This is a genomic window from Lacticaseibacillus sp. 30 (assembly GCF_053819265.1).
In genome coordinates this window covers 1-56,944 of sequence record NZ_JBSOQX010000018.1, presented here as the reverse complement: position 1 = coordinate 56,944, position 56,944 = coordinate 1, and the positions used below count along the sequence as shown (strand labels likewise).

57 protein-coding genes, 2 pseudogenes and 1 riboswitch (1 of these 60 cut by a window edge) are annotated in these 56,944 nt (G+C 46.6%); of the genes and pseudogenes, 38 read left to right on the top strand and 21 right to left on the bottom strand.

The features are described 5' to 3' along the window. The 11 genes from ACWPAB_RS11590 to ACWPAB_RS11540 all read left to right on the top strand — a co-directional run. A protein-coding gene (locus ACWPAB_RS11590; RefSeq protein WP_003588237.1) for an ATP-binding cassette domain-containing protein crosses the window boundary here: on the top strand, nucleotides 1-1,597 show its 3' portion. It extends 59 nt beyond the left edge of the window; only the last 1,597 of its 1,656 coding nucleotides appear in the window; its start codon lies off the left edge, out of view; it ends in the stop codon at nucleotides 1,595-1,597. A gap of 106 nt (nucleotides 1,598-1,703) precedes the next feature. Further along, entirely contained in the window at nucleotides 1,704-1,967 is a 264-nt protein-coding gene (locus ACWPAB_RS11585; RefSeq protein WP_003584955.1) for a hypothetical protein, read from the top strand. Nucleotides 1,968-2,178: 211 nt separating this feature from the next. Next, nucleotides 2,179-2,511, top strand: a complete 333-nt coding sequence (locus tag ACWPAB_RS11580) for an ArsR/SmtB family transcription factor (protein ID WP_003566249.1) — start codon at nucleotides 2,179-2,181, stop codon at nucleotides 2,509-2,511. Next, on the top strand, nucleotides 2,508-3,188 hold the full coding sequence (locus ACWPAB_RS11575) for a type 1 glutamine amidotransferase domain-containing protein (protein WP_003570737.1): 681 nt from the start codon (nucleotides 2,508-2,510) through the stop codon (nucleotides 3,186-3,188). The genes ACWPAB_RS11580 and ACWPAB_RS11575 overlap by 4 nt, the downstream gene beginning before the upstream one ends. A 363-nt stretch (nucleotides 3,189-3,551) precedes the next feature. Continuing rightward, complete coding sequence (locus ACWPAB_RS11570) at nucleotides 3,552-5,222, top strand: peptide ABC transporter substrate-binding protein (protein ID WP_003584952.1); 1,671 nt, start codon at nucleotides 3,552-3,554, stop codon at nucleotides 5,220-5,222. A 104-nt stretch (nucleotides 5,223-5,326) separates the two neighbouring features. Further along, nucleotides 5,327-6,280, top strand: a complete 954-nt coding sequence (locus ACWPAB_RS11565) for an ABC transporter permease (RefSeq protein ID WP_003573213.1) — start codon at nucleotides 5,327-5,329, stop codon at nucleotides 6,278-6,280. A 141-nt stretch (nucleotides 6,281-6,421) separates the two neighbouring features. Further along, on the top strand, nucleotides 6,422-7,405 hold the full coding sequence (locus tag ACWPAB_RS11560; protein WP_003584950.1) for an ABC transporter permease: 984 nt from the start codon (nucleotides 6,422-6,424) through the stop codon (nucleotides 7,403-7,405). 103 nt (nucleotides 7,406-7,508) lie between these two features. Continuing rightward, nucleotides 7,509-7,820, top strand: a complete 312-nt coding sequence (locus tag ACWPAB_RS11555; RefSeq protein WP_016375159.1) for a hypothetical protein — start codon at nucleotides 7,509-7,511, stop codon at nucleotides 7,818-7,820. A 50-nt stretch (nucleotides 7,821-7,870) separates the two neighbouring features. Further along, complete coding sequence (locus tag ACWPAB_RS11550) at nucleotides 7,871-8,959, top strand: ABC transporter ATP-binding protein (RefSeq protein WP_003588222.1); 1,089 nt, start codon at nucleotides 7,871-7,873, stop codon at nucleotides 8,957-8,959. Beyond that, on the top strand, nucleotides 8,956-9,834 hold the full coding sequence (locus ACWPAB_RS11545; protein WP_003584941.1) for an ATP-binding cassette domain-containing protein: 879 nt from the start codon (nucleotides 8,956-8,958) through the stop codon (nucleotides 9,832-9,834). Before ACWPAB_RS11550 ends, ACWPAB_RS11545 begins: the two co-directional genes overlap by 4 nt. A 22-nt stretch (nucleotides 9,835-9,856) precedes the next feature. Beyond that, nucleotides 9,857-10,417 carry a GNAT family N-acetyltransferase gene (locus ACWPAB_RS11540; RefSeq protein ID WP_003579936.1) on the top strand — a complete coding sequence of 187 codons (561 nt, stop codon included), beginning with the start codon at nucleotides 9,857-9,859 and terminating at the stop codon, nucleotides 10,415-10,417. A 137-nt stretch (nucleotides 10,418-10,554) separates the two neighbouring features. On the opposite strand, the gene ACWPAB_RS11535 is transcribed toward ACWPAB_RS11540, so the two are convergent. From ACWPAB_RS11535 to ACWPAB_RS11515, 5 genes are read right to left on the bottom strand one after another with little or no spacing between them, the layout of a single operon-like run. Beyond that, nucleotides 10,555-11,262, bottom strand: coding sequence for an ABC transporter ATP-binding protein (locus ACWPAB_RS11535; protein ID WP_003579934.1), 708 nt, complete (start codon nucleotides 11,260-11,262; stop codon nucleotides 10,555-10,557). Nucleotides 11,263-11,282: 20 nt separating this feature from the next. Further along, entirely contained in the window at nucleotides 11,283-12,659 is a 1,377-nt protein-coding gene (locus tag ACWPAB_RS11530; protein WP_016382039.1) for an ABC transporter permease family protein, read from the bottom strand. Between the two features lie 45 nt (nucleotides 12,660-12,704). Next, entirely contained in the window at nucleotides 12,705-13,445 is a 741-nt protein-coding gene (locus ACWPAB_RS11525) for a hypothetical protein (RefSeq protein WP_003566231.1), read from the bottom strand. Next, on the bottom strand, nucleotides 13,442-14,155 hold the full coding sequence (locus ACWPAB_RS11520; protein ID WP_003579922.1) for an ATP-binding cassette domain-containing protein: 714 nt from the start codon (nucleotides 14,153-14,155) through the stop codon (nucleotides 13,442-13,444). Before ACWPAB_RS11520 ends, ACWPAB_RS11525 begins: the two co-directional genes overlap by 4 nt. Continuing rightward, the gene (locus ACWPAB_RS11515) at nucleotides 14,145-14,522 is read right to left on the bottom strand and encodes a GntR family transcriptional regulator (protein WP_003566227.1); all 378 of its coding nucleotides are present in this window, start codon (nucleotides 14,520-14,522) and stop codon (nucleotides 14,145-14,147) included. Before ACWPAB_RS11515 ends, ACWPAB_RS11520 begins: the two co-directional genes overlap by 11 nt. 175 nt (nucleotides 14,523-14,697) lie before the next feature. Here ACWPAB_RS11515 and ACWPAB_RS11510 point away from each other — a divergent pair, with 175 nt between their 5' ends. Then, the gene (locus ACWPAB_RS11510) at nucleotides 14,698-15,555 is read left to right on the top strand and encodes an alpha/beta fold hydrolase (RefSeq protein WP_003579921.1); all 858 of its coding nucleotides are present in this window, start codon (nucleotides 14,698-14,700) and stop codon (nucleotides 15,553-15,555) included. A gap of 84 nt (nucleotides 15,556-15,639) precedes the next feature. Here ACWPAB_RS11510 and ACWPAB_RS11505 read toward each other — a convergent pair whose 3' ends face one another. Both ACWPAB_RS11505 and ACWPAB_RS11500 read right to left on the bottom strand, forming a co-directional pair. Next, the gene (locus ACWPAB_RS11505; RefSeq protein WP_003579918.1) at nucleotides 15,640-16,677 is read right to left on the bottom strand and encodes a helix-turn-helix domain-containing protein; all 1,038 of its coding nucleotides are present in this window, start codon (nucleotides 16,675-16,677) and stop codon (nucleotides 15,640-15,642) included. Nucleotides 16,678-16,796: 119 nt separating this feature from the next. Beyond that, entirely contained in the window at nucleotides 16,797-17,534 is a 738-nt protein-coding gene (locus ACWPAB_RS11500; protein WP_003566220.1) for a sulfite exporter TauE/SafE family protein, read from the bottom strand. A 162-nt stretch (nucleotides 17,535-17,696) separates the two neighbouring features. On the opposite strand from ACWPAB_RS11500, the gene ACWPAB_RS11495 reads away from it, so the two are divergent. Next, nucleotides 17,697-19,106 (top strand): MFS transporter, encoded by a 1,410-nt coding sequence (locus tag ACWPAB_RS11495; RefSeq protein ID WP_003579915.1) that lies wholly within the window; start codon nucleotides 17,697-17,699, stop codon nucleotides 19,104-19,106. Nucleotides 19,107-19,193: 87 nt separating this feature from the next. On the opposite strand, the gene ACWPAB_RS11490 is transcribed toward ACWPAB_RS11495, so the two are convergent. The 6 genes from ACWPAB_RS11490 to ACWPAB_RS11465 form a co-directional block, all read right to left on the bottom strand. After that, a complete protein-coding gene (locus ACWPAB_RS11490) occupies nucleotides 19,194-19,832 on the bottom strand; it encodes a TetR/AcrR family transcriptional regulator (protein WP_003579913.1) in 639 nt (212 codons plus the stop codon). Continuing rightward, entirely contained in the window at nucleotides 19,829-21,445 is a 1,617-nt protein-coding gene (locus ACWPAB_RS11485; protein WP_003579910.1) for an ABC transporter permease, read from the bottom strand. The genes ACWPAB_RS11490 and ACWPAB_RS11485 overlap by 4 nt, the downstream gene beginning before the upstream one ends. Continuing rightward, nucleotides 21,432-22,349, bottom strand: a complete 918-nt coding sequence (locus ACWPAB_RS11480; RefSeq protein ID WP_003570727.1) for an ABC transporter ATP-binding protein — start codon at nucleotides 22,347-22,349, stop codon at nucleotides 21,432-21,434. Before ACWPAB_RS11480 ends, ACWPAB_RS11485 begins: the two co-directional genes overlap by 14 nt. 273 nt (nucleotides 22,350-22,622) lie before the next feature. After that, nucleotides 22,623-23,378, bottom strand: a complete 756-nt coding sequence (locus ACWPAB_RS11475; protein ID WP_003584933.1) for an NADPH-dependent oxidoreductase — start codon at nucleotides 23,376-23,378, stop codon at nucleotides 22,623-22,625. A 105-nt stretch (nucleotides 23,379-23,483) separates the two neighbouring features. Next, nucleotides 23,484-24,323 (bottom strand): hypothetical protein, encoded by an 840-nt coding sequence (locus tag ACWPAB_RS11470; protein WP_016382185.1) that lies wholly within the window; start codon nucleotides 24,321-24,323, stop codon nucleotides 23,484-23,486. After that, the gene (locus ACWPAB_RS11465; protein WP_003566205.1) at nucleotides 24,320-24,658 is read right to left on the bottom strand and encodes a PadR family transcriptional regulator; all 339 of its coding nucleotides are present in this window, start codon (nucleotides 24,656-24,658) and stop codon (nucleotides 24,320-24,322) included. The genes ACWPAB_RS11470 and ACWPAB_RS11465 overlap by 4 nt, the downstream gene beginning before the upstream one ends. 262 nt (nucleotides 24,659-24,920) lie before the next feature. On the opposite strand from ACWPAB_RS11465, the gene ACWPAB_RS11460 reads away from it, so the two are divergent. Then, on the top strand, nucleotides 24,921-25,538 hold the full coding sequence (locus ACWPAB_RS11460; RefSeq protein ID WP_003584931.1) for an NADPH-dependent F420 reductase: 618 nt from the start codon (nucleotides 24,921-24,923) through the stop codon (nucleotides 25,536-25,538). A 14-nt stretch (nucleotides 25,539-25,552) separates the two neighbouring features. On the opposite strand, the pseudogene ACWPAB_RS11455 reads toward ACWPAB_RS11460, so the two are convergent. Beyond that, nucleotides 25,553-26,046: pseudogene (locus ACWPAB_RS11455) on the bottom strand (GNAT family N-acetyltransferase). Between the two features lie 47 nt (nucleotides 26,047-26,093). Here ACWPAB_RS11455 and ACWPAB_RS11450 point away from each other — a divergent pair. The 15 genes from ACWPAB_RS11450 to citG all read left to right on the top strand — a co-directional run bounded on the left by ACWPAB_RS11450 (nucleotide 26,094) and on the right by citG (nucleotide 38,453). Beyond that, entirely contained in the window at nucleotides 26,094-26,660 is a 567-nt protein-coding gene (locus tag ACWPAB_RS11450; RefSeq protein ID WP_003579855.1) for an RNA 2'-phosphotransferase, read from the top strand. Nucleotides 26,661-26,734: 74 nt separating this feature from the next. Next, on the top strand, nucleotides 26,735-26,992 hold the full coding sequence (locus tag ACWPAB_RS11445) for a hypothetical protein (protein WP_003566197.1): 258 nt from the start codon (nucleotides 26,735-26,737) through the stop codon (nucleotides 26,990-26,992). Between the two features lie 284 nt (nucleotides 26,993-27,276). Continuing rightward, entirely contained in the window at nucleotides 27,277-28,626 is a 1,350-nt protein-coding gene (locus ACWPAB_RS11440; protein ID WP_003579853.1) for a CitMHS family transporter, read from the top strand. 98 nt (nucleotides 28,627-28,724) lie between these two features. After that, nucleotides 28,725-29,051, top strand: a complete 327-nt coding sequence (locus ACWPAB_RS11435) for a hypothetical protein (RefSeq protein ID WP_003579851.1) — start codon at nucleotides 28,725-28,727, stop codon at nucleotides 29,049-29,051. 5 nt (nucleotides 29,052-29,056) lie between these two features. Then, nucleotides 29,057-29,449, top strand: a complete 393-nt coding sequence (locus ACWPAB_RS11430) for an acetyl-CoA carboxylase biotin carboxyl carrier protein subunit (protein WP_003579849.1) — start codon at nucleotides 29,057-29,059, stop codon at nucleotides 29,447-29,449. 14 nt (nucleotides 29,450-29,463) lie between these two features. Next, nucleotides 29,464-30,588 (top strand): sodium ion-translocating decarboxylase subunit beta, encoded by a 1,125-nt coding sequence (locus tag ACWPAB_RS11425; protein WP_003566189.1) that lies wholly within the window; start codon nucleotides 29,464-29,466, stop codon nucleotides 30,586-30,588. Nucleotides 30,589-30,761: 173 nt separating this feature from the next. Continuing rightward, a complete protein-coding gene (locus tag ACWPAB_RS11420) occupies nucleotides 30,762-30,905 on the top strand; it encodes an OadG-related small transporter subunit (RefSeq protein WP_003566186.1) in 144 nt (47 codons plus the stop codon). Between the two features lies 1 nt (nucleotide 30,906). Further along, entirely contained in the window at nucleotides 30,907-31,911 is a 1,005-nt protein-coding gene (gene citC, locus ACWPAB_RS11415) for a [citrate (pro-3S)-lyase] ligase (RefSeq protein WP_016382260.1), read from the top strand. Beyond that, entirely contained in the window at nucleotides 31,901-32,206 is a 306-nt protein-coding gene (citD, locus tag ACWPAB_RS11410; RefSeq protein WP_003566181.1) for a citrate lyase acyl carrier protein, read from the top strand. Before citC ends, citD begins: the two co-directional genes overlap by 11 nt. Continuing rightward, complete coding sequence (locus ACWPAB_RS11405; protein WP_003566178.1) at nucleotides 32,194-33,072, top strand: aldolase/citrate lyase family protein; 879 nt, start codon at nucleotides 32,194-32,196, stop codon at nucleotides 33,070-33,072. The genes citD and ACWPAB_RS11405 overlap by 13 nt, the downstream gene beginning before the upstream one ends. Next, nucleotides 33,072-34,604 carry a citrate lyase subunit alpha gene (gene citF / locus ACWPAB_RS11400; protein WP_003566173.1) on the top strand — a complete coding sequence of 511 codons (1,533 nt, stop codon included), beginning with the start codon at nucleotides 33,072-33,074 and terminating at the stop codon, nucleotides 34,602-34,604. The genes ACWPAB_RS11405 and citF overlap by 1 nt, the downstream gene beginning before the upstream one ends. Continuing rightward, nucleotides 34,597-35,145 (top strand): citrate lyase holo-[acyl-carrier protein] synthase, encoded by a 549-nt coding sequence (gene citX, locus ACWPAB_RS11395; RefSeq protein ID WP_003579844.1) that lies wholly within the window; start codon nucleotides 34,597-34,599, stop codon nucleotides 35,143-35,145. Before citF ends, citX begins: the two co-directional genes overlap by 8 nt. A 237-nt stretch (nucleotides 35,146-35,382) precedes the next feature. Continuing rightward, on the top strand, nucleotides 35,383-36,786 hold the full coding sequence (locus tag ACWPAB_RS11390; protein ID WP_003579842.1) for an oxaloacetate decarboxylase subunit alpha: 1,404 nt from the start codon (nucleotides 35,383-35,385) through the stop codon (nucleotides 36,784-36,786). A gap of 136 nt (nucleotides 36,787-36,922) precedes the next feature. Beyond that, nucleotides 36,923-37,618: a GntR family transcriptional regulator gene (locus ACWPAB_RS11385; RefSeq protein WP_003566168.1), complete on the top strand. Its 696-nt coding sequence runs from the start codon at nucleotides 36,923-36,925 to the stop codon at nucleotides 37,616-37,618. After that, nucleotides 37,611-38,453: a triphosphoribosyl-dephospho-CoA synthase CitG gene (gene citG / locus ACWPAB_RS11380; RefSeq protein WP_003579839.1), complete on the top strand. Its 843-nt coding sequence runs from the start codon at nucleotides 37,611-37,613 to the stop codon at nucleotides 38,451-38,453. The genes ACWPAB_RS11385 and citG overlap by 8 nt, the downstream gene beginning before the upstream one ends. Here citG and ACWPAB_RS11375 read toward each other — a convergent pair. Beyond that, nucleotides 38,407-38,832 carry a hypothetical protein gene (locus ACWPAB_RS11375; RefSeq protein ID WP_003566163.1) on the bottom strand — a complete coding sequence of 142 codons (426 nt, stop codon included), beginning with the start codon at nucleotides 38,830-38,832 and terminating at the stop codon, nucleotides 38,407-38,409. The genes citG and ACWPAB_RS11375 overlap by 47 nt on opposite strands. Nucleotides 38,833-39,054: 222 nt before the next feature. Between ACWPAB_RS11375 and ACWPAB_RS11370 the strand changes: the two are divergent. Then, nucleotides 39,055-39,636 (top strand): annotated as a pseudogene (locus tag ACWPAB_RS11370) (hypothetical protein). A gap of 151 nt (nucleotides 39,637-39,787) precedes the next feature. Here ACWPAB_RS11370 and ACWPAB_RS11365 read toward each other — a convergent pair. Continuing rightward, nucleotides 39,788-40,597, bottom strand: coding sequence for an alpha/beta hydrolase (locus ACWPAB_RS11365; RefSeq protein WP_003579835.1), 810 nt, complete (start codon nucleotides 40,595-40,597; stop codon nucleotides 39,788-39,790). 133 nt (nucleotides 40,598-40,730) lie between these two features. On the opposite strand from ACWPAB_RS11365, the gene ACWPAB_RS11360 reads away from it, so the two are divergent. Then, nucleotides 40,731-41,612, top strand: coding sequence for an RluA family pseudouridine synthase (locus ACWPAB_RS11360; protein ID WP_003579832.1), 882 nt, complete (start codon nucleotides 40,731-40,733; stop codon nucleotides 41,610-41,612). A gap of 103 nt (nucleotides 41,613-41,715) precedes the next feature. On the opposite strand, the gene ACWPAB_RS11355 is transcribed toward ACWPAB_RS11360, so the two are convergent. The 4 genes from ACWPAB_RS11355 to ACWPAB_RS11340 form a co-directional block, all read right to left on the bottom strand. Next, nucleotides 41,716-42,333, bottom strand: a complete 618-nt coding sequence (locus ACWPAB_RS11355) for a superoxide dismutase (protein ID WP_003579831.1) — start codon at nucleotides 42,331-42,333, stop codon at nucleotides 41,716-41,718. A gap of 217 nt (nucleotides 42,334-42,550) precedes the next feature. Further along, nucleotides 42,551-42,700: a 50S ribosomal protein L33 gene (rpmG, locus tag ACWPAB_RS11350; protein WP_003566154.1), complete on the bottom strand. Its 150-nt coding sequence runs from the start codon at nucleotides 42,698-42,700 to the stop codon at nucleotides 42,551-42,553. A gap of 62 nt (nucleotides 42,701-42,762) precedes the next feature. Continuing rightward, a complete protein-coding gene (locus ACWPAB_RS11345) occupies nucleotides 42,763-43,338 on the bottom strand; it encodes a hypothetical protein (protein ID WP_003566145.1) in 576 nt (191 codons plus the stop codon). Between the two features lie 297 nt (nucleotides 43,339-43,635). Beyond that, nucleotides 43,636-44,670, bottom strand: coding sequence for a DUF916 domain-containing protein (locus tag ACWPAB_RS11340; protein WP_003579826.1), 1,035 nt, complete (start codon nucleotides 44,668-44,670; stop codon nucleotides 43,636-43,638). A gap of 602 nt (nucleotides 44,671-45,272) precedes the next feature. Here ACWPAB_RS11340 and ACWPAB_RS11335 point away from each other — a divergent pair. The 5 genes from ACWPAB_RS11335 to ACWPAB_RS11315 all read left to right on the top strand — a co-directional run bounded on the left by ACWPAB_RS11335 (nucleotide 45,273) and on the right by ACWPAB_RS11315 (nucleotide 51,549). Continuing rightward, entirely contained in the window at nucleotides 45,273-45,797 is a 525-nt protein-coding gene (locus tag ACWPAB_RS11335) for a GNAT family N-acetyltransferase (protein WP_003573293.1), read from the top strand. 119 nt (nucleotides 45,798-45,916) lie between these two features. Continuing rightward, on the top strand, nucleotides 45,917-46,468 hold the full coding sequence (locus ACWPAB_RS11330) for a hypothetical protein (RefSeq protein ID WP_003566139.1): 552 nt from the start codon (nucleotides 45,917-45,919) through the stop codon (nucleotides 46,466-46,468). Nucleotides 46,469-46,779: 311 nt separating this feature from the next. Further along, entirely contained in the window at nucleotides 46,780-48,456 is a 1,677-nt protein-coding gene (alsS, locus tag ACWPAB_RS11325; protein ID WP_003570709.1) for an acetolactate synthase AlsS, read from the top strand. A 58-nt stretch (nucleotides 48,457-48,514) separates the two neighbouring features. Further along, the gene (budA, locus tag ACWPAB_RS11320) at nucleotides 48,515-49,225 is read left to right on the top strand and encodes an acetolactate decarboxylase (protein ID WP_003566135.1); all 711 of its coding nucleotides are present in this window, start codon (nucleotides 48,515-48,517) and stop codon (nucleotides 49,223-49,225) included. Nucleotides 49,226-49,284: 59 nt separating this feature from the next. Then, a riboswitch (Lysine riboswitch) is annotated at nucleotides 49,285-49,460 on the top strand. A gap of 634 nt (nucleotides 49,461-50,094) precedes the next feature. After that, nucleotides 50,095-51,549, top strand: a complete 1,455-nt coding sequence (locus tag ACWPAB_RS11315) for an amino acid permease (protein ID WP_003573317.1) — start codon at nucleotides 50,095-50,097, stop codon at nucleotides 51,547-51,549. A 63-nt stretch (nucleotides 51,550-51,612) separates the two neighbouring features. Here the strand turns inward: ACWPAB_RS11315 and ACWPAB_RS11310 are convergent, their stop codons facing one another. Further along, nucleotides 51,613-53,142, bottom strand: a complete 1,530-nt coding sequence (locus ACWPAB_RS11310) for a helix-turn-helix domain-containing protein (RefSeq protein ID WP_003566131.1) — start codon at nucleotides 53,140-53,142, stop codon at nucleotides 51,613-51,615. A gap of 260 nt (nucleotides 53,143-53,402) precedes the next feature. Here ACWPAB_RS11310 and ACWPAB_RS11305 point away from each other — a divergent pair, with 260 nt between their 5' ends. Next, nucleotides 53,403-54,980: a helix-turn-helix domain-containing protein gene (locus ACWPAB_RS11305; RefSeq protein WP_003579823.1), complete on the top strand. Its 1,578-nt coding sequence runs from the start codon at nucleotides 53,403-53,405 to the stop codon at nucleotides 54,978-54,980. A 371-nt stretch (nucleotides 54,981-55,351) separates the two neighbouring features. Beyond that, complete coding sequence (gene serS, locus ACWPAB_RS11300; RefSeq protein ID WP_003579820.1) at nucleotides 55,352-56,635, top strand: serine--tRNA ligase; 1,284 nt, start codon at nucleotides 55,352-55,354, stop codon at nucleotides 56,633-56,635. The last annotated feature ends 309 nt before the right edge of the window (nucleotides 56,636-56,944 follow it).

Sequence of the window (56,944 nt, the reverse complement as noted above, 5' to 3'; positions counted from 1 at the left end):
ATGGTTGCTGGCCTTGGGGTGTGCTGGTCTTGAGTTATTACTGGCACAAGTGATTCAAAGTGTGATGCAACATGCTGCTTTTACAGTCAGCATGATCACGTTAGCTGCAGCTACAGCTTTGGTGATAGGGTTAGGTCGCTCTGTGATGGCAAAGCTGCAAACGCGCGGTCAGTATCAATTGATTCAAAGAATTCAAACGCAATTGATGGCAGCTTTGATGAATGGGCCGATTGCAACTGACAATCAAGCTAGCGGGCGGCGGGTCAACGGGTTCACCACGGATGCGCAGACTGCTGCGCCGTTGTTGATGCGCTCCATGACGGCTTTGGTGGTTGGTGGTTTTTCCTTTTTAGCTGCTGGAACATTTGGTCTATTCAGCTCTTGGCAACTAACGATATTGATCATCAGTCTGTGTGCAACGGCACTTTTGATTCCGAAGATGATGTCCGGTCGCTTGCAAACAGTGCAAAATCAGCGACAGATTGAGAATAGTCAGATGCAGGAAAGCCTCTTGCAAATTTTGAACGGCCGCGAATTGTTAAAAAGCTATCAAAAAGAACAGTTTGGTATGCAACTATTCAGCGGCGCCTATCAGAGGTTTTCTCAGGCACAGTATCAGACGGGGATGCAACAAGTCAAAACAGTTGTGATGGGATTTTCGTTGGGGCTCGTTTTTGACATTGCGATTTTAGGCATTGAGCTGCTATTTGTTGGCTTCAAGGTCATCACCATTGGTCAATTTGCTGCATTTTCCATGTTGACACCGAGTTTTACTTGGTTGTTTTACAGTATGCCAAGTCAGTATGCTGAATTGACGCGCAACTTGGTGTCTGCCAAACGGTTGTTGCCGTTGATCCAATCGCTGCATAAAGAGGAGTTGACAGGTGGACAGTCGCGACAAAAACCAGCTAAGTTTGTTCTTCGCAATGTCACTTACACTTATCCTGATGCTACGCAACCGACTTTGAACCAGCTACAGTTAAAGCTCGACGTGACTGCACACGCGAAAATGTTGATAACTGGTCCAAGTGGTGGCGGCAAATCGACTTTGCTTCGCCTCATGCTAGGTTTATTGGTGCCGCAAGCTGGAACGATTCAGTTTGAAGATGCAGACAAGCGCGATCTGGCGGCATCAGCAAACAGCATGAGCTTTGTCCCGCAGGTTGTTGCATTATTTGAGGACACATTGGCCAATAATGTCACGCTTGGCCGGCAAGTATCGGATCAGCAACTGACGCTTGTCTTACACCAAGTTGGGCTAACCGATTTTATTGCGCGTCTCCCGCAAGGACTGGCCACGCTTGTGCATGGCCAAGATGGTGTCAATGTGTCGGCTGGGGAATTGCAAAAAATCGGGATTGCCCGCGCTTTGCTGGCTCAGCGGCCGATGTTACTTTTGGATGAACCGTTCGCAAATCTTGATGCGGCCTCGGCACAGACACTTGGCCTCCTCTTGCGGCAGCTGCCGGTGGCGATGATTGTCATTTCACATCGGCATGATATTGGCCGTTTTTGGGATCATGCAGTCGTGTTGAAGGACGGCCAACTCCATGTGGCGGGCGAAATGTTATCGGGTGATTATTCTCGAAAGATTTAGTTGGCAGGGGTGATAGTCTCACGTATAGTTAAGGCGTCATACTTTTAAATGACACACGGGCTTTTGCAGTTTGCATTTGTCCGCAAACGATAAGGGGGAGACACATATGTTCAACTGGTTGATTTTAGGCCACATTATTTTTGGACTCGTTGCTTTTGCGGGTTCATTGTTGCTGGCGCTAGGTTTCCGTACCTCTTTCCATAGCTTGACAGCCGTTCAAAAATGGGGCATTGGTTTGTCGATCGGCGGCTTGTTCGCCACGATGGCCTTCGTGATGTTTACGGCCGCTAATTTGATGCCGGCAATTTTGTTCACACTTGCAGGGATCGCCTTGTTAGCCGTTTTGATGCGCAAATCAGCGCGCGCATAGGCGTCAAGTCAGATGGTATTTTTGGTTCAGTTTAGCTGGTTGCGGCAACACGCTGTGATCAGCTTTTTTGTTGCCGGTCAGGAGTAGACAAGCGCATTTCTGTGGAAGGAAAATCCCAGTAATCGTGGTCTTACCTTCAAGTGTCGATTTATTGACTTTAACAACATTACATGGTTTAATGGTTTAAATAATTAAACGAAAGGGTGAAGAAATGTCAAGCCTAAAACAGTTGCAAAAAGAACTATCTGATGTTGGTGATTTTCTTGTCGCGCTGGGCGATGAAAAGCGTCAAGCGATTATCATCGCTTTGTTAGCGGATCAACCTTGTCAGGGAAAACGCGTAAGTGAACTGACGACGGCGACTGCGTTATCGCGGCCTGCGGTTTCACATCACCTGAAAATCTTAAAGCAGGCGGGATTAGTGGCATACCGGCGCGAGGGAACGCGGAATTATTATTATTTATCCCATGATACAAGCTCAATTAATCAGCTGAAACAAGTTTTGGATGATGTGACATCCGTGATTCAGGAGGCAGCAAAATGACAAAAGTACTTGTTGTGTTAACAAATACAACCCGTTATCAGCATACAGATGCACCAACCGGATTGTGGTTGGGAGAAGCAGCAGAATTTGTTGATGCGATGCAGCAAGCCAACATCGCGGTTGACTATGTGAGTCCGAAAGGCGGCTTTGTCCCCCTTGATCCACGAAGCATGAAATATACGAACCCAGCAATCATGAAAATATATGAAGATCACGATTTTCAAGAACGCGCTTTGACAGCATCATTACGGCCAGAGCAAGTCAATCCAGCTGAATATGACGCCATTTATTTCACTGGGGGCCATGGCGTTATGTGGGATTTTCCAGACAATCAGGCACTTCAAGCAATAGCGCTGGCAATTTATCAGCATCAAGGATACGTGACATCAGTTTGTCATGGCGTCGCTGGTTTGCTAAATATCAAAGACCAAGCTGGTCAGTATTTGATTGCTGGTAAGAAGATCACAGGTTTTACACATGCTGAAGAGATTTTAGCCGGTAAACAAAAAGTTGTTCCTTTTTTAAACAAAACGGTTGCAAATAAACACAATGCTCATTTTGTACAAAAAAGAGCATATAAGTCGTTTGCAGTTCAAGACGGTCAGCTAATTACCGGACAAAACCCATTTTCTGTCAAAGCACTGACTGATTTACTGGTACCGCAACTCAAACATTAGTTTTTTTAATGCTGATTTTATGTTGCCTATAAGCACTGATACATCGAACTTTTGTTGCCAAATGATGACGATGATGCAATGCCAATGAGTCAATTTTTTAAATTTTCACATTGACGAACTATTTTTTTAAAAGTATGCTGTTGCTAATTTCTTCGGAAGGAGTCGCCGTGATGACAAAGTTTAACCAAGCCATGTCCATGTCAATGTGCTGCTGCTGTGAATCACACAGCAGTTCTATTTACATGGCTAGGGTTTGGTTTGGGTGACGGGATCACTTGACTTGAACGAAGGACAAAACTGGCGGTGTATCTAGGACTCTAGATGCATCGCCAGTTTTATTTTGTTTTGGGAGATGAATTTTTTATGCAGAAGAACCACTTGATAACAGCACTTATCACCGGCTTGGCACTCGCCACCATTCTCGTCGCTTGCGGCAGTAAAAACACTTCGGCGTCGGGTTCAAGGCAGACTTTGAATTTGTCAGAAACAGATGATCCAACCACACTCGATGTGAATGATATGCGGAACTCGAACGAAAATGACATTTTGTCTGAGGTGCAAGAAGGGCTGACGACCATTGAATCGACGAATGGCAAGGATAGGGTGGTGCTGACCGGCGCCAAATCTTATACCAAGTCGGCCGATGGGTTGGCCTATACGTTCAAGTTGCGCGATGCAAAATGGTCAGACGGAAAAGCCGTGACTGCCCAGCAGTATGTTGATTCGTTTCAGCGTCTGCTGAAGAAGGAAAATGCTTTTGCGCAGGCTTCGAGCGCGTTCTTTATCAAAGGAGCCGAAGCCTATAACACCGGCAAAGGCAGTGTGGCCGATTTAGGGGTGAAAGCCTTGGATGCGAAAACACTGCAAATCAGGCTGGCCTATGCTTATCCATCACTTTTGTCAGATATGGCAACCGTGATTTATTACCCAGTTCGCTTGGACAAGATTAACAAAGTCGGCAACAAAAAGTGGAAAACCGACGTGCAAGATCAAGTTTTCAATGGCCCGTTTAAATTGACGTCTTGGAAAAAGGACGACAAGATCACGCTCAAGAAAAATAAAACATACTGGAACGCTAAGAAAGTGAAGCTCCAGACCGTGAATTACACAACGGTGAAAAAACCATCAACGGTTCTTTCGCTCATGCAAAGTGGTCAGTTGGACGCACTATCCGCCTCAGGCAAGCTGATCAGCGATTTTAATCAACTCGCCAAAAGCAGCAAACTCGTCTCTCGAAAACAGAACGGTTCGACAACGAAAGTGTTGATCATGAATCAACACAACGGTGGAACCCAAGGACTTTTCAAAAATGTGAAGGTTCGTGAAGCCTTTTCCTTGTCGATTGATCGAACGAGCTATAACAAGGCAGTGAATGATGGTCGGGACAAGCCAACATACACGATGGTGCCGCAGTCGTTGGATGTGAGCGGGACCAATTATGGCGAGTATGTCGGCAATCCGTTGAAAACGGCACAGGCACAGTACAACACGAAGGCGAAGCGACAAGCATTGTTGAAAGAAGGTTTACAAGAATTAGGGAAGTCGACTGATTTGACTAAACTGAACTTTGTTTATTTGACGCTTGGCAGTGATGATACGGCCACGTGGTTGAAGCAAACGATTCAGGAAAATCTTGGTGTCAAAGTGACCGTCAAAACAGCACCTGATACTGCCAGCTTTATCCAAATGCGAAATGACAATCAATACGATCTGCTGGCTAATGGCTGGTTAGCAACGGCTGATCCGAACGCCTACTTGAGCCTATGGAATTCTGGCAATGGATTCCAAAAATTCTTTGGTGGCTATAAAAGCAAGACTTTTGATGATCTGGACGACCAATTAAACGGTAACCTCACGGCGGCACAACGATTAACGCTCTACAAGCAGCTTGAAAATCAGTTGGTTGCCAAGGACTTCGGTGTCGTACCATTGACCAACCCGCAATCGCGGATTTATATCAATAAGTCTGTCAAGAATCTCCAAACGACGGTCTTTGGCGGTACGTTTAATTACACTTACGCATCAAAAGAATGATGACTTTTTGATGTTGATTGACGTTGGTGGTTGGTGTCCATAGGGTTTTAAAGGAGATGTCAGTTTATGCAGCATGACGATGTCAAAAGGGGGCAATTAGCACCATGGTCAAATTGATTGTTCGACGATTTGTTGAATTGCTGATTGCTACTTTTTTAATTGCAACGGCCACATTCTTTATGGTTGCAGCAGTTCCGGGAGATGCGTTGAGTGCGCAAACCGACAAATTGCCAGCAGCTACCAGAACACAGGTGTATCAAAATACGGGCTTAGATAAGCCAGTTTTGGAACGTTATGGTATCACGATGAACAACATGCTTCATGGTCAATTTGGTGAATCAATTTCTGATCCGTCAGTGACGATTAGCAGCTTGATTCGGGATCGCTTGCCCGCATCGGCGCGATTGGGCATTCAACAGATGCTGTTTGGCATTCCACTGGGGTTGTTACTAGGTATTTTAGCAGCCGTGTATAAAAATACATGGCTTGATCGGGCGGTCACCATTGTAGCGCTTTTTCTGATGTCAATCCCAAGCCTCGTGCTGGGATTGTTGTTGCAAAGCTACTTTGGAGGCAAACTTGGCTGGTTTCCAATCATTGGTTGGCCCAGCGGCGATCAAACTTGGTGGGGCGGCTGGATTTATACGATTTTGCCAACCATTGCTGGCGGCGTGACTTACATCGCAATCTATGCCCGCCTTTTAAAAAATTCGATGGTGGATGTTGCCTCTAGCGAATATGTCATGACGGCTCGGGCAAAAGGACTATCAGAATCGCAGATAGTGTTGCACCACATTGTCCGCAATGCTTCAATTCCCATCATCACTTCTTTGCCGGTGACCTTGGCATTCGGCATCACGGGTTCAATTTTCATCGAAAGCATTTTTGTGATCCCTGGTGTCGGCCAATACTTCGTCACCGCCTTAAATAACCGCGATGTGCCCATCATCATGGGCGAAACCGTCCTACTGGCCATCCTCTACATCGTCACGATGTTCATCACCGATATGCTATACACCTTGGCAGACCCACGCATTAAATTATATGACAGAGCGTGAGCCAGCCCGGTTAGAAACCGGAGTGTAAGAGGCTTTGGGCGTGAGCCGCACTTGGGCCATTGCGCTTAAGGTCCTTACACGCAGGTTTCTGGGCTGGTGAACGCGTTTAAACAAAGTGCCATTAAGGAGGCTACTCAACACATGGCCGCAAGTAATCAGGATTTTCAGTTTTTCAAAAAAGCACCGACAGTTGGTAGTGAAGCTGCATCGGTTGGCTCTGACGCAACTTTTGATCAGTCAGGGGCAACGCCAGAAATCAATGTCCACGAGGGTGTGCCTAAAAGTGTTGGTTTCTGGGCCTCAGCGCGTCACAAGCTATTCAAAGATCGGTTAGCCATGTTCTGGACCGTGATTTTGATTTTAATTGTCATGGTTGCGCTTATTGGGCCAAAAATACAACACTATGATCCAAATCTAATCCGAGTTGACAGTCGGAATATTGGTCCGAGTGCTGCGCATTGGCTGGGGACCGATCGACTTGGACGAGATCTTTTTACCCGTCTATGCCTTGGGGTTCAAGTGTCCTTATTGGTCGCCATTTTAAGTACGATCTTGGCGATTGGATTCGGAACGATCTACGGCATGACTATGGCATTTTTTGGCGGCTGGGTGGATGAAGTGATGATGCGGATCATTGAAGTTTTCAATTCACTTCCGAGTTTGTTGATTACGATGCTGTTGATGATCGTGTTAGGCGACGGCGTTTGGACGATGTTATTTGCACTGGCAGTGACTAGTTGGTCGAGTTCAGCACGGCAGGCGCGCGGTTTGGTGATGCAATTGCGCGGGTTGGATTACGTGACGGCTGCAGTGATGTTAGACACCCCGCTATGGCGGATTATGACACGACATCTCGTACCCAACATGATGAGCATTTTGATTTTGGACATCGGTCAAAGCATTCCGCAGAATATTTTTGGTGAAGCAAGTCTAAGTTTCTTGGGAATGGGCATTCAGGCACCCAATACCAGCTTAGGGATTTTGATTTCAAATGGTCAGGATCAGATGCTGCAGCACCCCATGCAGCTTTATGTGCCGATTCTAGTGTTGGTTGCAATTGTTTTTGCTTTCAACATTGTCGGGGACGGCTTGCGGGATGCGCTTGACCCTAAATTCCAAAGCTAGGCTAATTTTAGCGCACATGACAGTAAGAGACGACCTTTGTCTCACCCAAAAGCTACTGGTATGTGCCTGAAATCAATGCGAAGAAAAGGAGGTTTTTTGAGTGATGCAGAAACATCATTGGCAAATTGTCGCAGGTGCGTTTGCTGGCCTTTTGTTGGTGACAACATGCCTTGCACTGCGCCAAAACCATTTCCTGCTAGCTTTGTTGTGGGGGCTTCATCAAACCTTTTGGCTTCTTGCAGGTGTGACGGTGTTCTTGCTGGCTATGAGATTGATTTGGCATACTGAACGACCGCATGGCCATCTGACCGCACAGTTTATCAAACACTTACCGACAAATTTAGAGATGAGTGTGCTAACGGCGATCAATTTGTTTGGCGGCATTATCGTCGATCTATTTCTATATGAAAAGTAAGTGGTTAGCGGCATTGTTAAGTTCAAAATGCGATTGAAGGAAGTGAACATATGACGGACATCGTCACAGTTAAAAATTTAAAGGTCATTTTTAATGAAGGTAATGAACAAGTTTATGCTGTTAACGGCGTGGATTTAAATTTGCGTCAAGGCGAAACGTTAGCGTTGGTAGGCGAATCGGGATCAGGCAAGTCGGTGGCAACCCATGCTTTGCTGGGGTTGTTGGGCAAGGATGCTGTGGTGACTGCTGACGAGATGCTGTATGGCGAGACGGATTTATTGCAGACGAGTCGGCGTCAGTACACCCATCTGCGCGGGCAAGAGCTGGGGCTGATTTTTCAAGATCCACTTAGCGGTTTGAATCCGACGATGCGCATTGGCCGCCAGATTGGCGAAGGCTTGAAGGTGCATCGCCATGTTCACGGTCAGGCCTTGAAGCAGGCAGTGTTTGCGGCGATTGAAGATGTCGGATTAGCTGACCCAGCTTTGATTGCCCGCAAATATCCGCATGAACTTTCTGGCGGTCAGCGTCAACGCGCGATGATCGCCATGGCGCTGGTGATGCAGCCCAAAGTTCTGATTGCTGATGAACCGACCACTGCGTTGGACGTGACGTTGCAGGCACAAATTTTGGCGTTGATTAAAGCGCAAAAAGCCAAACATGATTTGAGTGTCATTTTCATCACCCATGACTTAGGCGTAGTCGCCAACATTGCGGATCGTGTGGCGATTATGTATGCGGGCAAAATTGTCGAAGTGGGGACAGCTAACGAGATTTTCTATCATCCCCAGCATCCCTATACTTGGGGATTGCTAGATGCCGTTCCTAGTTCAGATGATCAACGTGACCAATTGTTTACCTTGCCGGGAACGCCACCTGATTTGCATCAACCTATTAAGGGGGATGCTTTTGCTCCGCGCAATCCTTACGCAATGCCAATCGACTTTAAAAAAGATCCGCCGTTGTTTCAAGTATCGCCGACACATTTTGTACGTTCGTGGTTATTAGATCCGCGAACCCCACACTATCAGCCACCAGTCACTATTCAGAAACGTTGGGCGCGATTTGCTCAGTTGCATGCTGAACAGACAAACAATCCAGTAGTTGAAAGCCAGCAAGCGGGAGGTGTGCCAGTTTGACAGAACCGTTATTGACGATGAACGATCTAAGTGTCACTTTTTATAGAGGGCGGCAAGCAATCAAAGCCGTTGATCAAATTAACTTCACGATCAATGCCGGAACCACAGTCGGTTTGGTTGGCGAGTCTGGGTCAGGTAAGACAACAACTGGCCGCGCTATCGCTGGGATTGGTCCGATTTCCGGTGGTGATGTTCTTTTTGGCGGTCAGTCGATCCGTCATTTCTCACATGCGGCGCGCAAAGGCTTTCGCCGTCAGGTCCAGATGGTGTTTCAAGATCCGTTCGAATCCTTGAATCCGCGGCAAAAAGTGGTCGATATCATTGCTGAAGGCATCGACAATTTTCATTTGGCCACCTCGAGGGAAGCAAGGCTGGCGCAAGTTTTACGACTGTTGACGCAGGTTGGTTTACCTGCAGACGCGATTAATCATTTTCCCCATGAATTTTCTGGCGGACAACGGCAACGAATAGGCATTGCTCGAGCTTTGGCGGTGCAGCCTAAGTTTTTAGTGCTTGATGAGCCGATTTCAGCGTTGGACGTGTCGATTCAGGCACAGATTGTCAATTTGTTGCGACAAATTCAGCATGAACAACACTTAACCTATCTTTTTATTGCCCATGATCTATCGATGGTTCACTACATTAGTGATAAAATTGTGGTCATGTATCAAGGTCGCATCGTTGAGGCGGGCGATACAGATGCAATTTATCACCATCCGCTGCATCCTTACACGCAGACGCTGCTGTCATCGGTTCCGCAGGCTGATCCAATGCTTGAGCAGCAAAAACCGGTGTTGCACTTTGACCGGCAGGCGCTTGATCCGACTGCCTCACTGGTCGAAGCAGCACCGGCGCATTGGGTGTTAGCGCAATAAACGCGAGATGAAGGTGTTTAGCATGTTAAGTTATGTGATTGATGACGATTTTAAGTTGGCATTACCGCGTCCACGGCTGGATTCAGCACCGCTCTTTGCAATTATCGATCAAGAACGCGATGATATCGGTCGATTTTTGCCTTGGGCGAATGGATTAAAAACGGAGGCCGAGGAAGCAACATTTTTGCGGAGCGTCAATGATCATTTTGGCCGTGAGGAGTCAATGAACTTGGTTTTATGGTATCGGGATGAGCCGGTTGGGATGATCAGCTTCAATCATTTTCGCCCGAGTGATGAAAGTGGTGATATCGGTTATTGGCTTAAACAAGCTGTGCGTGGTCACGGGCTGATGCATCGGGCGGTGAAAGCAATGTGCCAGATCGGTTTTGAAGAGTACGGGGTCAACAAAGTGATCATTCGCGCTGCTGTCGACAATGCACCAAGCAATGCCGTCGCCAAAAAGGCCGGTTTTCATCACGATGGCACTCATCGCGCCGGGGAAAAACTAGCAGATGGTTTCCATGATGAAAATGAATACTCCTTATTACGCAGCGAGTGGTTACAAATGAACAGAAAGGTCTAACACAAACAGCGCCTCTCATGCCTTAAAAAGGCTGAGGGACGCTGTTTCATTGTTGATGCGAAGAGGACGTGGAAATGAACTGGAAAATTGTAATATCACTTCAATCATTAGCTAAACAGAAACTGCCTGCCAATGATTCAGATACGCACAGTTTCAGCCGCGGGCATTTGAATCTCCCTTTCAATTCGGCCATCTCGTAGCACAATCGACCGTGAAGTTTCCCCAGCGAGTTCTAAATCATGGGTGACCATGATCAAAGTCTTGCCTTGATTGACCAGTTCTTGAAATAGCTTCATGACTAACTGACGTGAATGCGTGTCTAGTGCACTTGTCGGTTCATCTAGAAAAATGATATCTGGGTCAGCAAGCACAGTTCGCGCAATGGCGACGCGCTGTTGTTCTCCGCCAGAAAGCGCGTCAATCGATTGGTGTAACTCGGCTGTCAATTCGAGTTTCGCTGCTAATGCGTCAACCATTGGCGGTTTAATTTTCTGACCATTTAGAATACCCGGAAGCAGTAAATTGTCATAAGCAGATAAAGAGCTGACTAACTGAAAGTCCTGAAAAATAAAACCTATCTCTTTCCGACGAAATTTTGCCAACTTTGAAGCACGCCACTCGTATGGTGATTTTCCTTTAATCAGGATTTTGCCTTTAGAAGGTGGTAATAGACTAGAAATACAGTAGAGCAGTGTCGATTTTCCTGATCCGGATGGACCAACAATCGACACAAATACGCCTTGATTGACGTCAAAAGAAATATCATCAAGCACCTTCAGCGTATTTCCCTGAGCTAACGCAACCTCTTTTGTTAAATGTTTGACGGAAACGACTACATCATTCATCTCTTTTCCTCCTCGTATGCTTATTCATTGACATAAGCTTTGCGGTGCGTCCGTTCTGACCAATAGACCAGCGTCAAACAAAGGGAAAATATTCCGAATACCCCAAAAGTCAGGAGGATATTGACGGTCCAGTTTGCCTTAGAAAGATCACCGCCGCCTAAAAACGCAACTCGCAACAGCGGAATAGCGAATAGGCTTGTTCCAAGAAATGTTATTAAGATTGTGAGAATAGTTGCAGTACCGATTTCGGTCAGTTTTAAATTGAAGATCCAGCTTGGGGTGCACCCAGAGAAAAAGTAATGATCAGATTCTGCTGCCGTTTTCATTTTAAAAAGACTAATTGATGTCAAAATACTGGCAAGACTAATCATGATAGGTGCCCCAAATACAAAAATCAGACTCACTGCCAGATCATAGATAACCGCGCCGCCATTGTTGCCATCCACTAGCAGCTTCGTATTAAGAAACAAAGCGATGAAGTTTCCGGCAAGTAACACGATGACACTGACCGGGCGAATTAATTTAATGACCGCCTCCTCGTGGTGTTGCAAGTCATGAAAGGCGGAACGGATCATCGGCTGTTTGGCCATGGACGGTATATGAACAATGACGCGAACCATTTTGATAAACAACGGTCTGATCAGGAAGTTCATGCTGATAATCACTAAAAGCCATAGCAACAGTAAAAAATTCATTGAACCCTTCATACTGTTGTTATACGCATTGGCTGAAGTTGGATCAGGCACAGGTTTTAAAAATAGGAGGATTGTCACAACCAAACTTGCTATAAGGGTGACGATTCCTAGAAAACTACCGACGATTTTTCGATGCTTGTGCAGACTCGCAACTAACGCGCCTTTTCTTCGTTGGTAAGTCTTAAGGCAGTAACGCATACAAGTCATCACGATCAACAAAGCCTGAAGAATTAAAACGGTTCGAACCATTTGCCATGAGAAGCTCAGAGGTAGCCTGACTAAAGACTCAGAAGAAGCACTCACGGGTAAGAGGCTTAAAAAACCGCGGCCAGCTGGGATTGCGAAAAGCATGCCGATAACCGCGCCAAGGACACCAGTCAGGAGCACTTGCCCAGTCATCAGAAAACTTAACTGGACAGGGGATGCCCCTAGCAAGAGCATCACATCATTCGTGTCATCAAAGAAATCGATACACTGTTTCATGGCATTGTTCGTTAATAAGCACAAAACGACCCCACCAATGATGATCGGCGTTTGCATAAAAACACCATAATCAGTGCCTGAAGCGACAGGAATGGTTGCCATCGCCGTCAGTAAAATTAGAGATGTACTGAAGACGATGCCGGAAACAATGAAAATCGGTAAGAGGGCCAGCCATATCTTCCAGTGTTGTAAAAATTGTTTAGCTATGATTTTAAGCATATTTTCCCCATTTTTTTGTCAATAGGTTTCATCGTTTAGGGCGCATTATTTAGTTTCAACCCACTTTTCAAGCAGGTAAACATTCACTGCTGAGATCAGCAGGATGGTGACGATGAAGATCCCGATGCCGACGAGAACGCTTGAAGAACCTGTCAAAGTATTGCTGTCATAACCACCAAAGGGTAGTAAGAACAGGCGTTGAACCTGATCGAATATGAACGAAGCAACAATGATAACCACCAGATAGATAATCCATTGAACAAGGCGAATTCGAGTTTCTGGCAGGAACGCCATAATGGTCACTGATAACAAGTGAACGAGACTGATAAATGCCCAGATAAATATCCCTAAGACAATCAGGAATATCCCCATTTCGACTAACACGGTCATGGGATCACCCGTTGGTAAGTTGATACCCCAACGCGTCACTGCAAGTGCTAGTAAAACAACACCTTCGAAGGCAGCATATATCAGAAATGATAGGCAGGTTGCCAGCAGATTAGCAGTATAAAGTTTAAGGTTGGTGGTTGGCACTGATCGATAGTAGTTATTGACCCAAACACGCTCTTGAATGATCGCCAATCTAACAAAAAACACCAAACCGCCAATTACAGCATAAGCAAAGAGAAGGGTTAAGACAAAATCGACGGTGATTTTTGCTTCACCAGTGAACATCGCTAGTAGGATTGATACAACGGTCGCAACCAAAGTCACGATGAATGTTTTAAATGCTGTTAGTGAACGTTGCCGGGTCAAGGTTCGCATCATTGTCCATGTATTAGTCATTGTTGGTCACTTCCTTCATAGAAACTTTCATAATAGTTTTCAATACCCATGCCGGTTTTTTCTCGCAACTCTTCGGCATTTTTTTGTGCCACCACGTGCTTGTCTTTAATGATGACAACCTCATCCAACACATTGGCAACGTCGCTTACGTGATGATCCGAAATAATCACGGTTGCCGCTGCCGGTTTCCACGCAATCAAGTTACTGATGATCCGTTTGCGCGTCATGCTATCGATACCTTCAAAAGGTTCATCTAGCAGATAAAGTTGAGTTTGGCGGGCAAGGGTCAGTGCAGCGATCAATTTTTTGCGATTACCTTTTGACAGGGCGGCCAGCTTCTGGTGGGAATCAAGATCAAATGTCTTCAGGAAGTTAGCAAACTCGGCTTCAGAAAAATCAAGATACATGTCGGCATAATAAGTGGCAATTTGCTTGAGCGTTCGATTTGGGTTGACGCCATTTAACGACTCACTGAAGCTGCTTAGTTGTTTCCGTTCAACAATACTTTCTGATGAGCCAATTTGAATGGTGCCATGAAAAGTGGTCGCGACCCCGTTTAACAGTCGCATCAATGTGGTTTTGCCGGCACCGTTTGCACCTAATAAACCGATGAAGTGACCTTGAACGAGGTCAAGGTTCAAGTCGTCCAGAATCACTTTACGATTGCGTTTATAAGTCAATTGTTTGACTGTGATCATGTTAGTTGTCATGCTTTACCTCCTGCTCATCAACATAAGCGGCGAATGCGTCTTTCATTTCCTCATCACTTAAATTCAATTCTGATAGTTGGTGATAAAGGCGATCTAATTCTGTCGCAATGACGCGTTTTTTCATATCAATTAGCACTTTCATATCATTTGTGACGAAATTGCCGCGTCCCCGTTTTGTTTCAAGGACGCCTTCCTGAATGAGTTCAGTCAAGGCGCGCTGAACCGTGTTGACATTGACGGTTAGGTCTGCGGCAAGTTGCCGAACAGCCGGTAGTTGATCGCCTGATTTAAGTCGATCGGTGATGATTTCCTGATACAAGTATTGTTTGATCTGATAATAGATTGGGATCTTATCGTCAAATTCCACGGTGTGCCTCCTTACTAGTGTATTAGATTACTAATACACTATACCAAGGATCTTGTGCTTTGGCAAGTTAATTCACTTAAATAGTTGATAGACGTAGTAAGAGCGTTTGTGGTTTTAATTTAGTGAGATCGTGTTAGAATGCAAAGCATGAAGCTTCAAATGAAGGCGAGGGCTTATGCTCATGAAAAAATGGATCAAAGTCATACTGGCAGTGGTCATCGTACTCATCATTAGTGGCGGTGCGTGGTTTTGGATGAATCGCGGGTCGGCACCGTCCACTGCGCGAGCAGCAGGTACGTACCAAACGCCAACATTGTTTGTTCATGGTTTTGGTGGTGGCTATGGATCGGAAAAAGATATGATTGCTGATCTCAGCAAACATCCCGGGTATCAGCAAGTATTACGCTATACCGTCACCAACACTGGGCAGTTGTCCGTGAGCGGTTCTTGGTCTGCCAGTGTGAAACACCCACTGATTGCCGTTGTCTTCAGCAGTGGCCGACCAGATGCGCCAACCTTAGGTAAAATTCTCAAACAACTGAAGAAACATTATGGTATCAAGAACTTCAACGCTGTCGGACACTCAGCCGGTTCGGCTGCTTGGGCAAACTGGGCAGTGACGGCAGATAAGCAGGGGATGCCGCAATTGCGGCGACTAATCACAATTGCCGGGCCGTTTAACGGTTTTCCCGGTATGCCGGGAATGAACGGCGGACAGCATATTACCCTTGCTAAAGACGGCCGGCCTAACGTTATGTCGGATCGGTACAAACCGTTGTATGACAATCGCAGGTATTTTCCCAAAACTGCCGCCGTTTTGAATCTGTTTGGCAACCTAGGCAAGGGGACAGATGGCCGAGTGCCAGTCAATTCAGCACGGTCTTTGCGGTATGTTGTTGCCGGGCGGGCGAAAAGTTATACTGAGCGCGAGATTACCAATAGCAAGGCGCAGCATAGCCAGCTACATGAGCACAACCCATTGGTGAATCGGTATCTGTATGAATTTCTGAATAATGGGAAAATTACGAACTGATTTAATTGAATGAGACATTAAAAGGCCTTCGACAACTTGCTACCTGTCGAAGGCCTTTCGTGTTTTAGTCATGATGTCATTTTGTTAGAGATTGTATTCATGGAGTAGCTGTTGGAAGCTGGGACTTTTTTGGAGAAAAGCCATTTCGGGATCGGCGGTGAAGATTTGTAGGAGTTGCCGCCGAGCTTCAGCAGGTGCGGTCGTTTTCTTGGGCTTGACGAGTGTGAGATGCTGCAGGATCGCTGGTTGTGGCTGGTCAATGATATTAGCCAATAATTCTTTAAGGATTGTGACGGCTTGGCCAGGATCATCACTTGCTTCTGCAATTTTTAGTTGCGATTCAAATGTAAACGGATTGGTGATAGGTATCAAGTTGTCTATTTTTTGGCTCATGTCAGCATAGCGTTTCGCCGTTTCAAGTTGGTGATCAGCTATTCCAACTTTGGTAAGCACATTCAGGACAAGCGAAACAGCGCTCAAACCGGTGCTAAGCAACTTTTCACCGCTGATATACGCTTCCTTGAGTTGACCGCGTTGTAATTGCAGCTTTGGCTTCATAGCGTTATAAGCCACCACTTCAGTTGGTAACATCTTCAGTTGATTCTCGGCATCATCAAAATCTTTTTCCTTGAGGTACAGGTAGAAGAGACTTTGGGCCGCTGCTTGTGCCTGTGGCAGATCAGTGCTTTTTTCCGCAGTTTGATAAATGGCAACAATTTGTTGATACACAGCAGGCCAAGCTGTCTCAGGTATTTGGTCTTTCAAGGTTTGTAAAAAAGCTGCGTTCATCAAGTGCATCATGGTCACTGACGGGTAATGTGCAATCTGCGCTTCGGCGAGATCAACGGCCGCTTGCCATCCGGCATCTTTGGCAGTCGTCATCAGTTTTTCGTATAGGTGGCGACTCTCTTCTGGATCCATCGTGACACTGAAAGTAAGCAGCGTATTAACATCCGTGCCTAAAATGCGAGCCAACGCCGGCAGCAAGGTAATGTCAGGATATGACACCCTTTTTTCCCATTTACTAACAGCTGGGGCCGAAACGCCAATTTTGTTGGCGAGTTCCTCTTGCGTGAGTCCTAAAGCTAGGCGCCGTTCGCGAATCACTTGATCAATATGCACGATCGTTCACCCCTTCCTTATTCACCTTCATTATCGTTGCCAAGGTGAAGGAAAACAATCGCGCTGTTTTCAAGTTTGGCACAGAAAAATTAACTGTTGGTTAAGTTAGTTGAATTGCGTTACCAAACCTGGGCCACCGCCATTATCAGGAGCATGATCCCAAGAATTGGCCGCAAGATAGCTGTCAGCAGGCGCGGATCGAAGCGATTGAGAATACGCGGGGTAATCGCGGCACCAACCAGCGAGCCTAACATCAATAAGCCGCCGACCTGCCAAGCGATCGTGCCTTGGGTGGCGTGCAAAAGGCAGCCGATGACTGACAAAGCAACTAAAGCGTACGAAGAAGTCGCTGCCGCATGAGGCATGTCGAGCCCCATTAACATGAGACCGGCCATGATCGGGCCGCCACCACTTAATCCGGCAACACCAACCATGAGGCCACTAATTGCGCCGAGGACATAGGCGAACCACGCAGGTTGGGTGGCTTTTTTGACTTTGCGCGCGAACGATTGACGTAACATTTGGACACCGAGCACCACAAAAATGACCGCGATCGCCCATGAATAGACGACTTCGGGAATATGTGGCGCTGCAAGACTGCCAATAATCGTGGCAGGCACGGCGGTCATCAGGATTTCGTTACCCGCGTGAAAACGCATATTTCCTGTACGATAATGGCTGTAACACCCAACCGCCAAGGCCGGAATGGCGGTAAATAGCGATGTCGCCGCAGCAGTGCCGGGTGACAGATGCGCGACGCCGGTCATGATGCCAAGGTAAAAAGCACCGCCACCGCCGCCCATTGTCATAATAAATGCCCCGACCAAAAAGCCGAGGAAAAGCAAGATGATTGTCATGTGTGATTCCTCCGTTAACTAATGCTTCTATCGTATCGCATTTATGGATGGAAAGATTGTTAAAATGGCTGCTATTTCAGGCCGCTTTCATAAGCCCTTTTAAAATTTGACGTTGTTACTGAAAATATTGCGTCTTATGATAGAAACCGAAGGGGATTGATCATGGCGAAGACAACGATTGAAGTAAAAGAAACTAATGCTCGGCACGCATTGCTTGTGATCAGCATTGTAGCGCTTATGTCATTTTTGGGGGTGTTAACCGAAACTTCAATGAATGTCACTTTTCCAACTTTGATGCATGATTTTAATGTGTCTTTGACGACCGTCCAGTGGGTGACTTCGGGCTATCTTTTGGCCGCGGCGCTAATCATGCTGAGTTCTGCCTACATGAAAAGAAGATTTACCAACCGACAGCTGTTTGTGACGGCAGCATTGCTGTTCATTATTGGCGACTTGATGTGCGCACTGGCACCAGTGTTCTGGGTGTTGCTTGCGGGCCGGCTGGTTCAAGCAGGTTGTGTCGGTTTGTGTAGTCCTCTGATGGTCAATATTATTTTGGATACTGTACCGACAAGTAAACTTGGTACCTACATGGGCGTCGCGAACCTCATTATTCTGATTGGACCGGCGCTTGGACCAACCTTTGGCGGTGCCGTGGCAAACTTCTTTGATTGGCGAATGATTTTCTGGAGCACCTTGCCTTTTGCAATTTTGTTACTTGTGCTGGGACAGGGAAGAATCAAACAATACTCGCCAACTTCAGATTTTGCTTTTGATTGGCTGCGTTTTACGGCTCTCGGTGTGGCCTTGATCAGTTTGACCGTTGCATTGAATGGTGTCAGTGATCGGAAATGGTTAACTGCGTGTGTGGGTTTATTGATCGTGGTTGCAGCCATGACAGTTTTCGTTTGGTTGTCAAATCATCACGCCAAAACTTTGTTTAAGTTGGATGTTTTCCACGATCCAGGGTTCTTATACAGTTTTCTGCCATATATTCTCTTGCAATTTTCGAATGTTGGGATTAATTTTTTGCTGCCAAACTATGTGCAAACTGTTGACGGGGCAACTGCTTTTATTGGCGGATTAACTCTCTTGCCTGGCAGTGTCTTCAATGGACTTGGTCAGCCGGTTTACGGTTGGATGTTAGACCATTTTGGTGGACGGTTGCCGTTATTTCTTGGCAACACGCTATTTACGCTCGGCGTGCTCGGCTTTACGATTTTTGGCCGCCACATCAGCGTACTTTGGGTCACGATCTTGTATCTGATTTTTGCCATCGGCCGTTCCATGGCTTTTGGCAACAGTACAGCATATGGCTTGAAAGTCATCCAACCTGATGATCAAAGCGACGCGAATGCCTTATATAGCACAGGGCAGCAAGTGACAGGTTCAATGGGGAATACCGTTTTAGCTGGCATGATGACGGCTGTTACTATCCCAGGCTTGTCTCACGCCCAAAATGTTGGGATTGGCAGTCAGCTGGCTTTTGGCCTGCTACTAGCAATTGGCATCTTAAACTTCTGGTTGTTTGCTCGTCTGTTCAAGCTGACAAGTATAAAAAAAGTTGAATAAGGTAAGGCATTTCTGGTTTATGATCTAAAAAACCGCCTGTACTGAATCAGATCAGTGCAGGCGGTTTTTTTAATCTATCAGCTGACGTCAACTTTCATCTGGTAAAAAGCCGTGTTCGACAATCAATAACTGGCGTGCCATCGTCTCAACCACGGACTGCAGATCTTCAAACTTGCGATAATGGCCACTGGCAATGAGTCTGGTGGTGACCGCTGTTTGTTGGGCGATTAAGGAAGAAACGACACCGAAAACGTCATCGACTGACAGGCCATCACGACGAGGCAGCTGTTCAATTTTCTCGCGGAAAATGCGATCGGCTTCAGCGGATATGGCAGTTGTTTCTTGCTGCACTTGTTGTCGTAACGGTTCGGGAAAATGCGGTAAATCAGCATAGGCTTGCATCATCAAGCGGTATTCAGCCGGGAATTTGAATTGCAGTTTCAACTCATACTTAACTGCAGTGGTCATCATGGCAGCCAAGCCAGGGGCATTCTGCCACTTTTGGGGGTCCATGTGATCATAAATCCGATGATAGGCATATTTGAAAGCGTCAAGATACAGCGCTTGTTTATTGCCAAAATAATGGAAGAGCAAGCCCTTAGATACTTGTGCTTGGTTGGCAATCTGATCGGTTTTGCTCTTGATGAAGCCTTGCTGGCCGAAAATTTCCGTCGCTGTTTTGAGTATACGGGTGACTTTTTCGGGATCTGTCACAACATTTTTCATAAGCTCAGATCCTGACGACGATAACCGGCAATACCAAGAATAAATAATACTATAGCGCTAACAACCATCACGATTAGCCATGTGTGATCAACGTTTTCAACCGGTACATTGGCAATCCAGCCAAAAGGTGTGAAGTTGCCTGCGTGTTTTGGCAAATCAAACAATCCCCGGAAAATTTGAACGATCAGACCGGCTCCCATATACAGCCAGAATAGACTGCTTAAGCGTGGCCACAGACCGACTAGTGCGATGCCAAGGGCGATAAACGATATCACAGCCGGAACGCTAGCCGCAAATAGGCGACCGAGGTACTTGAGCGGCAACGGGTGACTGAGAACAGTGTTCCCAGTGAAGAACAAGGCCAGCAGCCCGGCAGAAAGGACGAACACGCCTGCCAGCAGACCAAAGCAATAGTAGCTGACACTGATCGTGGTTCGCGTTGGCTTTTCGGCATGAATGACGCTCAAGTAACCAAGGTTGTCATCGCGTTTGAGTCGGAATGCCACTTGGACGCCAGCAGTCACGGCTAATGCGACGAAAATGCCGAGATACATGCCTAAGAATGACAGGACCATGGTCTGATTGGCAGCGTTGATTTGGCCAACATCTAGTATTTTACGATAAAGCGGATTCGTTTTAAGAATGTCGCCAACGCCGCCGAGCACACTACCCATGACGCCGCCAAACACCACGGCGCCGATTAACCACCCAGCAAATAATCCGCGCTCAGTTCGCCACAGTAAGGCAGGGATCGAGCGAAGCCAGCCGGCAGCTTTGGCTCGGCCGGTGCGTTCAGCAATAATCCCGGCGCCCAGATCGCGGTTGCGGGCAATCATGGTGGCGCTGGCCGCAAGCAGAATACTGACCAGTAAGGCCAAACCTAAAGCCCAGAGGTTGTTATCAGTATAGAAGTTTGCTTTTTCGAACCAACCAATTGGTGATAACCACGTCAGATTTTGATGCTGGATATCGGTGACCAGCCGAACCAAATAAGCGGCAGTCAGCACCATGTAGCTCAACATATTGGCTGTACGTGTGTTATTGGTTAGTTGCGCGAATAGCAACGCAATGGCTCCGAATAGCAAGTTGGCGATCACCATCCCCAGTGAAAACAGGAAGTCGCCGTACAAGTCAGTACCACCCATGTTGACAGCGGCCAACGAGACAAAATAGAGGATACCCATTATGGCACTGTCGATGAGAAGCTCCAGCGAAGCGGCGGTGATGGCAGCCGTTCGCCCAACATTGCGAGCGCGAACCATTTCGAGCAAGCCACTTTCTTCTTGACCGCGGGTGTTGCGAATCATCAGCGGCATAACCCATAAGGCCTGCAAAATAATCATGAAGACGACCATCACACCAGCAAACACAATCGCTGTGTTATACGTGTCCACCTTTGGCATCGCGCCAAACATTGCCGCCATGCCCGGCGCTCGCAGCATTTTGACAATCTCTTTAGAGCCCGAGGCCCCGCCTGCAAAGGCTGCTTCCAATTTGCCAGCACCACTGGCAATCATCATGATCAAAATGACAAGCCAGATGAGTGAAAATTTTAGATTTTGTTTGAGGTTTGCCCGAAGCAGATAACCTGCGTTCCGATTACTGTGCCGCATGGGTCTCACCTTGCTTTCCATAATAACGCAGGAACAAATCTTCAAGCGTAGGTGGCGTTGATTGCATGTCGACCACGGTGTTGGCGGCCAGTGTGGTCATGATGGTGCCAAGCGCGTCTCGATCAGCGGTGAAAACCGCCTTGGTGTGCTCGGAATCGCGATAAGTGAGGTCGTGAACGCCAGCTTGCTTTGCCAAAGCAGTCATTGGGGTAGCGGTGGTGACTTCTATTTTAATCCGCGATAGATGCCGTAATTGATCAAGATTGCCGCTCTCAATCACACTACCATCACGGATGATAACAATTGAATCACACATTCGCTCGACTTCGGACAAAATGTGGCTTGATAGCAGCACACTTTTACCGGCTCTTTTCAGTTTTAAAACTTCTTGCTGGAAAGTCTGTTCATTTAATGGATCAAGCCCAGAAGTGGGTTCATCAAAAATATACAAATCGGCATCTTGCGACAACGCAGCAATTAACGCTACTTTTTGACGATTGCCTTTTGAATAGGTACGAGCTTTTTTCTTCGGATCAAATTCAAAGGCCTTGATTAGTTCATCGGTCTTTTGATTATGCTGGCGGCCATTTAAACGTAGCAATAGGTCGATAATTTCGCCGCCAGAAAGATTTGGCCATAAATAAACGTCTCCAGGAATATAGGCGATGCGTGGATGAATCGCCGCATCATCCCGCCAGGCATCTTTGCCGAAGACGGTCACTGAGCCGCCACTCTTTTTTAATAAGCCTAAAATAACTCGAATGGTCGTGGATTTGCCGGCCCCATTAGGTCCTAGAAAACCCAGAACCTGACCGGGTGCCAACGTGAAACTGACATCTTTTAATGCGGCAAACTTGCCAAAGTTTTTTTGAAGATGGTCAAGTTCGATAATAGCCGTTGTCATTTTTGTCATCCTCCTTAAGGTCAAACTTGAAACACGTTTTAATATGTCGGTGTCTGATCAACCTTTTCGCCTGCAGTATAGTCGCGATTGACTGGCTAGTCAACGAATTATTGACTCGTCAGTCAATAATTCTTATGCGATGATTGAGAAGAGGGGACGACTTGAGATATGGCCCAAGCTTAACGTTTGTTGACAGCAAAAAACCGAACCCTGTTTGACGTTAAACAGAACTCGGTGCGGCATGTTTTTATAGGTTGGGGGGTGAGACTAACCTCAGCTTTCCGGAAAAAAGCCTTGGTGTTTCAAGACTTTGAAGAGATCGCCGCGTTTTGCCGGTGTGGTGTTGGCGGCGCCAATCGCAAGATCGGTATAGCTTTCTTCGCGCGGATCGCCGCGGCGAGTGGCGTAGTAGTGGCTAACAGTGCGGTCAAAGTCAGTCATGGCTGTTGGTGAAGGGACAGGTTCATCATAGTGGTCGGTGAAAGCAACCAATTGCTGTGGCATCCGTGGCTTTTCGTCTGGATCATCGTCGGGAAAACCAATCGCCAGACCAAGTAGTGGAAAGGTGTATTTAGGTAGATGCAACAGCTCAATCATGGCCTGCGCATCATTTTGAATACTGCCAAGGGTTACTGTTCCGAGGCCAAGACTCTCGGAAGCGACAACCATATTTTGTAAGGCAAGTGTAGCATCGGCACTCGCCTGCAGAAACTTATCCATTCGGCCAAGACGATCCAGTGATTGACCAGCAGCTGCTGTCAGTTTCGCAACGCGATTGAGGTCTGCGATGAAAATGAACAGCTCACCATTGCCATTCAGATAGGTCTGGGTGCTGATTTTAGCAATTTGTGCACGAATTTCAGGATTGAGAATGTGAATAACCGAAAACAGCTGCAAGTACATTGAACTCGCTGTATGTTGTGCCACATCCAGTAATGTTCGAATGGTGGCGCTGCTTAAATGCTGCGGCTTGAACTGGCGGATGGAACGATGGTGCAGTTGGTGACGAAGGGTGTCATTGAGATCCAAGTGGGGGTCACTCCTTTGAGTTGATTGGGATTAAGGCTATTTTACATGTTCTGCGCAGAATTGATTAAAAAGTGGGGATCAACTCTAATAAAATTGATGAAGAAGTCATTTTTTTCTGCGTCGAATCCACCAGACAGTTAACACAAAGAGAACAGGAACGACAACCATCCCAACATAAAGCAACCATTGCCAAGCACCTAGGTCGATCTTGGCATGCATGAAACGTTGAAGAAAAGGGAGTCGACTCAAGAACCCTAACAGCAGAATAAACATTGACCAGAAGTAAAGGATCCGATCTTGGCCAGTTAGGCGATGAAAGAAAGGTAAAACGATGCCAACGAGCAAGCCCAGAGAGGTGATAACAAGAACAGTCGATGAAGACAAAGTGATCTCCCAGCTTGATTTAAAGAAGGCAAGCAGACCAATAATGACAACAAATAGCAGACCACCACCAGCATAAAAAGCAACTGTCTGCATTCGAGTTGGATGAATAAATGCATAACTACCAATAATCCACTCGACGCCCCAAACGGCAACAATTGAGATAATGGCAACAATCAACAAGTTGCCAACGTCAAATTTGGTTACAGGTCGCGTTAATTGTGGCAACCAAAAAATCATAAACATCATCAATATCAACTTTAAATTAAACCAAGCAAAATCGGCAATATTTCTGGGAATGGCCTTTAACATTTCAGATCCTGTCCGTTCTGGATCTTTACCAAAATAGGTTTGAGCATTCATACCGCTTTGTTGCGCATCAATAAGGTCCTGAAGAATGGCCAGTAGGTATTGTTCAACGATAAAATCATCACGTAAAAGTGTATGGGCACGCATGTAAACAAGTAAATCTTCATAATAATGGCGATTTTCAGCATTAAGCTGTTTTCGCAGTTGGTTATTTTCATCAATTAATCGCTGTGTTTCCTGCTTCCGTTGTTTCATGGCTTGTCCTCCTCGTTGATGAGCTGATCGACATGGTCTTTCAGTTGTGACCACTGCTGTTGAAAAGTTTGACGCGCAGCCATACCCTCTGCTGTGACAGCGTAGTACTTGCGGCTGGGGCCGTCAGGTGAGGGACGCAGATGACTGATTAACAACCCTTTTCTCTCCATTGTCATCAGGAGTGGGTAAATCGTGCCTTTGGGAATATCAACAAAGCCAAAATCGTTAAGCGCCTCACTGATGGCATAGCCGTAAAGCTCTTCTCGGGAAAGCAGGATTAACAGGCAGCCTTGAAGAATCCCCTTGAGCATTTGGCTATTGGTATCTGTTGCCATCACATGTACCTCCCAACTAATATGCATTGCCTACTAGTAGTATAAAGAGCGTTGACTAGTATGTAAAGCAAAATAGTTGAAGCCTGAAAACTATTTGTTAACTGATCTTAAGTGATTGGCTCAGCGTCATCAGCATGAGCATCGTTTGACATCCAGTCAAAGTCAAACCGGAAAAGCCGATACATAAAAAAACAAGGCTTATTTGCCCTGAAAAGAGGTGTCGCGATATAATGAAAATAATAACAGGGTGGAGTGATATCGGATGAAAATTGGTATGATCGGATCAGGCAATGTCGGACAGGTTCTGACGCAACTTTTCGTGCAAGCAGGCAATGAAGTTGTCATCGCACATCGGGGTTCAGTCGATGCGCTAGAGGATTTAGCGCGCATTCTAGGAGCAGAAGCTGGCACAGTTGAACAAGCCGAAGCACAAGAAATTGTCGTCTTGGCAGTGCCTTTTTTGGCTATTAAGGCTTTACCGGCACCATTGGCTCAAGATCCGATCATCATTGATGCTACCAATTATTTTCCTGATCGCGATGCGTGGATTGCTGAGATTGAACGTCATAAAAAAACGACGTCTCAGGTCGTCGCCGAGCATTTTCAATCAAGTAAAGTGGTCAAAGCGTTTAATACGATTGGGATGACCGTTCTCGCTAGGCTGGCACAACCTGAACAACCAGTTGATCGGATTGCGGTACCGTACGCCGGTGACGATGAACAGGCAAAAAAAGTGGTGGCGTCGTTAATCTGGACGATTGGTTTTGAACCGTTTGATCTAGGCGGCTTGGCAACAAGTTTTCCGGCGCAGGCAGATGGCCCGCTTTTTCTGGTCAACGAAACCGCCCCAGTGTTGCGCCAACATCTGAATCCCGAATAAGCTGATGAAGGCTGTCAGTAGAGCATCTTTTTAACCATGTTGTACCAGATTTCGCCAGCATGAGTAGAGGCAGCACGACCTTCATTTTGAAAGCCTTGATGTTCGTAAAAAGGGATCAACCGTTGTAGACAGGTTAAGGTGATCGCTTGGCGGTTTTGTGTACGTGCGACCTGGGTTAGTTGCTCAAGTAATTGAGAGCCGACATTTTGATGACGATGGCGCGGGACACAGCGAGGCTTAAGACAGCGATGTACGGATCATCGGGCCGATTGGGCTGACTAGTACTGAAAAGATCATCTGTAATCGTTGGTTGATCAGTTGCTGGCCCGACTACGTAACCAACAATCGTGCCACCAGCGCGGGCAACAATGAAGGTGTCCGGATAGTTGGCAATGCGCGCTGCCATGCTGGTTCTAGTGGCGGCTTCTTGTGGCGTAAATCCTGCTGTTTCGATAGTCATGATCGTATCAAGGTCGTTCAATTGTGCTTTTGAAAAATGCAGTTTCATCGTTTTCTCTCCTAGTTAAGGTTAAAAGGTGGAAAAGGGAACGGACAATGATGGATAAGCGATTAGTCAAGATTAGCAAGACGTTAAGCATGCTCTTGCGCCACCATCCAGAAAAATTGGGCTTGGTGTTAGATCAGTATGGTCGGACAGATTGGAAAACATTGGTGCGACGCTTCAATGCGCATTATCAAATGCATCTTGATCGCCAAGTCTTACAAGCTATTATGGCACAAAGCACTAAAAAGCGATTTGCACTGGAAGGAACAACGATTCGGGCGGTTTACGGTCACAGTGTGCCAGTCATGCCGCTCACACCAGCAACTGAACCACCGCAGTGGCTGTATCATGGCACCTCACATCAGGCGGCCACTGTGATTGCTAAGGAAGGCTTACTGCCGATGAATCGGGATTTTGTGCATCTGTCTGAAGATGTCGCCACTGCTCAGCAAGTTGGTGGCCGTCATGACACTCATCCAGTTATTTATCGCATTGCCGCCCGTGATGCAGCTAAAAACGGGATCCTCTTTTATCCCACGAGCAGTCGTGTGTGGCTTGTTTCTGAGCTGCCAGCAAGATTTTTACATCATCTAACTTCATACTTTCGAAGACCGTAAAATGTTTTTCAATGACAGATTACGGTCGTTTTTTTATGTTAGTATTAGGCATACTTAAAAAAGGAGGTATCACGATGAAAGCCGATGAACCCGATGATTTACGGTTAAATCCGAAACAGTTCGCGAACCTTGTTGTTGAATCGCACCAAGTGCCTGACGACAAAGATCCAGAGACGATCGTCAAGCGAAAACTGACGCTCTATCTGACTGCATACTACTTAGCAGAGCGATTTAATGAGCTGCAACAGACGACCTTGAGCCATGCACCATCGCGGAAAAATTACCAGGAGTTGTTAAAAAAGCTCGAAGAAGAACGTTTCCAAGACTGGTAGACTGATACAGAATTAAGCGTCTGTATTAGTAGCATGTGAATATATGAACATCACGCCAGCATTATCTTTTTCCAAAGATGATTCATAACTGATGGACGCCTCCATTGACTTAAAAGGTTAATTTTAAGCCAATGGAGGCGTTTTCTATTTTTCTTGACATTTTTCTTATCGGAAGATCAGTGATTGTTCTTTTAGTGTTCTAAACGGGCTAAAGAGGCGATTTCGTGACGATAATCACGTACTATGACGGTAGAGACAAAAACTTATGAAAAGAGGTTGGGACTATGTTACTCACCGTCATTGCTTACGCCATGATCGTGGTCTTTATGTATGTCATCATGACTAAGAAACTTTCACCATTTACTTCCTTGGTTATGATCCCCCTGCTGTTTGCGATTATTGCGATGGTGGCCGGGGTGGCTAATAAAGGTACGATCGGCGATTTCGTGTTGAAGGGACTCACAACAACTGCCAACACGGGGATCATGCTCTTATTCGCAATTCTGTACTTCTCAATTATGTTAGACGCTGGTTTGTTTGATCCAATCACTGCCCGGATGATCAAAATCGCGAAGGGCGATCCGATGAAAGTCTTGATGGCAACCGCGATTGTTGCGATGGCCGTGTCATTGAACGGGGACGGTACGACGACAACTTTGATCTGCTGTTCCGCATTTATTCCAATCTATAAAAAGCTCAACATGAACATGATGAACTTAGGTGTTTTGATTATTTTGCAGAACACCATCATGAACTTACTGCCTTGGGGCGGCCCAACTGCCCGAGCAATGGCCGTGTTGAAAGTTGACGCTGATATTCTGACATATCTGTTGCCAGGTATGATTCTTGCCTTAGCGTATGTTGTTTTCTACGTTGCACCGCGCATGGGCCGAGCAGAACGGAAACGGTTGGGTGTCCGAGAGTTAACGGATGCTGAAATCGATGAAATGACTTCCGTTGTCGACCCAGAAGTTTCTGAAATTCGGCGCCCGAACTTATTCCTTTTCAATGGTATTTTGACAATCGTCTTGATTGCTTGGTTGGTTGCAAGTTCCTTCATTAAAGCCATTGCAATGCCACCATTGTTGTTGTTCTTAGTTGGAACCTGTATCGCTTTAATGGTCAACTATCCGAAACTGGGCGACCAAAGCAAGCGGATCGGTGCTAACGGTGGCGATGCTGTCCAAGTTGTTATTCTTGTTTTTGCTGCTGGTGTCTTCATGGGTCTGTTCCAAGGTACTGGGATGGCAGAAGCGCTGGCCAAGAGTTTCACTTCCATTATTCCTGATTCATTGGCTGGCTTCTGGGGCCTTGTCATTGCCTTGATCTCTGCACCAGGGACCTTCTTCCTGAGTAACGACGGCTTCTACTTCGGAGTGATGCCGGTTCTGGCTACAGCTGGTCGAGCATATGGGTTCACCAACATGCAGATGGCGCTGGCTTCCTTGATGGGTCAGGCGTTCCACTTACTGTCACCATTAGTTGCCTTCATCTATCTATTACTCCGGTTAACCGGTTTGGACATGGGTAAATGGCAGCGCGAAGCTGGTAAATATGCGTTAGGTGTGTTCGCTATCTTCGTTGTCACGGTGATGTTATTCGGTCACGTGCCATTCTACCTGCCGCAAAAATAACGTCCTAACTGAAAAATACACCGAAAAGCCAATCATGATTGGCTTTTCCCCGTACTATATAACTTATCAACAAGAAAATATTGCGAGGAGGTGTCCAGATGTTTAATTGGCTGCGGCGACGAAAGCAAACACCGTCTACAAAAGAACAAGTGCCACCCCAAATGTCAGCACCGGCCGCGCCGGTTGATGATGATTGGATTGATGTCCCAAACTATTTAGCTGTTGATCCGGCATCAGAACTGACCGTCAGTCTGATTGCCGCAGCAGTCACAGCCGATACAGCTCCTGATGCGCAGTTAGTGCTGAAGCATCTGTATGTCGAAAATCCTGAAGCAAAACGCGTCGGCTTGATCGCCAGCGCCATTGCGGCTGGTGATGGCCATGCCAATTATGTGGTCAAGTCAATCAAGAAAAAGGTGGAATGAAGAAGATGTTGAGGAAATTCAAGATCACGATTGATGGGAAAACCTATTTGGTCGAAATGGAAGAAATTGGCGGTGCGCCAGCCGCCCAGCCTGCGCCGGCCGCACCAGCTACGCCAGCGGCAACGCCGACACCGGCCACACCAGCTGCGCCAGCACCTGCAGCTCCGGTTGCGCCGACTGGGGAAGGTGAAGTTGTCACTGCACCGATGCCAGGCACGGTCACCAAAATTTTGGTTAAAGACGGTGATACAGTCACGGAAAATCAGCCGCTGATGATTCTGGAAGCCATGAAGATGGAAAACGAAATTGTGGCGCCTAAGGCAGGTACCATCGGCCAGGTGTTTGCAACACTTAACCAGAATGTCAATTCCGGCGACAATCTCATCAGCATTATTTAAGGAGGAGGGATGGCATGGAAGCGCTCATTCACGGAATCACCACGATCACATTAGGTCAAATCGCCATGATGCTGATCGGCGCGCTCCTGATGTATCTGGGAATCAAAAAAGAATATGAACCAACCCTTTTAGTTCCCATGGGCTTGGGCGCCATTCTGGTCAACTTTCCAGGAACAGGCGTCTTGACCCAAGTTGTTGGCGGCACCAAAGCAGAAGGGGTGCTTGATGTTTTATTCAAAGCCGGTATCAATACGGAACTGTTCCCACTGCTAATTTTCATCGGGATCGGCGCCATGATCGACTTTGGACCGTTATTACAAAACCCATTCATGCTACTGTTCGGTGCAGCAGCACAGTTCGGGATCTTTGCCACCGTTTTTGTTGCTGTCTTCTTCGGTTTCAATATCAAAGAAGCGGCTTCAATTGGCATCATCGGTGCCGCAGACGGCCCGACTTCGATTTTCGTTTCGAACCAACTTGCGCCAAATCTGTTAGGGGCCATCACAGTCGCTGCGTATTCGTATATGGCATTGGTGCCAATCATCCAACCAATGGCCATCAAGGCAGTGACCACAAAACATGAACGCCGGATTCGGATGACTTATAAGGCAGAAGGCGTTTCAAAGACGACAAAAATTCTGTTTCCAATCATTATCACCATCATTGCCGGGTTTATTGCCCCAATTTCCTTACCGTTAGTTGGGTTCCTGATGTTTGGCAACCTGCTGCGAGAATGTGGGGTGCTCGATCGGCTATCTAACACCGCGCAAAACGAATTGGTCAATATTGTGTCGATTCTGCTTGGGCTAACGATTTCCGTTAAATTGCAAGCTGATCAATTCTTGAACATTCAAACGTTGATGATCATTGCTTTTGGATTATTCGCCTTCATCATGGACTCTGTCGGGGGTGTATTGTTCGCCAAATTATTGAATCTTTTCCGTAAAGATAAGATTAACCCAATGATCGGGGCGGCCGGCATTTCCGCTTTCCCAATGTCGAGCCGAGTGATTCAAAAAATGGCAACCGATGAAGATCCACAGAACTTTGTTTTGATGTATGCCGTTGGCGCTAATGTTTCCGGTCAAATCGGCTCTGTCATTGCCGGCGGACTGTTACTATCATTCTTTGGCGCATAAAAGCGTGAGCTGACCCGGTTAGAAACCGGAGCATAAGTGGCCTCAAGCCAAACTGGCTGGGTCTTGGCCAGTTTGGCTTGAGGTCCTTATGTGCAGGTTTCTGGGCTGGAGATCGCGTTTAGACCCACGCAGGTTACTGCGCTGGTGAGCACGTTAAAAAGGGAGGTACTTCCATGAAAATTGACCCAGTTGCTGTTGAACAAGCGGGTGAATTGATGCTGATCGGTATGGGCGGCGTTTTCATCGTTTTATTCATTATTTATATCGTGGCGAAGTTATTACTGAAATTTGCCCCAGCTAAAAAAGCGGCGAAGTAACATGGCAACTTTAAAACGAATCTGGCTGGCATTGAATCCGCAAGAAGCAGCAGCATGGCAAGCCTTGCTGACGACTGCCGGGTTAGCTGCAGATCGTCAGGTTGACTATACAGTTGGTATTTTTGAAGGAGAAACGTTACTGGCAACTGGTTCGCTTTCCGGTAACATCATCAAGGAAGTGGCAGTTACACCGGCAATCCAGCATGAAAACTTGTTGGCACAGGTAATTCAGGCATTACTGGATCGGCTTGACGATGATGGTGTGACCCACAGCTTTGTCTATACCAAACCGACCACCGTTAAATTTTTCCTGTCATTGGGCTTCAAGCAACTGGCAGCAACCGATGCTGTTGTGTTACTTGAACGCGGTTATCCCAACTTGACCGATTATGTTGCTTCGTTAGAAAAGCAGCGGCGGCCAGAAAAACCAGCGGCAGCGATTGTCATGAATGCCAATCCGATTACGCGTGGCCATGCCTATTTAATTGAGGCGGCGGCCAAAACCAACCCGGTCGTTTACGTTTTCGTCCTATCAGCGGAACGGTCTCTGTTCACAGCCGATGAGCGGTTGGCGCTAGTTAGAAAAGTTGCCGTTCGCTGGCCAAACGTCGTGGTGTTGCCAACCAATGACTATATGGTCTCAAATACTACTTTTCCGAGTTATTTTCTCAAAGAACGGGCAGATGCCGATGTGGCTGCTGTCCAAGCTCGGCTGGATGCCGCGCTTTTTAAACAAGCAATTGCACCCGTATTGGGGATTACTCGTCGTTATGTCGGTGAGGAACCGCTGTCGCCGGTAACGGCCATTTACAATCGGGAACTAGCGGCAACATTTGGTTCGGCGATTGAACTGATCGTCGTGCCGCGGCTCATGATTGACGGCGATGTTGTCAGTGCTACCCGTGTTCGCGCGGCAATGGCACAACAAGATTGGAAAACCGTGCAGCAATTGGTTTACCCAGAAGTTTATCAAGAAATAAAGGAGCGATCGACACATGGAAATTAAGCATCCTGCGACTGCTGGTACGCTGGAATCAAGTGATATTCAAATCACCTTGTCACCGGCTACCAGTGGGGTCGCCATTCAACTGCAAAGCAGTGTAGAAAAACAGTTTGGTCATCAAATTCGATCAGTCATTGAGGCCACCTTGGCCAAGTTAGGGATCGAAAATGTTGCCGTTGACGCGAATGACAAAGGCGCCTTGGATTGTACCATCAAGGCGCGGACGATCGCCGCTGTTTATCGTGCGTCTGACAATAAGACGTTTGACTGGGAGGAGATCAACGCATGGATAAATTAAGAAGAACCATGATGTTTGTGCCTGGTGCCAATCCGGGCATGTTACGTGATGCTCCGATTTATGGTGCTGATGCGATCATGTTTGACCTTGAAGATGCTGTTTCTTTGAAGGAAAAAGACACGGCACGAATGCTGGTTTATTCAGCCCTGAAGACCTTTGATTACAGTAGCGTGGAAACAGTTGTGCGGGTGAATGCGTTAGATGCAGGCGGAGATCAAGATATTGAAGCGATGGTTCTTGGCGGCATTAATGTGGTGCGCCTGCCAAAGACCGAAACTGCTCAAGACATTATTGATGTTGATGCTGTCATCACAGCAGTTGAAGAGAAGTACGGCATTCAAAATGGCACCACGCACATGATGGCTGCAATTGAGTCGGCTGAAGGGGTTTTGAATGCTCGCGAAATCGCACAAGCTTCATCACGTATGATTGGGATTGCGTTGGGTGCAGAAGATTATCTGACGAGTCAACATACCCACCGCTCGACGGATGGCGCTGAATTGTCTTTTGCCCGTAACTATATCCTGCATGCTGCGCGAGAAGCTGGCATCGCGGCGATTGATACGGTCTATACACAAGTGGACAACGAAGAAGGTTTGCGCCACGAAACCGCCTTAATCAAACAGCTTGGCTTTGATGGCAAGTCCGTCATCAATCCACGGCAAATTCCAGTCATTAATGGGGTTTTTGCCCCTGCTTTGGCGGAAGTTCAAAAAGCACGTGAGATTGTTGCTGGCTTGAAAGAAGCCGAAGCTAAGGGCGCGGGGGTTGTTTCTGTGAACGGGCAGATGGTTGATAAGCCAGTTGTCGAACGGGCACAGTATACCATCGCGCTCGCAAAGGCATCAGGAATGGAGGTAGACTGATGGTCAAGAATACACTCAACCGTGATATCCCAGAACCATATGCGGATCAATACGGTGTTTATGGCGGCGAGTTTGCCAACATTAAGCCTTATGATGAACATGCCCGCCACATCAACCCGGTTAAGCCGGATCACAGCAAACTCGTGGCGTCAATTCACGATGCCATTGTAGCAACTGGGCTGAAGGACGGCATGACCATTTCTTTTCACCATCATTTTCGTGAAGGGGACTATGTGATGAACATGGTCCTAGCTGAGATTGCCAAAATGGGGATCAAGAACCTGTCAATTGCGCCAAGTTCGATTGCCAATGTACATGAACCATTGATTGAGCACATCAAAAACGGTGTGGTGACCAACATCACCAGTTCCGGCTTGCGCGACAAAGTGGGGGCAGCAATTTCAAGCGGCATCATGAAGAATCCAGTTGTGATTCGCTCACATGGCGGCCGGGCCCGAGCCATTGCTCGTGGCGATATTCATATTGACGTTGCCTTTCTTGGTGCCCCTAGCAGTGATGAGTACGGCAACATTAACGGCACAAAAGGTAAGGCGACCTGTGGCTCGTTAGGTTATGCCATGATTGACGCAAAATATGCGGATCAAGTTGTTGCCATTACTGACAGTTTAATGCCATATCCGAATACGCCAATCAGCATTCCGCAAACCGACGTTGACTATGTCGTGCAAGTTGATGCGATTGGCGATCCAACTGGGATTGCCAAAGGTGCGACCCGTTTCACGAAGAACCCGAAGGAATTAAAAATTGCGGAGTATGCGGCAGAGGTCATTACCAAATCGGCCTACTTCAAAAATGGGTTCTCATTCCAGACCGGTACTGGCGGCTCTTCGCTGGCTGTTGCGCGTTTTCTGCGGCAAGCGATGTTGGACCAAGACATCAAAGCTAGTTTTGCGTTGGGTGGCATTACCAATTCAATGGTTGAATTGTTGAAGGAAGGCCTTGTCGAAAAGATTATCGATGTGCAGGACTTTGACCATCCCTCTGCGGTTTCATTAGGCGAGAACGCAGATCATTACGAGATTGATGCTAATATGTACGCGTCACCGTTAAGCAAAGGTGCAGTTATCAATCAGTTAGATATTGCGATTTTATCGGCACTGGAAATTGATACTAACTTTAACGTTAACGTGATCACGGGTTCTGACGGCATTATCCGTGGCGCTTCTGGTGGCCATAGTGACACAAGTGCTGCCTGCAAAATGAGCATGGTGATTGCGCCACTGGTTCGCGGTCGGATCCCAACGATTGTTGAAAATGTCAATACTGTTGTGACACCGGGTGCCAGTGTTGACGTTGTCGTGACCGAAGTCGGCGTCGCTATTAATCCAGCACGGACTGATTTGATTGAAATGTTTAAAAATCTGAAAGTGCCGCTGTTTTCAATTGAAGATCTGAAAAAGATGGCCTATCAAATTACTGGTACACCGGAAGCCATCGAGTATGGCGATAAAGTGGTCGCTTTGATCGAATATCGCGATGGCACCTTGATCGATGTGGTTCACAATGTTTAAATTAACCATTTTAGATGGTCCACAAGTTGATCTTGGTCAAATGCTGGCTGCCAAAGATGCTCGCGTGGTTAAAGAGCGAGCGTTGTTGGTGGCTGCACCAACCAATACGCTCTTGCACGTGACTTTGCGCATTCCTGGACCGGTTAAAACTGGTACTCGAATTGAAGCCGTTTTTTCGGCGGTCATGCAGACCTTGACGCAGCAACTTGGCGAGGTCGTTCGATCTTCGGACATTGACTTATTGCCAACTGGACCGGAAGCTTATTTTTTGACCACGCTGTCACCTTTGTCACTCAAGCGGCTCATGGTCGCGTTTGAAAATCAGCAACGGTTCTGTGACTTGCTGGATCTTGATGTTGTCACGTTACGCGATGCGGAACTGTATCAAGTTTCTCGCACGGATCTTGCCTTGCCACCACGTGCCTGTCTGGTTTGCGGCGGCGACGCCAAGGCCTGTGCCCGATCACGGCGGCACGGTTTGCCAGAGGTACAACAAGTGGTGGAAACAATCGTAAAAGAGAGCGCGAGCCAGACCGCTTAGAAACCGGAGCATAAGTGGGCACAAGTGTGATGGCCGGGCTTTGGCCATTGCACTTGTGGTCCTTATGTGCAGGTTTCTGGTCTGGCGAGCGCGTTTGAAAAAGAGCGTGAACTGGCGCGTCCAGAAACCGGAACATAAGCGGACACAAATGTGATGGCCGGGCTTTGGGCATTGCACTTGTGGTCCTTACACACAGGTTTCTGGGTCAGTGAATGCGCTTTAAAAGGAGGACACCCCATGCCTAAACAGAAAGTCCAATTCATGGAAACCGTTTTGCGTGACGGGCAACAAAGCCTGATTGCCACGCGGATGCCGATCAGTGATATTTTGCCGATTCTCGATAAGATGGATGCTGCCGGCTATGCATCTTTGGAAATGTGGGGCGGGGCAACTTTTGATGCCTGTCTCCGTTATCTGAATGAAGATCCATGGGAACGGTTGCGCAAGATTCGTAAGGCGGTCAAGCACACCAAATTGCAAATGCTCTTGCGCGGGCAAAACTTGTTAGGTTACAAGAACTATGCCGACGATGTGGTCACTGACTTTGTCACAAAGTCAGTTGAAAACGGGATTGATATCATTCGTATTTTTGATGCGTTGAATGATACACGCAACTTGCGAACGGCGCTTGAAGCGACGAAGCAAGCAGGCGGGCATGCCCAACTTGCTATTTGTTACACAACCAGTGATTTCCATACGATCGACTACTTCATCAAGTTAGCCAAAGACATGGCTGACATGGGTGCGGATTCAATTGCAATCAAAGACATGGCAGGCATTTTAACCCCACAGAAGGCGTTTGATCTGGTTACCGGTATTAAGCAGGAAATCAGCGTGCCACTGGAAGTGCATACGCACGCCACCGCTGGTATGGCTGAGATGACGTATCTGGAAGCAGTTCGCGCTGGTGCTGATATCATTGATACCGCGGTTTCGCCATTTGCTGGCGGCACCAGTCAGCCAGCAACAGAATCCATGCTGGTTGCGTTGCAAGATCTTGGCTATCCGACTGATGTTGATTTAAGCACGGTCAGTGACATCGCCACTTACTTTGCACCGATTCGCGATCGATTCCGCGAGTCCGGTCAACTGAATCCGCGCGTGAAAGATGTTGAACCTAAATCCTTGATCTATCAGGTGCCAGGCGGGATGTTGTCTAACCTGTTGGCGCAACTAAAAGATCAAGGACAAGAAGCACTTTATGGCGATGTTTTGAAGGAAGTGCCGCGTGTCCGAGCTGACTTAGGCTATCCGCCGTTGGTTACACCGCTGTCGCAGATGGTGGGCACACAAAGTTTGATGAATGTCATGAGCGGTGAGCGTTATAAGTTGATTCCAAATGAAATTAAGGATTACGTGCGCGGCCTTTATGGTCGGCCGCCAGTGGCAATTGCACCCGAAATGGTGAAAAAGATCATTGGTGATGCACCGGTTGTCACACAACGTCCCGCGGATTTAATCAAGCCGCAAATGCCTGAGTTCCGTCAAGCGATTGCGCAATATGCGCACGACGAAGAGGATGTCTTAAGCTATGCTTTGTTCCCAGATCAAGCTAAAGATTTTCTTGGCCGGCGCGAAGATCCGTTTTATGATGTGCCGGAGCAGAAGGTGTCGCTAAGTTTTGAGCCGACGCATGATTGATCTGATGTTGACCGTCGTTGCGTGAGCCTGCTACACTAGTTGCCAGTTGTTCCTAGCTTCATTTCCCTTAAGCCGTTAACACCCCCGTTAACGGCTTTTTTGCTATAATAGGCCACGAAGCGAGGGGGAACGACCGATGAATCAAGTGGTGCCAGCAGTCAAAAGGAATCTGGATCTTTCGGAGAATCGGCCGATTAAAGAGGCGGTGTACGAAGCGCTTCGCAAGACGATTTTGTTAGGGGAAATACCCAGCGGCGAGCGTATTAACGAAAAGAATTTGTCCGAAAATCTCAATATCAGTCGGACACCGATTCGGTATGCGCTTGAACGATTAGATGAAGAAGATCTGGTCGAACGTAAAACCGGTATCGGTGTCATTGTGAAGGGCATTTCGATCAACGATGCCTACGAGATTTTTGATATTCGCAAGGAATTAGATGTTTTAGCAACACGTAAGGCAATGCGGCTAATGACGCCGGCTCAATTTAAACAGATGCGTGCGCTTCTGGAAGAAACGGATCGGTTGAATGATGCTGGCCGGGTGCCTGAAGTCATGGCCAAATTTACCGAGTTTAATAACTTTATTTACGATGCCAGCCATATGTTGCGCCTGAAAATGATTGTCAACCAATTACAAAATTACTTGATCTATTTTCGTGACATCAGTATTAACGGGGATGATCGGCGTAATCTTGCGATTCAGGAACATTGGCTGATTTATCGGGGGATGTTAAACCGCGATGATGATCAAATCAAACTGATCACTCGTGAACATTTGGGCCACTCATTGCAATATATTCTGAAAGTTATGAAGGCAAAGAACATTGAATGAACAAACAATCGCCCAAGCAGCGGTCACGAGTCTGCGGGCAGAGGTTTTGCTTGCGCCGAAGCCGGGCTTAGTTGATCCGGAGTCCAATGGCGCTCATCGCGATATGAACGTCACCACCTTTGAGGCCAGCATTCATGCGCTGGCCCCTTATTTTGGTCAGTATCTGCATGCTGGATTAACGGCGGCAACGGTACCACAGTTGTACCAGCAATTGCGGACGATCGGGGTAAAGGCTGAAAAAGCGATGATGACAGCTACAGTAGGTGTGAATACGCATCGCGGGGCTAATTTTTCTTTTGGGTTTTTACTGGGTGCTTTGGGATGGTTGTTGCAAAAGCAAAGTATTAAGCAGTTAGTCATGCATGATTTTGCCCCGCTTTTTCCGGCAGTGGCGCAAATTGCGCAAGGCGTGAGCGGCGATTTTCGCGATCTCAGTGAAAAAAAACAGTTGAGTCATGGCGAGGCGTTGTATATGAAGCATGGTGTGACTGGCGTGCGTGGCGAGGCGTTAGCCGGCTACCCGACGATCCGGACGGTGATCCTGCCTTACTTACGGCAAACCACGACACGCGGCGATCTGCGCTATCTACAGCTGATGGTTCATCTGATGGCACAAGTTGAAGATGCTAATGTGTTGCACCGTGGGGGGCCAGCTGGGTTACGGTTTGTTCAGGATGCGGCCAAAGCGTTGTTACATGTCCCGGCGTCCCGGCTACCTAATGGGTTGCGCGCTTTAAACGCCGAAATGATTGCACGAAATTTGAGCCCCGGCGGCACGGCCGACTACCTTAGTCTGGCGTATTTTTTTGATGCGTTGATGCAGCAAACGGGATGAGTTCGATGTGCCGAATTGATCCGATTGCCATATTTTGATCCGCAATATTAACCACGTCACTGTCAGTTAAACCGCCAACCTTGCCGCGAATCGGTGGCAGCATCTGACCACTGGGTGTTTGCAGGTTAAGCTGGGCTGTTACTGTTTGGCCTTCTGCATAGGCTTGTAGCAAGATTGCGCGAATGACCGCTTGATCCTGAAGGGGTAGCGGGGGATAAACCAGCGCTTCGCTTTTAGATTGCTTCTTTAAAGCGGCTGTATGATCAGAAAGATAGTAGCCTTGCCATTTACGCATGCCGCGATCAAAGTAACGATTTGCGAAAAAATCCGCCACCATGGCATCGAATCTTTCGGTGCCGATTTTTTCTTCATAAGTCATGATGATCACCTCAAATCGATTATACGAACATATGTTTGCTTCGACAAGAGGGAACCACCGCTTTTTAAATGTTACAAAAAGATGACAGTGAGAATGCCGCAATTATTAAGATTTGCTTGTGTTGACATCGTTTTGTAACATTTAATTAGGCAGCATGATAGGCTAGAGATAATAAGAAAACGGACCTGTCGACGACAGTATGTCTGGTTGGGAGTGAATGACATGAAAAAGTGGTTTTTGTTGGCAACAGCGATTTTGACCTTCAGTGGGGCTTCCGGTGCTGCTCTTTATCAGCATCAGGCAAATGCCTGAACTGACACAAAAACAGTCACTGTCACAACGCCTAAAAAGCAACCAGCTGCAACAGTAAAACCTAAAAAAGAGAACGCGACCGCCTCTTCGACAGTCGCTGTAACAAATTCCTCAGCGGCAACAACACAACCTTCTGAAGAGATCAGCCGTTCGAGCACGGTTGCGACTGTGCATACCGAGACAGCTTCGACAGCAAGTACGACTCGAGCAACGCCTTCGGTCAGTGCTGAGGATGTCAGCAACACTGCACCGGTTTATCTCGGCACATGGCAGAATGAGCACGTGACGCTGACAATTACGGCAGACCAGCTGACCGTTGTTCAGGCTGGCGTAACAACAAAAACCGGCTATAAGGTAACGCCAGAAGGCAATGGTTTTGTCTTGATCCCGACAGATGTCGGCGCTGATGCCATTTATTTGGTGCCAGTTAGTGGTGGCCTTGAATGGGTCGCGCCCGGTGTCGCATCGCCATTGATTCTGCATCACGCATGAAGTTCTTTACTTAAGATAACCGTGAACCGACCTTTGCACCCGGTGACGGTTGATGTTTGTTAAAATTGACGCATAAAAATAGCGTTGCGATCACCATCCGGAATGAAGGTTGATCGCAACGCTATTTTACTGGCCTAATTTGTTGTTAAGCTCAGTCTGTCGCTTTGTTCAACGTTTTGTCTTCAACCGTCGTAAACAAGTGATGATCAAAAAAGCGCTTGGTTTCTGGCAAGGCAAAACTTGTGTAGTCGCGGGCATGACCGGTTCCGGGCACAACATGCAGTCCGATATCGCGACCAAACATGGCAGCTTGTTGTAAAAAGTGCAAGGCACTTGGCAGTGGCATCAATTCATCAGCTGAATTGAACAACAATGCCGGACCTAATTGATCGGTTAAATGGTTGGTGGGATTGACCGCGGTCAACAAACGCGGGTCTAAGCCGCCAAGGTAAGTCTGCACAAAATACTTGTAAAATGAATCATGAATTTCGTGGATCTCGGTAAGACCAAGTTCTTTTTTCCCATCCACAGAAGCCTTTACCATTTGATTTTTTTGAACCCAGTTGGCAAAATCAACAACAGGGGACCATGCAACGAGCGGATAGCCGGAAGCTAAACTGTTTTGCAGAACCATGGTGCCGCCTGAACTTGCCCCCAAAAGTCCCAAACGCTCACGATCAAAATCATAAGGGGAAGCAAGTAACCAATTGATGAAATGATCGAAATCGTTTTGTGCTGTTGGATATAAATATTTAGGGGCTAAGCGAAAGTTCGGAATCGCAAATAGATAGCCGGCATCAGCAAAATATTCACCTAAATCGCTTTCATTTTCCTTATCGCCGTGAAACCAGCCACCGCCGTGTGCATACACGATGGCACCGCCATTGGCTTCGTCAGGTACATAGAGATCGGCGGCTAAATTATAGGCGCTATCGTAGATCACGTCTTTTTCCACTTGCATATTTGCCTGTTCCTCCTTATTCTTGTACATTAACCATAGTCTAACCATAGTCCCAAAACCCGTTTAAATGCAAATCTGGATTCCGATTCGTTCGGTTTTAAGTGCGGAAGAGGGATGGTGAAAGGAAAAAGGTATGCGATATTCATTTACGACAAAGGTGACACGGTCGACAACGGTCAAACGCTGGCTAGCAGAGCAAGGCGTCAGTCATCGCTTGTTCAAAAAAATGCTAGTGGATCATTTGATCTGGGTTGATGGGCAAGTATCTGACAATGGTCCGGTTGAAGCTGGCCAGATTATCCGCTTTGAAATTCCGACTAGCAAAACGCTGACGCCAGAGTTTGCGCCTTTAGAAGTCATTTATGAAGATGCTAATTGGCTAATTGTTTCAAAACCAGCTGGATTGACAAGCGTTCCCGGACCCCACACACCGAATTCGAGTTTATTGAATCGTATTTCGGGCTATTTGGTTGAGCAAAAAATTGACGCACCACAACCAGCCATCATGACTCGACTTGATCGCGATACTGTCGGACTGGTGCTGGCTGCAAAACATCCATACGCACAAGGCCGGTTTGATCAAGCACATCAGCGCACACTGACGAAGCATTACTTGGCGGTTGTCAGCGGTCAATTGCCATCCCCAAAAGGTGAAATTGATGCACCTCTGAAATTAGCGGCGGATGGCATTCACCGAATTGTGGCAGCTGATGGCCAGACGGCGCTGACAAAATACCGGGTTTTAAAAGAAAAAACCAATACTTTGGTTGATGTCCAGTTGCTGACCGGTCGGACACATCAAATTCGCGTTCATTTTGCAAGTTTAGGTCATCCATTAATTGGCGATCACCTTTATGGTCAGCCAGATGCGCGAATACCGTATCAAGCCTTGCAGGCGACGCGGTTGAAATTTACGGATCCTTTTTCGGAAAAGCGGATTACGGCTGAATTGCCGGTGCCGGCTTTGTTTAACCAACTGCTGACAGAAGCACACCAAATTGAGCCAACAATCTGACCTAGTATGACGTGCAGTAGATTCAGACGAAGACATGAAAAAAAGCCGAAGTGCAAAATGTGTTTGCACTTCGGCTTTTATTAAGGTTAGTGACCAAACGTCGTCAGGCATTTGTATCAGGATGCATCAGGCGATTTTCAACCGTCTGCCAGTTGATGACCTTGAAGAAGGCGTCCACATATTCTGGTCGGCGATTTTGATAATGCAAGTAATACGCGTGCTCCCAGACATCCAAGCCTAGCAGCGGGTATTGATGATACGTGATTGGTGAATCTTGATTTGCTGTCGTCACAATTTTTAAGGTCGCGTTGTCTTTGACAAGCCAGGCCCAACCTGATCCAAAAACAGATAAAGCTGCTTGACTGAATTCGGCTTTGAACTTGTCAAATGAATCGAAGGTATTTTCAAGATCTGCTAATAATTGGCCGTCCGGTTTGATGGTGCTTTCAGGACTCAGCATCGTCCAAAACAATGAGTGATTATAGTGTCCGCCGCCATTGTTCCGGACGGAAACGCGCACGCTTTCTGGCAGCACATCAAGCCCTGTCAATAGTTGCTCAATGGATTTGCCGGCCGCCTGAGGGACACCATCTAAACTGGCATTAAGTTTATCAATGTATGTCTGATGATGCTTGTCATGGTGAAGGTGCATCGTTGTTGCGTCAATGTAAGGTTCAAGAGCTGCATAGTCAAAAGGTAAATCTGGCAAAACAAATGTCATAGGAATCAACCTTTCTTGTTTGAGGCCAGCGTCACACACTTACTATAAGTAACTTTAGCATGTTGAAGAATGGCCAGCCTAATAACTTGCTCATGTTAACAATAATGTTGTGCCAGTGGTGGCTCATCAGCAGTCGTAAAAAGACAAAAAAATATCGCGTCCCACCAATGATAAACACTGATAGGAGGCGATATAGACTGATGAAGTCATTGAATAATTACTTAACTTCGGTGAAAACCACGCGCTTGCGCAGCTTCGGTGAATACTTCTTGAGTTGCAAACGATCAGGTGTATTCCGCTTGTTCTTGGAAGTCAAATAGATCCGTTCGCCGGTTTCATTGTTGCCTAAGATGATGTTATTCCGCATGTTTTAGCACCTCACTTTTTCATAATTTAACCTGTCAAGCATACAGGATTGACAGCCTAAAATCAAGGCTGGGCATTAAACGCTGCAAAAGGTGTAACACCGTGATTCTGCGCAATTTCAGCGACACCTTCAGGATCAGCATCTGCCAAACCGGCCAAATCAATTGAGTCGCTTTCGCCAGTGTCGGCCTGAACGACTTGGAATAGGGGTTCTGCTGGATAGACGAACAACTGCGATGTTGTTTTGACTTCTTGAGTTTCTTGGGTCAATAGAGGCACGTTTTGCAATGAGCTCAATAATGCTTGATTCGCTTCCAAAAAGTCATTTAATGTATCCCAACTATCAAGAATTGCGATAGGTGGTTCTAGTGGTGTGAGATAAGCAGCAAAGCGATGCAAATCGTCTTCCCATTGACGCACGGCACTTTCGGCGAAGGTTGTCTGATCCAATTGTTGAACTAATAACTGAGAGACAGACTCACTTTTAACCGAATCTGGCATACCAGTGATTCGTGCAGTTAAATCCGTAATGCACTGGAATGCCTGCTTGACATTCGCTAAAAATTTTAAAATATCCGTTCCGCCAGCACTTTCATATGCTGTTTGAAACTCATTTCCGAGCATGCGATTGTTTGACATGGGAAGTCCTCCTTTAAACGTGCTCACTGACGCCTAAACCGTCTCACAAGGACCTCGAGCACAATGACCATGGCGCATCATTGCATTTGAGGCCACTTATATGCCGGTTTCTAACCGCGCCAATTCACGCTCTTTTTAAACGCGATCACTGGCGCAGAAACCTCCTCATAAGGACCTTGGCCACAATGACCAGAGTGCAGTCATCGCGTCCCAGCCCACTTATGTTCCGGTTTCTAACCGCATCAGTTCACGCTCTCCCTTCATCATAAGCCAATCGCGCTCAGGCAGCACGTTTTTCTACTGGTTATGCCGCCGATGCCAAGTGCTCCAGCCCCATGTACCGGTCAAGATGAGGAGAAGCGCAATGGCGATACCGCTAATGATCCAAGGCAGTTGTGGATTGTCAGGTGCTTTTGTCTTTGGTTTGTTGACAACAGGTTGTAGGGTGTTTTTTGGTAAATGACCGCTATAGTGAAAGGCAAGTGTTTTTGTCCAAGAAAAGTCGCCTGATTTAGCTGTCCATTTGAGGGAATAGTCACCAGCCATGAGTTTGCGGTCATTGAGCAGGATGCTTTGGGTGAAAAACGAGTGCGGAGCGACGGCTTGCCCCACAAAATGACCGGTTATCAAGGCCTTTTTTGTTCCTGTTTTGCTTAAGGCATAGTCACTCGTGATGTCACCGAACTGATTGCCAGAAGGATTGCTGATGGTTGCTTGGACGGCGGCATAGTGGTTAATCGTACCAATGCCTGCTTTTGTCATTGCCAGTTGTGGCGGATTAGGCGTTTTGAAATCTTGGCGCAAAATAGTGGTGATCCCGATAGCAAAGCGATTTGTGAAGCTAACGCCGCTTGTCGACTTGTTGGTGCTGGCGTCATTTTCAGGAGACACATAGAAACCGCCAGAAATAACGCCAATAAAATGCTGGCTCGGTGCTTTTAATATATAAGTGACCAATTTTTCTGTTTTCGCTGGTACACTGACTTTTTCCGGCCCGCTAATGAGCGTATTCAAACGGCGTGCATCTTGGTTCAAAGGCGGCATAGCGCGATCAAAGGCGATGGCACCGCTGTCGGTAGTATAAGCAGGGTTCACGGCAATTGTATAAGTTTGCACCTGATCAGATAGGTTGCTGATTCGAAGTTGCAAATTTTCTTGTTGGTCAGGATCGACCTGCAAGTCAAAATAGCCTGCGTCTGCCTGTTTTTGATTACTAGGCAGCACAGGTGTAACAGCAAACTCTGGTGTTGTTGCCGTAGTCTTTTGCCCTGCTGCAATGAGAAATGGACTGATGACTAGCACCATTAGTGCAAACAAAGCGATTCTTTTCATGATAAACCCTCCACAGACCGCTAATACCGTCGTCGAAGCGGTATCGGTGGATGTTTTTATCCAACTTTTATGTAGCAGATAGTTGTCAGTGACTATCTGCAGGTTGAATTGCTCAGGTTGATCGTGATGAACCGACACACCAGTGCAGCCATTTTAATGAAGATCACCACATCTGGCGAAAATATAAGCATGAATAAGGTCGCTAGTTTTCGGATTCGATTGTTTTAAGTCGTTTCATCAACTTGACATATGTGCGTTTCATTTCTGGTCGGTGCGTCCTCCTCTCTTATAAAAAATCTCAGTCCAAGTGTTGGTCACTAGCTTAAACTGCATTCAATATAGTCGGTGATAACGGACAGTTACCAGATAACAACTTTATTTTACCGATTATTTCAATAAACAAAGCGTTGGAAGCTTGTGATGGACACATCATGAAAGGGGCTAGGGCTTGTTATCTGGTTGTGAATACTCGATAATATGAAAAGAAAAATAGTTTCGTCACTTTAAAATATGGCGAAGAAACCAAAAAAAAGCTGCGACGATCTCACAAAGTAGAAAAATCTTTCCAATTCATGAGACCGTTAGTCTGAAAGGAGCTGCTGATGCTGAAAGGATCGCGAGTCGCTGTCCGGCCATTTGAATTGACTGACGTTGAGGATTATTTCGCCTATGCACATTTAAAACAAGCCACATTACCAGCCGGCATGACCCCCTTAAAGTCGCAAGCAGCCGCCTTAGAACACATTCGACGATTTGCCCGTGAAAAGCAGGATTTGGCATTGGTGTATCGGCAGCATGTTGTCGGCAACATCGGCGTCTATCCGCGTGATTTATCGCCGTTGACCGGGGATGATATGACGCGGGAAATCGGCTATATCCTGCATCCCCAGTTTTGGCATCGTGGTTTCATGACCGAAGGCTTGCGACTGGTGATCGATGATCAATTTCATAACGGCATTCAAGCCGTCTGGGCAGGTGTCTTTCCAGAAAATATCGCTTCCATCAACTTGTTACAGCGTCTCGGCTTTGATTTTCAGTTCGAAGTGCCGCTCCCTCGTGGGTTGACACCTGATCAACCGCGCAATGAGCGATACTACCGATTACTCCCCAATCAGTTTGAAAAATGAGAAATTACTATAGCTATTTTATGAAAGCCGGGTGAATTCATCCCGGTTTTTCTCTTTTAGATAGGCATCGGTTTGAAAAATGTTATAATGAAAACGAGTAATAGTCTGGAGGTTTCAAGATGACTGTGCAAACAGAGTATCAGCAAGCGTATAACAAGCGGCTTGCAGCGATCGAGGCAGATCCGCGGCTAACCGTGCTGTCTAGCATGAATCAACCGCAGGACGCAGCCCAAAAAAAGGTAAGCCAATATATTGTGTTTACTGATTTTAAATTCGATGAGCAAAAGCAAAAAACAAATTCAATTTACGTTTATACGCCTTTTGAAAATGTTGATAAATATGGCCATTCCAAAGCGGATTATCAGTCACAACTTTTGTTTGAAACCAATCGTTGGGATAACGGCATGCACATCACTGTCTTGGAGACCCTTGGGTCGGAGAGCCGGCTCGCTTTCTACGATTTTGAAAATATGGGCTTGGCCCAGCTTGCTTTGAAAGCTTTCATTAATTTGGCAACGAAAGCTGACATTGCCCAAGTCGACGGTACGATTAGTTCGTTTGACAAGGTTAATTTGACAAAGCTGCGGCATATTTTCACTAAATTTGGTTTTACAATTAAACTGACTGATCCGCAGACTGGTATTGGCAAAATCAGTCGTAAGATGCAATGATCTGTTTATCCAGCTTATGCAGTGTATTTAATGAACATCGTCTTTTAGAGGCGGTGTTTTTTTTAACTAAATGTGTTGCGGCTCAGTGAAGACTAGGCAAACTATTGGGTCGTGATCAACTTTTGTGGCATGATGGCGTTAGCAAACCATTCGTAAGAAAAGTACGCCGCATTGTCAATGGAATGAAACAGATATATGGAAATAATGTAACAGTAACTTGCTGTTTAATTGCTGTTTTTCAATAAAAATAGGGTTGAATCGAAACACAATAAGCGTAATATGAAACACATCAATCAGGAGGAAGTGGCAAAATGGCAGAAGAGAAGCGCTATGGCGCGGATTTGATCGTCGAAAGTTTAACGAATCACGGCATTGACTATGTTTTTGGGATTCCTGGAGCCAAAATTGATCGGGTTTTTGAAAGTCTGGAGCATCCTAAATCAGAAAAGAGTCCGCAGCTAATCGTTGCGCGACATGAACAAAATGCGGCGTTTATGGCCGCTGGCATCGGCCGTTTGACCGGCAAACCAGGGGTTGTCCTGACAACTTCAGGACCGGGAGCATCAAACTTGGCAACCGGCTTGGTAACCGCAACGGCTGAAGGTGATCCGGTTTTGGCTTTATCCGGTCAGGTCAAACGCGCTGATTTGCTGCGAAGTTCTCATCAAAGCATGCGTAACGCCGATCTTTTTGCCCCGATCACCAAATATGCGGCTGAAGTTCAGGACCCCGATAACGTGAGTGAAATAATTGCGAACGCGTATCAAGCGGCTGAATCTGGCAAGCAAGGTGCAAGTTTTGTTTCTATTCCGCAAGATGTCACAGATTCGCCAGTCAACTCGGAACCGATAAAACCACTGGTCGCACCAAAACTTGGACCGGCTAGCCCCAGTGATATGACGTATCTGGCGCACGCCATCAAGGAAGCGTCATTGCCAGTGTTGTTGTTAGGAATGCGGGCATCGTCAAGTGATGTAACAGCAGAGATTCGCGAATTACTTTCAGTAACGGAACTACCTGTTGTGGAAACTTTCCAAGGTGCTGGCATCATTTCTCACCGTCAGATTGACAACTTTTTCGGCCGGGTTGGCCTGTTCCGCAATCAACCAGGTGACATGTTGTTACAACATAGTGATTTGGTCATTGCTATTGGGTACGATCCCGTTGAATATGAACCACGTAACTGGAATGCGGATGGCAAGGCGCGCATCATTGTCATTGATGATGTTCCAGCTGAGATTGATCATAACTTCCAGCCGGAAACTGAACTCATTGGTGATATTTCGCAAACGTTAGATATTTTGGTGCCATTGTTACGTGGCTACCAAGTTGCACCTGGCAGCAAGCGTTATTTAGAAGACCTTCAGGCAAAACTGCAGGATAGCGATGTACCACCGGCAATTGCTGATCAAAAAGTGCTTCATCCGCTCAGCATTGTTGCTGCCTTACAGGAGCGGGTCACGGATGAAATGACCGTTGCTGTTGACGTTGGGAGTCATTATATTTGGATGGCCCGGCACTTCAGAAGTTATGAACCACGACATTTGCTGTTTTCCAATGGGATGCAAACGCTCGGTGTCGCCTTACCATGGGCGATTGCTGCAACGTTGGTTCGCCCAGGAAAAAAGGCTGTCTCAGTTTCTGGTGATGGCGGCTTTCTCTTTTCCGGACAGGAATTAGAAACAGCAGTGCGCTTGCATGCAGACTTAGTGCATATTATTTGGAATGATGGCCATTATGATATGGTAAAATTTCAAGAGGAAATGAAGTACGGTCGTGCAGCTGGCGTTGACTTTGGTCCGGTTGACTTTGTGAAGTATGCAGAAGCATTTGGAGCAAAGGGACTGCGGGTCAATAAACCAAGTGAATTAGGGCAGGTTTTGGATGAGGCGTTTGCTACACCAGGCCCAGTTTTAGTTGATATTCCAGTTGATTATTCTGATAATGCGGAGCTTGGCGCGGCGATGCTTCCTGACCAAATTTACTAAGCTTTTGTTCATTCGTCAGCATTGCGCTTGGCGATCGCGTAATAGGAGGAGACCATCTGTGAATACTGATCGGTTATATCAACATGGCACATTGGCAATGCTTGTACCCGGATTGTTTGCTGGTACGCAAAAGATTGAAGAACTGCTGCAGCATGGCAATACTGGTATTGGCACTTTGACGGGGTTAGATGGCGAACTTGTGATCATTGATAGCAAAGTTTATCAAGTCAATGCACAAGGCGCTGTTCGCGAAGTCGGGTCAGAAGAAGAAGTACCGTTTGCAAACGTGCATTATCAAGCTGATAAATCTGTAGGCAAACTACAAGGACTTGATTTGTCAGGCTTTCAAAAAACGGTTTTGGAACGCCTTCAAACGGCCAATCTTTTTGCTGCAGTACGCGTTGAGGGGCGGTTTACGCAGATGCATACACGCGCGGTGTTGCCACAACAGCCACCGTATCCAACGCTTACTGAAACAGCTTCAGGTCAAAAAGAATTCAACGCTGAGAATATCAAGGGTACATTGATTGGGTATTATTCGCCTGATCTCTATGCGGGTGCGGTGTCACCGGGGTTCCACTTGCATTTTCTTGACGCTGATCATCACATGGGTGGCCATATTCTTGGCTTCGAACTCGACAGTGGCGAATTGTTTCTGCAAAAGTTTAGTGACTTCCAGCTACATCTGCCGACAACCAACGATGCTTTTTTAAAGCAAAAATTTGACACGGCAACACTGGTCGCCGATATTCGCAAGGCTGAGAATTGAGTTAAAGCCTTGTGAGAGGCAGTTGCTGTTGAAGGCCGAACATGTTAACGTGTAAACCAATAACGATTAGAGGTTGCATTTGTCATGAATCCCAACCGCAATGGCCTGAACGCCAGATGCGCGGTTGCAAAAGGGGCGGATGCCGAAATGCCGGATTTGTTCAGAAATCCGACATTGGGCCAGTTGGACAACATCCGCTGGACTGTCGCGAACATCGCGGGGCGCTAATGAATCGGATCACGTTTAGTCATTGTTAGAAAAATGATAAGCTGATGGGTTGATTCTCGCCCGTTGGCTTTTTTTGTGAGCGCGAGCAGGAGCGCTTAGAAACCGGAACATAAGTGGCCTTGAACCTAAATGGCCGGGCTTTGGCCATTTAGGTTCAAGGTCCTTATGTGTAGGTTTCTGCGACTGCGAGCGCGTTATAGAAAGCTAGCCCAGTATCAGTTACGGCCGCCAGTCGAAAGATGCCTTAAATCTAAACGGGCGGCCGGGTTTTGACCATTGCGTCCAAGGTCCTTATGTGTAGGTTTCTGGGCTGGTTCGCGCGTTATAGAAAGCTAACCAAGAGCCGATTATGAGCCACTCAGTCGAAAAATGCTGTGAATTTAAACGGGCCAGCCGTTAGGGCCGACGTCCTTATGTCTAGGTTTCTGCGACTGCGAGCGCGTTATAGAAAGCTAACCCAGTATCAGTTACGGCCGCCAGTCGAAGATGCCTTAAATCTAAACGGGCGGCCGGGTTTTGACCATTGCGTCCAAGATCCTTATGCGCAGGTTTCTGGGCTGGTTCGCGCGTTATAGAAAGCTAACCTCGCTCCCCGAGCCTCGCATTCTCAACCTATCAAAAACTTCAAAAGGAGCAAACTATTGGCACAGTCAGAATCAAATCAAGTCAAACGTGAACTCAAAACTCGCCATCTCTCCATGATTGCCTTAGGCGGCAGCATCGGCACTGGTCTCTTTGTTGCCAGTGGGAGTGCGATTGCCACCGCTGGACCAGGCGGGGCCATTGCTGCGTATGTCGGCATTGGGTTGATGGTCTTTTTCCTAATGACCAGTCTCGGTGAAATGGCTACCTATGTTCCCGTTTCGGGGTCGTTCTCCGAGTATGCTAGCCGATTTGTTGATCCGGCATTTGGGTTCGCACTTGGTTGGAATTATTGGTTCAATTGGGCAATCACGGTGGCCGTTGATGTGTCCACCACCGCAATCGTGATGCATTTTTGGCTGCCAGATGTGCCTGGATGGCTGATTTCAATGGGGTTCTTAGCGTTGATTTTTGTCATCAACATTATTTCTGTTAAGTCCTTTGGTGAAACTGAGTATTGGCTTTCATTAGTCAAAATTGTCACAGTGCTGGTCTTTCTTGTTGTTGGTCTATTGACCATCGTTGGGATCATGGGCGGCAATGGACCGATTGGTTTGAAAAATTACACAACCGGAGCGGCGCCATTTGTTGGTGGTTTGCCAGCTACCCTAGCCGTTTTCGTCGTTGCTGGTTTTTCTTTTCAAGGGACTGAACTGATTGGCATTACCGCGGGAGAAAGTGCCACGCCGGAAACGAGTATTCCTAAAGCGATTAAACAGGTGTTTTGGCGAATTTTGCTCTTTTATATTTTATCTATTGCGATCATTGCTGCCATCATTCCCTATACCAGCCCGAATTTATTAGGTGCGAGTGTCGATCAAGTTGCGATTTCGCCATTCACTTTGGTATTTGATCGCATTGGGTTAGCAGGAGCGGCCAGCGTCATGAACGCGGTCATCTTGACATCGGTTTTGTCCTCGGCTAACTCAGGGATGTATGCCTCGACCCGCATGTTGTGGGCAATGGGTGGTTCCGGTTTTGCGCCGCGCGTTTTCCAGAAAACGAATAACCGGGGGATTCCAGTTGCAGCACTGCTGTTAACAACCTTGGTTGGTGCTTTCACCTTTTTAACCAGCATTATGGGACCGCATGTCTATCAACTACTGGTTGCAGCTTCTGGTCTGACTGGATTTCTTGCATGGTTAGGCATTGCTGTCTCACATTTTCGCTTTCGGCGCGCTTTCGTGAAGCAAGGACACGATCTGAGTGAACTCAAGTATCATGCAAAATGGTTTCCGGTTGGCCCAATTCTGGCGATTATTATGAGTCTCATTGTCATCGTTGGTCAGGATTTGCAGGCAGTTCAAAATTTTGCCTGGGGTCGATTACTGGTTTCCTACATGTCAATCCCGCTTTTTATTGTCTTATTCGTCTGGTACAAAGTGAAGCATCGGACAAAAATGATTCCGTTAGACCAAGTTGATCTGTCCGCTCACCGAGATCACCGAAATTAACGATGCAAAAAGGCAGTTTCCACACATTGAACTGAGTGGGAACTGCCTTTTTAGGTGATGCTATCACCACTTAAAAGTACCAGTTTCTGATGAGCGTGCTGAAGCTGTTTTGCCGAGATAAAGGCGGCGAATCAACATATAAAGTTGGAAAATAGCACTGTCGTCATCATCAATAATCCAAGTGGCAACCTCGCCTTTGAAATCCGATGGTGCTGCTGCTCTAATGGCGGCTTCATTGTCGACACTGGTAATCACCAAGTCAGCTTCCTGACAAGGCGCATCATCTGGCAACAAATCAACGACACTAAGATCGTCCAGAAAGTTTACCAAACGGCGATTGAGGAGATCATGTCCTAGGTAAACCAGCTTCACTTGCACAACTGGTGTTTCTGAGAAGTATCGCAAATAAGGAGCCAAAAGATAATGAATAATGCGCAAAAATCCTGCATTTTTACCAAGAAAACGACGGTAGGCAGGGGTGTCTGGCAAACCAGCGATGAACGTTTGCAAGGTATGGTACAGCTTAGTCTCTGTGTATGGCAGCCCTTCAGGTTGATAGTAATCCACGATGTGCATGAAATCGCCGCCCAGAAACTCATTGTTCAACGCGATCCGAGCTAGATTCAGAACTAGCTCGTGTTCGTGATAAACATCGAAATCACTGTCAGGTCGAACATGAGCATTCAAAAAAGCCAAGAGTCGCTTAGTGAAATCTGTCGTCACGGTTTTTTTGTCACTTAGGTAGCGGATAAAAGCATCACTCGTGGCGTCAGTTGGTAAAAATGTAATGGTGCGATTTTGCTGAAAGTAGAAGAAGTCGTTTTCGCTTTTCATAAACCGTGTGTCGTAAGCAGGAAACATTTCTTTCGTGTAAACCGGATATTGAAAAGGTGAATACTCATCGAAAATTTTGTCAAATGGCGCTGCGCCGTCAACGAAATGGTTGCCACTTATGCGTACGCGGCTGATGGCCCAAAACAATACTTCTTCAAGAATATCGACTGGATTCTTTTTGGCACTGGGTAAGGCGGTGTATTCCTGAACAATTTTTTGTTCATCTAAAACTTTGAATGGCCAATCGACGCCGTGGTAGCCAATCCAATAGAAGGCGAACAAGAACAATCTGATGCGGCTTTCCTGACCGGCAAAGCCTAAGTCGCTAAAGGACAACTTAAGCTGATATCGTTTAAGAAGATTACGGAGAGCAGACGTCTTGCGAACCAACGTGGAACGGCTGATATAATGGGCACGACAGAACTTGTCTGTGGACGGGTGATTAGCTTGCACAATGTAATCGACAAATTGGAACGCGATAGCGTGCTGCAACAAATACAGATGATAATCGTCCACTGTAATATCGATATCGACCAGAAGACTGATTTGTTTCCGTTTCATTTTTTCTGGATGTTTTGTTAAAACTGTCAAGTCGCGGAAAAGTTCCTGCAGGATGTTATACCCTTGCTGATAGGAAAGGTCTAGGTGCTGACTGAGGGTATTGATCGTGTATGTTTGCACATTGGTATCTTTGATCGCTGCGAACATTTGGAACTTCTGCAGATCAGCGCGATCTAAAAAAGTTTGTTCATACAGCATGGTACACCCCCTTATCTAAAAGCAATTCACCCCTACCTACGTCAATTATAACAAAAAAAGTAAAAATGATGACAGTTTGTTAGTGAAACATTGAACTTTAGGGAAACCCGCTATTTTCTAAAGCCGAGTAAATGAACAATAACAATTTGGTATAGTTTTTAGACCCGACTTGTACTCGTAACAGGGGTGAATACCTGCGTCTTGACAAAGTATGACGTATAATAAAAGACACAAAATCGTATTTTAGGGGTGGGGAGTCCATGGAAGCCAATCACGACATCTTTTTGTCGATGTCCGACGCTGAAAAGCTCAATTTGTTTCACGCCATTATCTCGGCACGAATTGCGCAGACGCCGGTGAGAACGCAGTTGGCTGGTGATCACGCACATTATTCGGTTGTCGGCGATGTGAATTTAAAACAAATTGCGGCGATTACTAATCGTAACTATGGGAGTGTCTATAATACCTACACTGGGTTGGTTAACTCTCTGGAGGAGATACTGGGTCGCAAGCATGCGTCCACTAAAATGTTGTTTGCCATTCCAATTGATGAATTTCGCTATGATCTGGTGAAAAAGTCGAACCCATATCGTTTTTTGGACGCAGTTTTATATAAGCGCTATCAAAACTTTGATGACTTTTTAATGGCGTCCGATAGTTCCAAAGCCACCATTTTGCGACATCTGAAACCTATTCGCGGTTACGCCAAAACCTGTGGGGTTCAATTTTCATATGAGACATTGTCGTTTATTGGGTCAGAATTAAATATCCGAATTTTTTTGGGGTTAACATATTGGTTAGCAACGAATGGCGCGGATTGGCCATTTGAAAATATGACGCATGAGCGTGCCAGCGAAATTCTTGATGCCGTTCTTAAAGCCTTTAAGGGCGGCGATGTGAATGTCGTGACACGTGAATTGTTGCTCTATTACATTGCGGTGGCACATCAACGCATTTTGACAGGGCAGGTGTTGACGCATGATCCGGATTCACAGATTTTACGGTATCCAATGCCAAATCTGTTTTCACCAATTGCTGAAGCGCTGACTGACGGACATCCAGTTTTAGATGGCTTATCTGAGCAGCAGCAACAAGGGGAAAGCGATGCGCTCTATTTTCTGTTTAATTTTGCGCCGCTGTATATTGTCAGTGATGGCCCGCTTGAGCGACGTGTGATCGAACGGTACAACCGCTATAATCCCGAAATTTATCAGTTGATTCAAGCCTTCTTTGCGTGTTTCCCATATAACTTTAAGCTACATCTGCACTTGCCAGAAGAGACGTATAATCTGTTGTTAGCCAATATGCTGAGTGTCACCGTCAGCGTGTTGGTGTTCAAAAAAGACTTCACAACAACTTTACTCGCTGAGTTCAGTTCCAACATGCAGCAGACCAAAGATGATCCGGCTTTCTATGCTCAGATCAAAGCCACGCTTGAAAAAGTAGTGGATGAAGAACATCTCGAATCGTTTGACGGGTACATTGATGTTTTGGCCGAAGCGCTGTATCGCAACTTGCACCAACTACTCATCCAATTTCAGCCGCCAAAGAAAATTGTGGTTGCGCCAGTTGTTGAACAAACGATTACGGGCTATATTGACTTGCTAGCGTTTTTGCACGCTATCCCATTTGTCGAATTAGCGTCGCCCAATGCTAATCTGAAAGATGCCGATTTGGTCATCACGACTTCGGTTGAGCCAGTCAAAAAAGTAGCCGGCAAGGCACAGATATTCCCATGGCATATCAATGTTAGCAATGACCATTACGGCCAACTGTATGCCTTACTCCGTGAACTTTGGGATAAAAAAGTTTTAGAAGATGCCCGGTTCATTTATTAAAAGACAAATAGCTGCTTGCATTTGGGCCAAGAGGACTGGCTCCCATTATTTTTGAATAAAAACAGTGTAGGCGCTTGTTAATCAGTGCTAAATGCGGTAATTTTAAGAATGAATAGCAAACACGTCTGAAGCGTCTATTGGATGATCAAGAGAGACAGCGGTTGGTGAAAGCTGTCAGCCATCCATATTCCAGCGCCTTAGTGGGTAGTGATGAACTGCACGGCCACTGACCGTTATCAGTTATTGAGGGTGGCGCATAGGCGTCAAACTTGGGTGGCACCGCGGAATGGCCTTTCGTCCCAACGAGATGGAAGGCTTTTTGTGTGCACTGAGATTTCAGACGCATCATGACCATATGAGGAGGACAAACCATGTTAGATCTAAAACTGATCCGGCAAAAACCGGAATGGGCCAAGGAAAAGTTAGCTGCACGTGCGATTAAAGGTGAAGAGATTGATGAATTATTAGCTTTGGATACGCGCCGGCGTCAGGTGACCGTTCAAACTGAAGAGCTTAAAGCCAAGCGCAATGATGTTTCAGGCCAAATTGCGGTTATGAAACGTAACAAGGAAAATGCTGACGATCAAATCAAGGCCATGCGGGAAGTAGGCCAAAAGATTGCGGCTTTAGACAAAGAACTCGCCCAGCTGAATGAAAAAGTAACCTACATTCTCGTCCGATTGCCAAACTTTCCGGCTGATGGCGTGCCAATGTCGTTAAATGAAGACGATTCCCGTGAAGAATACAAATGGGGAAACATACCAACGTTTGATTTTGAACCAAAGCATCACTGGGATATTGGTGAAAAATTAGGCATTCTGGATTTTGAACGCGCGGCAAAGGTTGCCGGTAGCAGATTTGTTTACTATAAGGGCGCTGGTGCACGTCTTGAACGCGCCGTCTATAACTTCTTCTTGGATGAGCACCAAAAAGAAGGGTATGAAGAAATCATTCCCCCATACCTCGTTAACAATGATTCTATGTTCGGTACTGGTCAATTTCCAAAGTTCACTGATGCGACCTATACGATCACGAATGATGGTGAACCACTGACTCTGATTCCAACAGCAGAAGTGCCTTTGGTCAACTATTATCGGAATGACATTATTGATGCTGAAAAACTTCCAGTTAATTTCACCGCACTTACACCGGCTTTTCGTTCTGAAGCTGGCAGTGCCGGTCGCGATACTCGCGGCTTGATCCGGATGCATCAGTTTAATAAGGTCGAAATGGTCAAGTTCTGCAAGCCTGAAGATTCTTGGAAAGAACTTCAAAACTTGATTCACGATGCCGAAGATCTTTTGCAAAAGCTCGGATTGCCTTATCATGTCATCACGCTGGCAAGTAATGACGCTAGCTTCACCAGTGCGAAGACGAATGATCTGGAAGTCTGGATGCCAGCGCAAGATCGCTATCGTGAGATCTCAAGTTGCAGCAATTGCACTGATTTTCAGGCGCGTCGTGCACAAATTCGCTATCGTGATGACGACGGCAAATTGCAGTTTGTCCACACGCTCAATGGCTCAGGGCTTGCTGTAGGGAGAACAGTGGCTTCTATTTTGGAAAATTATCAGCAAGCTGATGGTTCTGTGAAAATTCCTGATGTGCTTGTACCATACATGCAAGGACAAACCGCAATCACCAAGGAAGATTAATTGTTTCATGCATCTTTATGCAGTGAATCGCAAATGATTCACTGCTTTTTTAATGCAAACGTTCGGACTTTAAATTCTTAGCAAAACCTCATTTAAAAAGTGTTGACGCGGGTTCGTAAAGTTGATAATATATTCTCCGTTGTCAAATTCATAACCGATTCCGAGATTCATATCGGTTGCATGTTTATTCAAAAAGTTGTTGACATATTTCAACAGCTAGTGATAATATATGAAAGTTGTCTTTTGACAAGGTCGTCCTTTGAAAACTGAACAAAGTTTCGTTTAAATGTGCAGGGTCCTTGGTACTTC

Excerpts from the sequence above, each read along its gene's own strand:
- ACWPAB_RS11435 (WP_003579851.1), top strand. The coding sequence starts at position 28,725 with ATGTTTAATTGGCTGCGGCGACGAAAGCAAACACCGTCTACAAAAGAA.
- citD (WP_003566181.1), top strand. The coding sequence starts at position 31,901 with ATGGAAATTAAGCATCCTGCGACTGCTGGTACGCTGGAATCAAGTGAT.
- ACWPAB_RS11360 (WP_003579832.1), top strand. The coding sequence starts at position 40,731 with ATGCGATATTCATTTACGACAAAGGTGACACGGTCGACAACGGTCAAA.
- ACWPAB_RS11340 (WP_003579826.1), bottom strand. The coding sequence starts at position 44,670 with ATGAAAAGAATCGCTTTGTTTGCACTAATGGTGCTAGTCATCAGTCCA.
- ACWPAB_RS11485 (WP_003579910.1), bottom strand. The coding sequence starts at position 21,445 with ATGCGGCACAGTAATCGGAACGCAGGTTATCTGCTTCGGGCAAACCTC.
- ACWPAB_RS11560 (WP_003584950.1), top strand. The coding sequence starts at position 6,422 with ATGGCCGCAAGTAATCAGGATTTTCAGTTTTTCAAAAAAGCACCGACA.
- alsS (WP_003570709.1), top strand. The coding sequence starts at position 46,780 with ATGGCAGAAGAGAAGCGCTATGGCGCGGATTTGATCGTCGAAAGTTTA.
- ACWPAB_RS11550 (WP_003588222.1), top strand. The coding sequence starts at position 7,871 with ATGACGGACATCGTCACAGTTAAAAATTTAAAGGTCATTTTTAATGAA.
- citC (WP_016382260.1), top strand. The coding sequence starts at position 30,907 with ATGGCAACTTTAAAACGAATCTGGCTGGCATTGAATCCGCAAGAAGCA.
- ACWPAB_RS11565 (WP_003573213.1), top strand. The coding sequence starts at position 5,327 with ATGGTCAAATTGATTGTTCGACGATTTGTTGAATTGCTGATTGCTACT.
- ACWPAB_RS11450 (WP_003579855.1), top strand. The coding sequence starts at position 26,094 with ATGATGGATAAGCGATTAGTCAAGATTAGCAAGACGTTAAGCATGCTC.
- ACWPAB_RS11310 (WP_003566131.1), bottom strand. The coding sequence starts at position 53,142 with ATGCTGTATGAACAAACTTTTTTAGATCGCGCTGATCTGCAGAAGTTC.
- ACWPAB_RS11425 (WP_003566189.1), top strand. The coding sequence starts at position 29,464 with ATGGAAGCGCTCATTCACGGAATCACCACGATCACATTAGGTCAAATC.
- ACWPAB_RS11585 (WP_003584955.1), top strand. The coding sequence starts at position 1,704 with ATGTTCAACTGGTTGATTTTAGGCCACATTATTTTTGGACTCGTTGCT.
- ACWPAB_RS11330 (WP_003566139.1), top strand. The coding sequence starts at position 45,917 with ATGACTGTGCAAACAGAGTATCAGCAAGCGTATAACAAGCGGCTTGCA.
- citX (WP_003579844.1), top strand. The coding sequence starts at position 34,597 with ATGTTTAAATTAACCATTTTAGATGGTCCACAAGTTGATCTTGGTCAA.
- ACWPAB_RS11500 (WP_003566220.1), bottom strand. The coding sequence starts at position 17,534 with ATGACAATCATCTTGCTTTTCCTCGGCTTTTTGGTCGGGGCATTTATT.
- ACWPAB_RS11555 (WP_016375159.1), top strand. The coding sequence starts at position 7,509 with ATGCAGAAACATCATTGGCAAATTGTCGCAGGTGCGTTTGCTGGCCTT.
- ACWPAB_RS11575 (WP_003570737.1), top strand. The coding sequence starts at position 2,508 with ATGACAAAAGTACTTGTTGTGTTAACAAATACAACCCGTTATCAGCAT.
- ACWPAB_RS11335 (WP_003573293.1), top strand. The coding sequence starts at position 45,273 with ATGCTGAAAGGATCGCGAGTCGCTGTCCGGCCATTTGAATTGACTGAC.
- ACWPAB_RS11495 (WP_003579915.1), top strand. The coding sequence starts at position 17,697 with ATGGCGAAGACAACGATTGAAGTAAAAGAAACTAATGCTCGGCACGCA.
- citF (WP_003566173.1), top strand. The coding sequence starts at position 33,072 with ATGGTCAAGAATACACTCAACCGTGATATCCCAGAACCATATGCGGAT.
- ACWPAB_RS11345 (WP_003566145.1), bottom strand. The coding sequence starts at position 43,338 with ATGTCAAACAATCGCATGCTCGGAAATGAGTTTCAAACAGCATATGAA.
- ACWPAB_RS11390 (WP_003579842.1), top strand. The coding sequence starts at position 35,383 with ATGCCTAAACAGAAAGTCCAATTCATGGAAACCGTTTTGCGTGACGGG.
- ACWPAB_RS11405 (WP_003566178.1), top strand. The coding sequence starts at position 32,194 with ATGGATAAATTAAGAAGAACCATGATGTTTGTGCCTGGTGCCAATCCG.
- rpmG (WP_003566154.1), bottom strand. The coding sequence starts at position 42,700 with ATGCGGAATAACATCATCTTAGGCAACAATGAAACCGGCGAACGGATC.
- serS (WP_003579820.1), top strand. The coding sequence starts at position 55,352 with ATGTTAGATCTAAAACTGATCCGGCAAAAACCGGAATGGGCCAAGGAA.
- ACWPAB_RS11355 (WP_003579831.1), bottom strand. The coding sequence starts at position 42,333 with ATGACATTTGTTTTGCCAGATTTACCTTTTGACTATGCAGCTCTTGAA.
- ACWPAB_RS11535 (WP_003579934.1), bottom strand. The coding sequence starts at position 11,262 with ATGAATGATGTAGTCGTTTCCGTCAAACATTTAACAAAAGAGGTTGCG.
- ACWPAB_RS11530 (WP_016382039.1), bottom strand. The coding sequence starts at position 12,659 with ATGCTTAAAATCATAGCTAAACAATTTTTACAACACTGGAAGATATGG.
- ACWPAB_RS11445 (WP_003566197.1), top strand. The coding sequence starts at position 26,735 with ATGAAAGCCGATGAACCCGATGATTTACGGTTAAATCCGAAACAGTTC.
- ACWPAB_RS11440 (WP_003579853.1), top strand. The coding sequence starts at position 27,277 with ATGTTACTCACCGTCATTGCTTACGCCATGATCGTGGTCTTTATGTAT.
- ACWPAB_RS11375 (WP_003566163.1), bottom strand. The coding sequence starts at position 38,832 with ATGACTTATGAAGAAAAAATCGGCACCGAAAGATTCGATGCCATGGTG.
- ACWPAB_RS11430 (WP_003579849.1), top strand. The coding sequence starts at position 29,057 with ATGTTGAGGAAATTCAAGATCACGATTGATGGGAAAACCTATTTGGTC.
- ACWPAB_RS11580 (WP_003566249.1), top strand. The coding sequence starts at position 2,179 with ATGTCAAGCCTAAAACAGTTGCAAAAAGAACTATCTGATGTTGGTGAT.
- ACWPAB_RS11465 (WP_003566205.1), bottom strand. The coding sequence starts at position 24,658 with ATGGCAACAGATACCAATAGCCAAATGCTCAAGGGGATTCTTCAAGGC.
- ACWPAB_RS11385 (WP_003566168.1), top strand. The coding sequence starts at position 36,923 with ATGAATCAAGTGGTGCCAGCAGTCAAAAGGAATCTGGATCTTTCGGAG.
- ACWPAB_RS11570 (WP_003584952.1), top strand. The coding sequence starts at position 3,552 with ATGCAGAAGAACCACTTGATAACAGCACTTATCACCGGCTTGGCACTC.
- ACWPAB_RS11510 (WP_003579921.1), top strand. The coding sequence starts at position 14,698 with ATGCTCATGAAAAAATGGATCAAAGTCATACTGGCAGTGGTCATCGTA.
- ACWPAB_RS11470 (WP_016382185.1), bottom strand. The coding sequence starts at position 24,323 with ATGAAACAACGGAAGCAGGAAACACAGCGATTAATTGATGAAAATAAC.
- ACWPAB_RS11490 (WP_003579913.1), bottom strand. The coding sequence starts at position 19,832 with ATGAAAAATGTTGTGACAGATCCCGAAAAAGTCACCCGTATACTCAAA.
- ACWPAB_RS11525 (WP_003566231.1), bottom strand. The coding sequence starts at position 13,445 with ATGACTAATACATGGACAATGATGCGAACCTTGACCCGGCAACGTTCA.
- ACWPAB_RS11420 (WP_003566186.1), top strand. The coding sequence starts at position 30,762 with ATGAAAATTGACCCAGTTGCTGTTGAACAAGCGGGTGAATTGATGCTG.
- ACWPAB_RS11540 (WP_003579936.1), top strand. The coding sequence starts at position 9,857 with ATGTTAAGTTATGTGATTGATGACGATTTTAAGTTGGCATTACCGCGT.
- ACWPAB_RS11365 (WP_003579835.1), bottom strand. The coding sequence starts at position 40,597 with ATGCAAGTGGAAAAAGACGTGATCTACGATAGCGCCTATAATTTAGCC.
- ACWPAB_RS11460 (WP_003584931.1), top strand. The coding sequence starts at position 24,921 with ATGAAAATTGGTATGATCGGATCAGGCAATGTCGGACAGGTTCTGACG.
- ACWPAB_RS11305 (WP_003579823.1), top strand. The coding sequence starts at position 53,403 with ATGGAAGCCAATCACGACATCTTTTTGTCGATGTCCGACGCTGAAAAG.
- ACWPAB_RS11520 (WP_003579922.1), bottom strand. The coding sequence starts at position 14,155 with ATGACAACTAACATGATCACAGTCAAACAATTGACTTATAAACGCAAT.
- ACWPAB_RS11480 (WP_003570727.1), bottom strand. The coding sequence starts at position 22,349 with ATGACAACGGCTATTATCGAACTTGACCATCTTCAAAAAAACTTTGGC.